Origin of the sequence: Fundidesulfovibrio magnetotacticus (genome assembly GCF_013019105.1) — a bacterium.
GTDB lineage: Bacteria > Desulfobacterota > Desulfovibrionia > Desulfovibrionales > Desulfovibrionaceae > Fundidesulfovibrio > Fundidesulfovibrio magnetotacticus.
In genome coordinates this window covers 1-54449 of the sequence record NZ_BLTE01000015.1, presented here as the reverse complement: position 1 = coordinate 54449, position 54449 = coordinate 1, and the positions used below count along the sequence as shown (strand labels likewise).

53 protein-coding genes and 1 other RNA gene (1 of these 54 running past the window's edge) are annotated in these 54449 nt (G+C 68.1%); 31 read left to right on the top strand and 23 right to left on the bottom strand.

What is annotated here, in order from left to right:
- Window positions 1–565: the 5' portion of a tRNA modification radical SAM protein MnmL/YtqA gene (gene mnmL, locus NNJEOMEG_RS15485; protein WP_173086063.1), read on the bottom strand. The gene continues 377 nt to the left of window position 1, outside the view; the window shows 565 of its 942 coding nt (coding positions 1–565); the start codon lies at window positions 563–565; its stop codon lies off the left edge, out of view.
- A gap of 198 nt (window positions 566–763) precedes the next feature.
- Here mnmL and NNJEOMEG_RS15480 point away from each other — a divergent pair, with 198 nt between their 5' ends.
- The 22 genes from NNJEOMEG_RS15480 to NNJEOMEG_RS15375 all read left to right on the top strand — a co-directional run bounded on the left by NNJEOMEG_RS15480 (window position 764) and on the right by NNJEOMEG_RS15375 (window position 20398).
- On the top strand, window positions 764–1804 hold the full coding sequence (locus NNJEOMEG_RS15480; RefSeq protein WP_173086061.1) for a rod shape-determining protein: 1041 nt from the start codon (window positions 764–766) through the stop codon (window positions 1802–1804).
- Window positions 1805–1838: 34 nt separating this feature from the next.
- Window positions 1839–2783, top strand: coding sequence for a rod shape-determining protein MreC (gene mreC / locus NNJEOMEG_RS15475; RefSeq protein ID WP_235956998.1), 945 nt, complete (start codon window positions 1839–1841; stop codon window positions 2781–2783).
- Complete coding sequence (locus NNJEOMEG_RS15470; RefSeq protein ID WP_173086059.1) at window positions 2780–3250, top strand: hypothetical protein; 471 nt, start codon at window positions 2780–2782, stop codon at window positions 3248–3250. Before mreC ends, NNJEOMEG_RS15470 begins: the two co-directional genes overlap by 4 nt.
- On the top strand, window positions 3234–5075 hold the full coding sequence (gene mrdA / locus NNJEOMEG_RS15465; RefSeq protein ID WP_173086058.1) for a penicillin-binding protein 2: 1842 nt from the start codon (window positions 3234–3236) through the stop codon (window positions 5073–5075). The genes NNJEOMEG_RS15470 and mrdA overlap by 17 nt, the downstream gene beginning before the upstream one ends.
- A 3-nt stretch (window positions 5076–5078) precedes the next feature.
- Window positions 5079–6194: a rod shape-determining protein RodA gene (gene rodA, locus NNJEOMEG_RS15460; RefSeq protein ID WP_173086056.1), complete on the top strand. Its 1116-nt coding sequence runs from the start codon at window positions 5079–5081 to the stop codon at window positions 6192–6194.
- A 28-nt stretch (window positions 6195–6222) separates the two neighbouring features.
- Window positions 6223–6564: a bactofilin family protein gene (locus NNJEOMEG_RS15455; RefSeq protein WP_173086054.1), complete on the top strand. Its 342-nt coding sequence runs from the start codon at window positions 6223–6225 to the stop codon at window positions 6562–6564.
- A gap of 311 nt (window positions 6565–6875) precedes the next feature.
- Entirely contained in the window at window positions 6876–7307 is a 432-nt protein-coding gene (locus NNJEOMEG_RS15450; protein WP_235956997.1) for a F0F1 ATP synthase subunit B, read from the top strand.
- Between the two features lie 33 nt (window positions 7308–7340).
- On the top strand, window positions 7341–7907 hold the full coding sequence (locus NNJEOMEG_RS15445) for a F0F1 ATP synthase subunit B (RefSeq protein ID WP_173086052.1): 567 nt from the start codon (window positions 7341–7343) through the stop codon (window positions 7905–7907).
- Complete coding sequence (gene atpH, locus NNJEOMEG_RS15440; RefSeq protein ID WP_173086050.1) at window positions 7904–8449, top strand: ATP synthase F1 subunit delta; 546 nt, start codon at window positions 7904–7906, stop codon at window positions 8447–8449. Before NNJEOMEG_RS15445 ends, atpH begins: the two co-directional genes overlap by 4 nt.
- A 4-nt stretch (window positions 8450–8453) precedes the next feature.
- Window positions 8454–9968: a F0F1 ATP synthase subunit alpha gene (atpA, locus tag NNJEOMEG_RS15435; protein WP_173086048.1), complete on the top strand. Its 1515-nt coding sequence runs from the start codon at window positions 8454–8456 to the stop codon at window positions 9966–9968.
- Between the two features lie 18 nt (window positions 9969–9986).
- Window positions 9987–10865, top strand: a complete 879-nt coding sequence (locus NNJEOMEG_RS15430; protein ID WP_173086046.1) for a F0F1 ATP synthase subunit gamma — start codon at window positions 9987–9989, stop codon at window positions 10863–10865.
- A 15-nt stretch (window positions 10866–10880) separates the two neighbouring features.
- A complete protein-coding gene (gene atpD, locus NNJEOMEG_RS15425) occupies window positions 10881–12284 on the top strand; it encodes a F0F1 ATP synthase subunit beta (protein WP_173086044.1) in 1404 nt (467 codons plus the stop codon).
- 6 nt (window positions 12285–12290) lie between these two features.
- Window positions 12291–12722 carry a F0F1 ATP synthase subunit epsilon gene (locus NNJEOMEG_RS15420; protein ID WP_173086042.1) on the top strand — a complete coding sequence of 144 codons (432 nt, stop codon included), beginning with the start codon at window positions 12291–12293 and terminating at the stop codon, window positions 12720–12722.
- Between the two features lie 340 nt (window positions 12723–13062).
- Window positions 13063–14439 carry a bifunctional UDP-N-acetylglucosamine diphosphorylase/glucosamine-1-phosphate N-acetyltransferase GlmU gene (gene glmU, locus NNJEOMEG_RS15415; protein WP_173086040.1) on the top strand — a complete coding sequence of 459 codons (1377 nt, stop codon included), beginning with the start codon at window positions 13063–13065 and terminating at the stop codon, window positions 14437–14439.
- 32 nt (window positions 14440–14471) lie between these two features.
- On the top strand, window positions 14472–14681 hold the full coding sequence (locus tag NNJEOMEG_RS15410) for a cell division protein ZapB (protein ID WP_173086038.1): 210 nt from the start codon (window positions 14472–14474) through the stop codon (window positions 14679–14681).
- Window positions 14682–14686: 5 nt separating this feature from the next.
- Window positions 14687–14956, top strand: coding sequence for a cell division protein ZapA (locus NNJEOMEG_RS15405; protein WP_371865501.1), 270 nt, complete (start codon window positions 14687–14689; stop codon window positions 14954–14956).
- An 18-nt stretch (window positions 14957–14974) separates the two neighbouring features.
- Window positions 14975–15158, top strand: a non-coding RNA gene (ssrS, locus tag NNJEOMEG_RS15400) — 6S RNA.
- Window positions 15159–15320: 162 nt separating this feature from the next.
- Window positions 15321–16877 (top strand): ribonuclease Y, encoded by a 1557-nt coding sequence (gene rny, locus NNJEOMEG_RS15395; protein ID WP_173086036.1) that lies wholly within the window; start codon window positions 15321–15323, stop codon window positions 16875–16877.
- Between the two features lie 296 nt (window positions 16878–17173).
- On the top strand, window positions 17174–17404 hold the full coding sequence (locus NNJEOMEG_RS15390; RefSeq protein ID WP_173086034.1) for a hypothetical protein: 231 nt from the start codon (window positions 17174–17176) through the stop codon (window positions 17402–17404).
- Entirely contained in the window at window positions 17401–18183 is a 783-nt protein-coding gene (locus NNJEOMEG_RS15385; RefSeq protein ID WP_173086173.1) for a TIGR00282 family metallophosphoesterase, read from the top strand. The genes NNJEOMEG_RS15390 and NNJEOMEG_RS15385 overlap by 4 nt, the downstream gene beginning before the upstream one ends.
- Window positions 18180–19445 (top strand): tyrosine--tRNA ligase, encoded by a 1266-nt coding sequence (gene tyrS / locus NNJEOMEG_RS15380; protein ID WP_173086032.1) that lies wholly within the window; start codon window positions 18180–18182, stop codon window positions 19443–19445. Before NNJEOMEG_RS15385 ends, tyrS begins: the two co-directional genes overlap by 4 nt.
- Window positions 19446–19546: 101 nt before the next feature.
- Window positions 19547–20398 carry a UbiA-like polyprenyltransferase gene (locus NNJEOMEG_RS15375; protein WP_173086171.1) on the top strand — a complete coding sequence of 284 codons (852 nt, stop codon included), beginning with the start codon at window positions 19547–19549 and terminating at the stop codon, window positions 20396–20398.
- On the opposite strand, the gene NNJEOMEG_RS15370 is transcribed toward NNJEOMEG_RS15375, so the two are convergent.
- The 7 genes from NNJEOMEG_RS15370 to NNJEOMEG_RS15340 form a co-directional block, all read right to left on the bottom strand.
- Window positions 20380–20721, bottom strand: coding sequence for an antibiotic biosynthesis monooxygenase family protein (locus NNJEOMEG_RS15370; RefSeq protein ID WP_173086030.1), 342 nt, complete (start codon window positions 20719–20721; stop codon window positions 20380–20382). The two genes, NNJEOMEG_RS15375 and NNJEOMEG_RS15370, sit on opposite strands and share 19 nt — an antisense overlap.
- Window positions 20718–21476, bottom strand: coding sequence for a FecR family protein (locus NNJEOMEG_RS15365; protein ID WP_173086028.1), 759 nt, complete (start codon window positions 21474–21476; stop codon window positions 20718–20720). Before NNJEOMEG_RS15365 ends, NNJEOMEG_RS15370 begins: the two co-directional genes overlap by 4 nt.
- Window positions 21473–21808, bottom strand: a complete 336-nt coding sequence (locus NNJEOMEG_RS15360; RefSeq protein ID WP_173086027.1) for a hypothetical protein — start codon at window positions 21806–21808, stop codon at window positions 21473–21475. The genes NNJEOMEG_RS15365 and NNJEOMEG_RS15360 overlap by 4 nt, the downstream gene beginning before the upstream one ends.
- Entirely contained in the window at window positions 21805–22077 is a 273-nt protein-coding gene (locus tag NNJEOMEG_RS15355; RefSeq protein ID WP_173086025.1) for a hypothetical protein, read from the bottom strand. The genes NNJEOMEG_RS15360 and NNJEOMEG_RS15355 overlap by 4 nt, the downstream gene beginning before the upstream one ends.
- A gap of 135 nt (window positions 22078–22212) precedes the next feature.
- Window positions 22213–24003, bottom strand: a complete 1791-nt coding sequence (locus NNJEOMEG_RS15350; protein ID WP_173086023.1) for a methyl-accepting chemotaxis protein — start codon at window positions 24001–24003, stop codon at window positions 22213–22215.
- Between the two features lie 151 nt (window positions 24004–24154).
- Window positions 24155–25291 (bottom strand): glycosyltransferase family 4 protein, encoded by a 1137-nt coding sequence (locus tag NNJEOMEG_RS15345; RefSeq protein WP_173086021.1) that lies wholly within the window; start codon window positions 25289–25291, stop codon window positions 24155–24157.
- 3 nt (window positions 25292–25294) lie between these two features.
- Window positions 25295–26398 carry a glycosyltransferase gene (locus NNJEOMEG_RS15340; RefSeq protein ID WP_173086019.1) on the bottom strand — a complete coding sequence of 368 codons (1104 nt, stop codon included), beginning with the start codon at window positions 26396–26398 and terminating at the stop codon, window positions 25295–25297.
- A gap of 107 nt (window positions 26399–26505) precedes the next feature.
- Here NNJEOMEG_RS15340 and NNJEOMEG_RS15335 point away from each other — a divergent pair, with 107 nt between their 5' ends.
- From NNJEOMEG_RS15335 to NNJEOMEG_RS15325, 3 genes are all read left to right on the top strand, one after another.
- On the top strand, window positions 26506–27987 hold the full coding sequence (locus tag NNJEOMEG_RS15335; protein ID WP_173086017.1) for a B12-binding domain-containing radical SAM protein: 1482 nt from the start codon (window positions 26506–26508) through the stop codon (window positions 27985–27987).
- Complete coding sequence (locus tag NNJEOMEG_RS15330; RefSeq protein WP_173086015.1) at window positions 27987–29510, top strand: glycosyltransferase family 4 protein; 1524 nt, start codon at window positions 27987–27989, stop codon at window positions 29508–29510. Before NNJEOMEG_RS15335 ends, NNJEOMEG_RS15330 begins: the two co-directional genes overlap by 1 nt.
- 79 nt (window positions 29511–29589) lie before the next feature.
- Window positions 29590–30720 (top strand): glycosyltransferase, encoded by a 1131-nt coding sequence (locus NNJEOMEG_RS15325; RefSeq protein ID WP_173086013.1) that lies wholly within the window; start codon window positions 29590–29592, stop codon window positions 30718–30720.
- Window positions 30721–30879: 159 nt separating this feature from the next.
- Here NNJEOMEG_RS15325 and NNJEOMEG_RS15320 read toward each other — a convergent pair whose 3' ends face one another.
- The 3 genes from NNJEOMEG_RS15320 to NNJEOMEG_RS15310 are packed head-to-tail and all read right to left on the bottom strand — an operon-like array spanning window position 30880 to window position 33715.
- The gene (locus tag NNJEOMEG_RS15320; protein WP_173086011.1) at window positions 30880–32298 is read right to left on the bottom strand and encodes a sigma-54-dependent transcriptional regulator; all 1419 of its coding nucleotides are present in this window, start codon (window positions 32296–32298) and stop codon (window positions 30880–30882) included.
- An 11-nt stretch (window positions 32299–32309) separates the two neighbouring features.
- Window positions 32310–32726, bottom strand: a complete 417-nt coding sequence (locus NNJEOMEG_RS15315; protein WP_173086009.1) for a MarR family winged helix-turn-helix transcriptional regulator — start codon at window positions 32724–32726, stop codon at window positions 32310–32312.
- A gap of 35 nt (window positions 32727–32761) precedes the next feature.
- On the bottom strand, window positions 32762–33715 hold the full coding sequence (locus tag NNJEOMEG_RS15310) for a cation diffusion facilitator family transporter (protein ID WP_173086007.1): 954 nt from the start codon (window positions 33713–33715) through the stop codon (window positions 32762–32764).
- A gap of 159 nt (window positions 33716–33874) precedes the next feature.
- Here NNJEOMEG_RS15310 and tpx point away from each other — a divergent pair, with 159 nt between their 5' ends.
- Complete coding sequence (gene tpx / locus NNJEOMEG_RS15305; RefSeq protein ID WP_173086005.1) at window positions 33875–34390, top strand: thiol peroxidase; 516 nt, start codon at window positions 33875–33877, stop codon at window positions 34388–34390.
- A gap of 478 nt (window positions 34391–34868) precedes the next feature.
- Window positions 34869–36017, top strand: a complete 1149-nt coding sequence (locus tag NNJEOMEG_RS15300) for a hypothetical protein (RefSeq protein WP_173086003.1) — start codon at window positions 34869–34871, stop codon at window positions 36015–36017.
- Window positions 36018–36148: 131 nt separating this feature from the next.
- Here the strand turns inward: NNJEOMEG_RS15300 and NNJEOMEG_RS15295 are convergent, their stop codons facing one another.
- From NNJEOMEG_RS15295 to NNJEOMEG_RS15285, 3 genes are all read right to left on the bottom strand, one after another.
- The gene (locus NNJEOMEG_RS15295; protein ID WP_173086001.1) at window positions 36149–37885 is read right to left on the bottom strand and encodes a bifunctional metallophosphatase/5'-nucleotidase; all 1737 of its coding nucleotides are present in this window, start codon (window positions 37883–37885) and stop codon (window positions 36149–36151) included.
- A 173-nt stretch (window positions 37886–38058) separates the two neighbouring features.
- Complete coding sequence (locus NNJEOMEG_RS15290; protein ID WP_268885698.1) at window positions 38059–39636, bottom strand: carboxylesterase/lipase family protein; 1578 nt, start codon at window positions 39634–39636, stop codon at window positions 38059–38061.
- Between the two features lie 195 nt (window positions 39637–39831).
- Entirely contained in the window at window positions 39832–40341 is a 510-nt protein-coding gene (locus tag NNJEOMEG_RS15285) for a HyaD/HybD family hydrogenase maturation endopeptidase (RefSeq protein ID WP_173085997.1), read from the bottom strand.
- 161 nt (window positions 40342–40502) lie between these two features.
- Here NNJEOMEG_RS15285 and NNJEOMEG_RS15280 point away from each other — a divergent pair, with 161 nt between their 5' ends.
- Window positions 40503–42413: a right-handed parallel beta-helix repeat-containing protein gene (locus tag NNJEOMEG_RS15280; protein WP_173085995.1), complete on the top strand. Its 1911-nt coding sequence runs from the start codon at window positions 40503–40505 to the stop codon at window positions 42411–42413.
- A 234-nt stretch (window positions 42414–42647) separates the two neighbouring features.
- Here the strand turns inward: NNJEOMEG_RS15280 and NNJEOMEG_RS21025 are convergent, their stop codons facing one another.
- The gene (locus NNJEOMEG_RS21025) at window positions 42648–42755 is read right to left on the bottom strand and encodes a dual CXXC motif small (seleno)protein (protein WP_268885697.1); all 108 of its coding nucleotides are present in this window, start codon (window positions 42753–42755) and stop codon (window positions 42648–42650) included.
- A 229-nt stretch (window positions 42756–42984) separates the two neighbouring features.
- On the opposite strand from NNJEOMEG_RS21025, the gene NNJEOMEG_RS15275 reads away from it, so the two are divergent.
- From NNJEOMEG_RS15275 to NNJEOMEG_RS15265, 3 genes are read left to right on the top strand one after another with little or no spacing between them, the layout of a single operon-like run.
- The gene (locus NNJEOMEG_RS15275) at window positions 42985–43206 is read left to right on the top strand and encodes a hypothetical protein (RefSeq protein ID WP_173085993.1); all 222 of its coding nucleotides are present in this window, start codon (window positions 42985–42987) and stop codon (window positions 43204–43206) included.
- Window positions 43207–43221: 15 nt separating this feature from the next.
- Window positions 43222–44364: a glutamate 5-kinase gene (gene proB, locus NNJEOMEG_RS15270; RefSeq protein ID WP_173085991.1), complete on the top strand. Its 1143-nt coding sequence runs from the start codon at window positions 43222–43224 to the stop codon at window positions 44362–44364.
- A 22-nt stretch (window positions 44365–44386) separates the two neighbouring features.
- On the top strand, window positions 44387–45526 hold the full coding sequence (locus tag NNJEOMEG_RS15265) for a hypothetical protein (protein ID WP_173085989.1): 1140 nt from the start codon (window positions 44387–44389) through the stop codon (window positions 45524–45526).
- An 11-nt stretch (window positions 45527–45537) separates the two neighbouring features.
- Here NNJEOMEG_RS15265 and NNJEOMEG_RS15260 read toward each other — a convergent pair whose 3' ends face one another.
- From NNJEOMEG_RS15260 to NNJEOMEG_RS15225, 8 genes are read right to left on the bottom strand one after another with little or no spacing between them, the layout of a single operon-like run.
- Window positions 45538–46692: an HD domain-containing phosphohydrolase gene (locus NNJEOMEG_RS15260; protein ID WP_173085987.1), complete on the bottom strand. Its 1155-nt coding sequence runs from the start codon at window positions 46690–46692 to the stop codon at window positions 45538–45540.
- Window positions 46689–47903, bottom strand: coding sequence for a response regulator (locus tag NNJEOMEG_RS15255; RefSeq protein ID WP_173085985.1), 1215 nt, complete (start codon window positions 47901–47903; stop codon window positions 46689–46691). Before NNJEOMEG_RS15255 ends, NNJEOMEG_RS15260 begins: the two co-directional genes overlap by 4 nt.
- Window positions 47900–49204 (bottom strand): two-component system sensor histidine kinase NtrB, encoded by a 1305-nt coding sequence (locus tag NNJEOMEG_RS15250; protein ID WP_173085983.1) that lies wholly within the window; start codon window positions 49202–49204, stop codon window positions 47900–47902. The genes NNJEOMEG_RS15255 and NNJEOMEG_RS15250 overlap by 4 nt, the downstream gene beginning before the upstream one ends.
- Before the next feature lie 19 nt (window positions 49205–49223).
- Window positions 49224–51194, bottom strand: coding sequence for a chemotaxis protein CheA (locus tag NNJEOMEG_RS15245; protein WP_173085981.1), 1971 nt, complete (start codon window positions 51192–51194; stop codon window positions 49224–49226).
- The gene (locus tag NNJEOMEG_RS15240; protein ID WP_173085979.1) at window positions 51191–52327 is read right to left on the bottom strand and encodes an Hpt domain-containing protein; all 1137 of its coding nucleotides are present in this window, start codon (window positions 52325–52327) and stop codon (window positions 51191–51193) included. Before NNJEOMEG_RS15240 ends, NNJEOMEG_RS15245 begins: the two co-directional genes overlap by 4 nt.
- 8 nt (window positions 52328–52335) lie before the next feature.
- A complete protein-coding gene (locus NNJEOMEG_RS15235) occupies window positions 52336–52614 on the bottom strand; it encodes an STAS domain-containing protein (RefSeq protein ID WP_173085977.1) in 279 nt (92 codons plus the stop codon).
- Between the two features lie 22 nt (window positions 52615–52636).
- A complete protein-coding gene (locus NNJEOMEG_RS15230; protein WP_173085975.1) occupies window positions 52637–53074 on the bottom strand; it encodes an ATP-binding protein in 438 nt (145 codons plus the stop codon).
- Window positions 53075–54214: a PP2C family protein-serine/threonine phosphatase gene (locus NNJEOMEG_RS15225; protein WP_173086169.1), complete on the bottom strand. Its 1140-nt coding sequence runs from the start codon at window positions 54212–54214 to the stop codon at window positions 53075–53077.
- Between the last annotated feature and the right edge of the window lie 235 nt (window positions 54215–54449).

Here is a 54449-nt window from a genome sequence, read left to right as displayed (position 1 = left end):
CGCAAACCTTGAGCCCGTGGTCGCGGGCCGCGCGGACCGCCTCGGCGAAGCTCTCCGGGCCGTGGCCCCGGTTCACCCGGGCAAGGGTTGCCGGGTTGCAGGACTGCAAGCCCAGTTCCAGCCAGAGCTCCTTCGCGGGGAAAGCCGCCAGGAGGGCGAGCTTTTCGTGGTCCAGGCAGTCCGGGCGGGTGCCCAGGCAAAGGCCCTCCAGGTCCGGGATGTGGGACAGCTCGTCCAGGACCCTGGCCAGCCGCCGGGCCGGGCCGTGGGTGTTGGAGAAGGCCTGGAGGTAGCCCACCAGGGCCACGTCGCCCCAGCGGGCCTGTCGGGCCTCGCGCCAGCGCGCCCACTGCTCCGCGAGGGGAAGGCGCGCCAAACCCGTGCCGGCCCCCCGGGCGTTGCAGAAGATGCAGCCGCCCTTGGAGAGGGTTCCGTCGCGGTTGGGGCAGGAAAAACCGGCGTCCAGGGGGATCTTGCGCGCGGCGCGCCCGAAGACCGCGCGCCAGCGGACCGAGAGGGCATGATGGCCCCGCGTGCGGATGGCGTCTCGTGAAACGTGGTCCATATGGGCAGAATCGAGTTGACAACGTTGATGGAATGACTCAACACCAAGCCTCGAACGGGGAGCCCGGCCGGGCTATCCCCAGCCGACCGAGGGCCGGCCGCGCGCGGCCCGCCTTTTTTTGTCGGCTCGCGACGACCGCCCCGCGCGGCGTCGCCGTGCAATTCGCCAGGCTCCTTACGGTGAGCCAAGGAAGGGATCATGTCCAGACTTTTGGATTCCGCACTGGGATTTTTCTCCAACGACCTGGCCATCGACCTGGGCACGGCCAACACCCTGGTCTACGTGAAGGGCAAGGGCATCGTGCTCTCGGAGCCCTCGGTGGTGGCCGTGAAGAAGGACGCCCGGGGCGTCAACAAGGTGCTGGCCGTGGGCGCCGAGGCCAAGAAGATGCTTGGCCGCACGCCGGGCAACATCGTGGCCATCCGGCCCATGAAGGACGGCGTCATCGCCGACTTCGAGGTCACCGAGGCCATGCTGCGCCACTTCATTTCCAAGGTGCACAACTCGCGCCGCCTGGTGCGCCCGCGCATCATCATCTGCGTGCCCACGGGCATCACCCAGGTGGAGAAGCGCGCGGTGAAGGAATCGGCCCAGTCGGCCGGCGCGCGCGAGGTCTACCTGATCGAGGAGCCCATGGCCGCGGCCATCGGCGCCAACCTGCCCATCACCGAGCCCACCTCCAACATGGTGGTGGACATCGGCGGCGGCACCACCGAGGTGGCGGTCATCTCGCTTTCCGGCATCGTGTACTCGCGCAGCGTGCGCGTTGGCGGCGACAAGATGGACGAAGCCATCATGCAGTACGTCAAGCGCAAGTACAACATGCTCATCGGCGAATCCACGGCCGAGCAGATCAAGATCCAGATCGGCAGCGCGCACCACTCCACGAGCCAGGGCGACATGGAGGTCAAGGGACGCGATCTGGTCACGGGCATTCCGCAGAACATTGTCATCACGGCCGAAGAGATCCAGAAGGCCATCGCCGAGCAGGTGGAATCCATCGTGCAGGCGGTGCGCATCGCCCTGGAGCAGACCCCGCCGGAACTGGCGGCCGACATCGTGGACCGGGGCATCGTGCTCACGGGCGGCGGCGCGCTCCTGCGCGGTCTCGACCAGCTCCTGCGCGAGGAGACCAGCCTGCCCATCGTCATCGTGGACGACCCGCTCTCGGCGGTTGTCCTCGGTTCCGGCAAGGCCCTGGACAACCTGGATGTGCTCAAAGAGGTAACGATCGATTAAGCCCTCGCCCCAGCGCATCGCTCTGGGCCTGCTGGTGGTCCTGTTCGTCTATCTGGGGCTGTTCACCTGGAACATCCGCACCGGATACGTCGACAATCTGGCCAGCCATACGGGCCTTGAACTCACTCGCTGGGTGCTTACGCCCGGCAGGTGGGCGTGGTCGCGTCTGTCCGAATTCTGGGAGCGCTACGTCTACTTCGTGGGCATCCGCCAGGAGAACGAGACGCTGCGCGCCGAGCTGGCCCGCGCCCAGGACGAACTGGTGCGCACCCGCGAGCAGGCCTCCCTGGCCGAACGGCTCACGAGCCTGCTGCTCATCCAGCCGCCCCCCGAATGGAACCGCGAGGCCGCCCGCGTGATCGCCCACCGCCTGGGGCCCAACGCCGCACTGGAAACCTTCGTGATCGACAAGGGCAGCCGGGGCGGCGTGGACGTGAACACCCCCGTGGTCACGCCCGAGGGTCTGGTGGGGCGCGTGCTGCGCAACTCGCTCTCCGCTTCCACCGTGATCATGGTCACCGATCCCAACTCCAAGATCCCCGTGGTCTCCCAGAAGTCGCGCACGCAGGGCATCCTGGCCGGGCGCGGCCCGGGGCAGGGGATGATCCTCCAGTACGTCTCGCTTTCGGCCCCCATCGAGGACGGCGAGACCCTCGTGACCACCGGGCTCGAAGGCATCTTCCCCCAGGGGCTGCCCGTGGCCAGGGTGAGCCTCGTCTCGCGCGAGGGCGCGTCGCTCTTTTTGAACGTGCAGGCCCAGCCCCTCTTCGACGCCTCGCGCCTGGAAGAGGTGGCCCTCCTGCGCAAGGCCCCGCCGCCCAAGCCCGAGGAGCCCGAGGACGGCCTCCCCGACACCTCCACCAAGCGCCCCAAGGGCGCGGCCGAACGCAAGGGCGAGGTGAAGAAACGCGGACGCAACGAGCCCCCCGAAGCGAGACAGCCCGAAGCGCCCAAAAAGAAACGGGGCGACGGGCAATGAACGGCCCCCGGATCGCCTTCTGGGGCCTGTTCACCCTCGCGGGGGTCTGGCTCCAGAGCTTCATGCCCGGGGTGGACTTCCTCGCCCCGGGACTTATCCTCAGCCTTCAGGAAGAAAAGGTGCGCGCCACCCTAGGCATGGCCGTCGTGTGGCTGCTGATCCAGGAGGGCACCGGGTCCCTGGCCTTCGGGGCCGTGGTGCTGTGGTACGGGGTGCTGGCGGCCTTGTTCTTTTTCGGACATTGGCTCTTCGAGGCCAAGAACTTCCTGTTCATGATCATCCTCGGGGCCTGCCTGGGAATTTTGCATTTCGGGCTCATGCATGTCATGACCTACCTTCAGGAGTGGCGCGTGCAGCCCGGCAGGGTGTTCGTGGAGTCGGTGGTCCAGGCCGTGGTCTTCCCCGTGGAATGGGGCCTCATCTACGTCACGTACAACCACCTCCCCAGCAATGCCAAAGACGTATGAGTCGGATTCCGGACAGCAGACGCCGCGTGGCGGGCTGATCCTGCTCCAGGCCCTGGTGCTGGGCCTGTTCTGCCTGTTCACCCTGCGCCTGTGGTACCTGCAGGTGCACAGGGGCGAGCACTTTTCCGACCTGGCCCGCGAAAACCAGATGCGCCAGGCCTCCATCATCGCGGCCCGGGGCATGATCCTGGACCGCAACGGCAAGGCCCTGGCCGTCAACGAGCCGAGCTTCGCCCTGGGCCTCATCCGGGAAGACTGCGAGGACGTGCAGGGCACCCTGCGCAAGGTGGCCGAGTGGACCGGCCTGGACTACCAGGTGCTCCTGGACACCTACATCCGGGGCAAGAAGCGCTCCAAGCCCTTCGAGCCGCTGGTGCTCATCTCCAACCTCTCCTACGAGCTGCTGGCCAAGATCGAGGCCAACGCCGTCTCCTGGCCCGGGCTGGAGATCCTCATCCGCCACAAGCGCTACTACCCCGACGGGATGCTCATGGCCCACGTGCTGGGCTACGTGGCCGAGGCCAACGAGGAGGACCTGGAGAAGGACTCCCGCCTGGCCCTGGGCGACCACGTGGGCAAGCAGGGCCTGGAATACGTTCTGGAGCAGCGCCTGCGCGGCGAAAAGGGCCTCAAGCAGATCGAGGTGGACGCCTACGGCCGCGAGCACGACCAACACGTCCTCCTGGAGCCGCGCGCCGGGGGCAACCTCAAGCTCTCCATCGACGCCGGGCTCCAGGCCTGGGCCGCCAAGCAGCTGGAAGGCCAGGCCGGAGCCATCGCGGTCCTGGAGGCGGACACCGGCAAGGTGGCCGCCCTGGTGAGCCAGCCCAGCTACGACTCCAACCTCTTCGTGCTGGGCATCCCCCCCAAGAAGTGGAAGGAACTGCGCGACGACCCCATGCACCCCATCCAGAACCGGGTGGCCCAGTCGGTGTACCCTCCGGGCTCCACCTTCAAGCTGCTCATGGCCGCTGCGGCCCTCTCGGAGGGCCTCATCAAGACCACGGACACCGTGTTCTGCTCCGGCTCCTACCGCGTGGGCGACCACGACTTCCACTGCTGGAAGAAGGGCGGCCACGGCTCCGTGGACATGCGCTCGGCCCTGGTGCACTCCTGCGACGTCTACTTCTACCAGCTGGGCGAGCGCCTGGGCATCGACCGCATCAACCGCTACGCCCTCCAGGCGGGCTTCGGCGCGCCCACGGGCATCGACCTGCCCCACGAGCGCGGCGGTCTCATCCCCTCCACGGCCTGGAAGAAGCGCCGCTACGGCGAGAACTGGACCCGGGGCGAGACCCTCAACGCCTCCATCGGCCAGGGCTCGGTGCAGGTTTCCCCCCTCCAGCTGGCCAAGTTCGTGGCCTCGCTGGTCAACGGCGGGAGAATCATCCGCCCCAGCCTGGTCCTGGACGACCCCGTGGACGTGCAGGCCAAGCTCAACCTCTCCGACAAGGACCGCGAGTTCATCGTGCGCGCCATGGCGGACACCGTCCAGGCTGGCACGGCCCAGAAGCTTAAGCGCCCCGACGCCGTGATCGGCGGCAAGACCGGCACCGCCCAGGTGGTGCGCCTGGCCAACGCCGACATCCGCCAGAAGACCCACGAAATGGCCTACAAGCAGCGCGACCACGCCTGGATCGCCACCTGGGGCCAGAAGGACGGCAAGACCTACGTGGTGGTCTGCATGGTGGAGCACGGCGGCCACGGCGGCGAGACGGCAGGGCCCATCGTGCGCTCCATCTACGACTATCTCTTCGGCCCGGCCCCCGGCATGCCCAAGGCCCAGAAGGCCGCCGAGGCCGCCAGACCGGAAGTGGGCGACTAAGGCATGTCTCCCATCGACCGCAGGCTTTTCACGCACATCAACTGGCCGCTGCTGGCCATGGTGGCGATGCTTTTCGGCACGGGCGTCCTGAACCTCTATTCCGCGAGCGGCTTCCGCATCGGCGACGGGGTGTCGCTCAACCCGTTCTACCAGAAGCAGTGCATCTGGGGCCTGGCGGGCCTGTGCTGCCTGGTGGCCCTCACGGTGTTCGACTACCGCTACCTCAAGCATGCGGCCTGGCCGTTGATGATCGTCACCCTCGTGCTCCTGGCCCTGGTGCCCGTGATCGGCAAGACCGTCTACGGGGCCAAGCGCTGGCTGGACTTCGGGGCCTTCAGCCTCCAGCCCAGCGAGCTGGCCAAGTTCGCCACGCTCCTGGTGGGCGCGCTCATGCTCTCCAAGGATTCCGGGCGGCTGGGATGGCTGTCGCTCCTGACGGTGCTGGCGGTGGTGCTGCCGCCGGCGGCCATGGTCATCGTCCAGCCGGACCTGGGCTCGGGGTTGAACATCCTGTTGCTCCTGTGCGGGATGATCCTCTACCGGGGCCTGGCCGGCCGGGTGTTCAAGGTGCTCCTGGTTACGGTCCCTGCCCTTATCCCGTGCGGCTGGTTCTTCCTCAAACCCTATCAAAAGCTGCGCATTCTGACCTTGTTCAATCCTGAACGAGACCCCCTCGGGTCGGGCTACCACATCATCCAGTCGCAGATCGCCATCGGTTCCGGGCAGATGTGGGGCAAGGGGTTCCTGGAAGGCACCCAGAGCCAGTTGCGCTTCCTGCCCGAGAAGCACACCGACTTCGCCGTGGCCGTGTTCGCCGAGGAGTGGGGCTTCGTGGGAAGCATCATCCTGGTGGCCATGTTCTGCGTGTTCCTCACGCTGCTCGCGGGTGTTGCGCGCGACGCCAAGGACCGCTTCGGCTCCTTCCTGGCGGCGGGCGTATTCTTCTATTTCTTCTGGCAAATCCTCATCAATATGGGTATGGTGCTGGGAATTATGCCGGTAGTGGGCATCCCGCTGCCGTTCATCAGCTACGGCGGCAGCGCCACTATCGTGAACTTCTGCCTCATCGGCATCGCGCTCAACGTCTCCATGCGCCGCTTCGTCTTCAAGAAGACCTGACGCGCTGGCATCTTCGGAGGGACTTACCGTGGCCAAGGACGAGATCAACGCCTTTCTCGGCGTGGGAACCACCTACCGGGGCAGGCTCGATTTCACCGGGACCGTGCGCGTGGACGGGGTGTTCGAGGGCGAAGTGGAGTCCGAGGGGACGCTCGTGGTGGGGCGCGAGGCCACCGTGACCGGGCAGGTCCGCGTTGGCCAGCTGGTGCTGGGCGGGGCCCTCAGCGGAGAGGTGACGGCGGCCCAGCGCGTGGTGCTCCACAAGACCGCGCGCTTCACGGGCACGCTGGTCACCCCTGCGCTCTCCGTGGAAGAGGGCGCGGTGATCGAGGGCCAGGTGCGCATGACGGGCCAGGCCGAGGGCGCGTAGCGTCCGGTCTCAAGTCGGCAGGGTGGGGCGGGGCTCCGACGCCGGACGGCGCGGGGATTCCATCCGGCCCACGCCGCGCGCCGCCCTGTCAGGGAGCGCTTCAGCCGCTCCCGTCCCCGCTTGGTAGGAAGCCTGTCCGCTCTCGCAGGGCGGCCCTCCGATGTTCGTGAAATCCATAACAATACCCTCCCAATCCCCTCAATTTCCGTGCGTTTTCGCGGTCTTTCCCGAAAAACCCCCTGGACAGGCCCTGGGAAATCGGGTAATCACCCTCCGGGCTTGAACTAAAATTCACAATTAGGGGGCGGTGAATGGACATACTTGTTCTCGACAAGTGGTTTTTCGTGCAGGTTGTCAACTTTCTGGTCATCCTCGTGGTGCTCAACGCGGTGCTGATCGCGCCGATCCGCAGGATGCTCAAGCTGCGCGCCGGGACGATCGCCGCCCAGGCATCCGAGATCGACGGTTTCACGGCGAACGCCGAATCCAAAATCAAGAACTACCAGGACGCTCTTGAAGCGGCCCGCGTTCAGGCCAGCGCCACCCGCGCCGGTCTTCGCGAGGAAGGTCTTTCGGCCGAGAAAGGCATCCTGGAAGCGGCTGGCAAGCAGGCTGCGGACGAGCTCAAGGCCGCCCGCACCAAGATCTCCGGCGAGTCCAAGGCTGCCCTTGAAACCATGCTGGCTGGGGTGACCGGCATGGCCGAGAAGGCCGCCTCGAAAATTCTGGGCAAGGCCCTGTAACCGGCAGCCCCAAAGGGTCCAAGGAGGTTGGCATTGAAGAAGGCACGGATAGTACTCTTCACCTTGGCGGTGTGCCTGTTGACCGCCGTGTGCGCGTGGGCTTCCGCGGACGGCGCGGAAGGGCCCAACTGGAAGAACTTCATCCTGCGCAGCATCAACTTCGCTCTCGTGGTGGGCGTGGTCTGGTGGGTCGCGGGCAAGAAGATCGCCAGCACTTTCGGCGGCCGCAGGCTCTCCATCGAGAACCAGCTGGCTGATCTGGAGGAGCGCAAGGCTGCGGCCCAGAAGCGTCTGGCCGATGTGGAACACTCCATCGCGAACCTTGAAGCCGAGCGCGCCCAGATCCTGGGTGACTACAAGGCCCAGGGCGAGGCGCTGAAGGCCTCCATCGTGAAGGCTGCCGAGGAGCAGGCCGAGCGCATCAAGTCTCAGGCGCTGCTCTCCGCCGAGCAGGAGTCAAAGGCCGCCGCCGACGCCCTGCGCGTCGAGATGGCCGACAAGATCATCGAAGCCGCCCAGGGACTTCTGGCCAAGAAGCTCACGGCCGAAGTGCAGGACAAGCTCGTTGACGACGCTTTAGGCAAGGTGGTGCTCAATTGACCGGGAACATCGTCGCTCGCAGGTACGCCAAGGCGTTGTTCGCCCTAGGCGTCAAGGAGAAGGCCGCCGACACTTTCGGCAAGGACCTCGCGGGGCTCGCCCATGCCATGGATGCCGCGCCTGGTCTCCAGAAACTCTTTAAAAGCCCGAACTTCAATACGCAGGAGAAGAAGGCGGTTCTCGGCGATGTGGTGGCCAAGCTGAAGATGGCCCCCCTCTCGGTGAACTTCCTCTCCGTGCTTGCGGACAAGGGCCGCCTGGACTGCGTGCAGGACATCCAGAAGACCTACGCCGAACTTCTGGACGCCTCCAGCGGTGTGGTGCGCGGAAAGCTCACCACCGCCATGGCCCTGCCCGCCAAACGCCAGAAGGATATCATGGGCACGCTCGAGAAGAAATCCGGCAAGAAGCTGGTGCTCGACTTCGGCGTGGACTCCGCCATCCTCGGCGGTGTCGTCTTGCGGGTGGGGGACAAGGTCCTGGATGCGAGCCTTCGGGCCCAGCTGCAGCTGTTGAAAGATCAAATCAAGAGGGGTGAGTAGGGCCATGCAGATCAAAGCCGAAGAGATCAGCAAGATCATCGAGCAGCAGATTCAGAATTATGAGTCTCGCGTCGAGATGAGCGAGACCGGCACCGTGCTCTCCGTGGGCGACGGCATCGCACGCGTCTACGGCTGCCAGAACGCGATGTCCATGGAGCTCCTGGAATTCCCGGGCGGCATCATGGGCCTGGTGCTCAACCTGGAAGAGGACAACGTGGGCGTGGCCCTGCTGGGCGAAGACACGCACATCAAGGAAGGCGACCCGGTCAAGCGCACCGGCAAGATCTTCTCCGTGCCCGTCGGTGAAGCCGTTTCCGGCCGCGTCATCGACCCCCTGGGCAACCCCATCGACGGCCTTGGCCCCATCGCCTCGAAGGAGTTCCGCGAGGTCGAAATCAAGGCCCCCGGCATCATCGCCCGTAAGTCGGTGCACCAGCCCATGTACACCGGCCTCAAGGCCGTCGACGCCATGACCCCCATCGGTCGCGGCCAGCGCGAGCTGATCATCGGCGACCGTCAGGTCGGCAAGACCGCCGTCTGCCTGGACGCCATCCTGGCCCAGAAGGGCGGCGACGTGAAGTGCTTCTACGTGGCCATCGGCCAGAAGAAGTCCACGGTGGCCCTCGTGGTGGACACCCTGCGCAAGTACGGCGCCATGGAATACACCACCGTCATCTCCTCCACCGCTTCCGAGCCCGCGCCGCTGCAGTTCATCTCGGCCTACGCCGGCTGCACCATGGCGGAGTACTACCGCGACTCCGGCCGCCACGCCCTCATCATCTACGATGACCTCTCCAAGCAGGCCGTGGCCTACCGCCAGATGTCGCTGCTTCTGCGCCGTCCTCCCGGTCGTGAAGCCTTCCCCGGCGACGTGTTCTACCTGCACTCCCGCCTGCTGGAACGCGCCTCCAAGCTCTCCGACGCCCGCGGCGCCGGCTCGCTGACCGCGCTGCCCATCATCGAGACCCAGGCCGGCGACGTGTCCGCATACATCCCGACCAACGTGATCTCCATCACCGACGGCCAGGTGTACCTGGAGCCCAACCTCTTCAACGCCGGCATCCGGCCCGCCATCAACGTCGGCCTCTCGGTCTCCCGAGTCGGCGGCGCGGCCCAGATCAAGGCCATGAAGCAGGTCGCCGGCACGCTGCGCCTCGACCTGGCCCAGTACCGCGAACTCGCCGCCTTCGCCCAGTTCGGCTCCGACCTGGACAAGGGCACCCAGCTCAAGCTCAACCGCGGCATGCGCATGGTGGAGCTGCTCAAGCAGCCCCAGTACCAGCCCCTCCCCGTTGAAGAGCAGGTGTCGGTCATCTTCGCGGCCGGCCGCGGCTTCCTTGATGACATCCCCGTGGCTGCGGTGCGCAAGTTCGAGGAGCAGTTCCTCGACTACATGCGCAACTCCAAGTCCGATGTCCTCAAGGCCATCCGCGAAAAGCAGGCCCTGGACGACAGCCTCACCCAGACCCTGGGCGCCGCCATCGACGAGTTCAAAAAGGGCTTCCGGGCTGAAGGCTAACCCAGGGGAGGACAAACCATGCCATCCCTGAAAGACGTTCAGGTCAAGATCGCAGCGGTCAAGAAGACCAAGCAGATCACCAAAGCCATGAACATGGTGGCTTCGGCCAAACTGCGCAACGCCCAGGCGCGCATCGAACGCTTCCGCCCCTACGCGGACAAGTTCTATGAGATGCTGGGCGGCCTGGCCAACGGAGCGGATCCCAAGATCCATCCGCTCCTGGAGGTCCGCGAGGAGATCAAGACGGTGCTCATCGTCCTGGTCACCTCCGACCGCGGCCTGTGCGGCTCCTTCAACGGCAGCCTCATCAGCATGGCCATCAAGCTCGCCAAGGAAAAGGCCGCCCAGGGCAAGACGGTCAAGTTCGTCTGCATGGGCAAGAAGGGTCGCGACACGGTTCGCAAGTCCGGCTACGAGATCGTGGCCGCCTACGGCGACCAGATGGGTGCGTTCGACTACTCCGTGGCCCTCAAGCTGGGCAACGAAGTGATCGGCGGGTACATCCGCGGCGACTTCGACGAAGTGAATCTGGTCTTCGGCAAGTTCATCTCCATCCCCAGGCAGGAGGCCACTCAGCTGACCATCCTGCCCATGGCCGCGGACCAGGCGTCCGACGCCCCGGCGGCCGGGACCAAACAGGAGTACCTCTACGAACCTTCGGTGGAAGGCCTTCTGGCCGAACTTCTGCCCCGGTTCGTCAACGTCCAGGTCTATCGCGGAATGCTGGACACCTCGGCCTCGGAGCATGCGGCACGCATGCGGGCCATGGACAACGCCACGAGGAACTGCGACGACATGGTGGGCACGCTCACCCTTGTCTACAACAAGGCCAGGCAGGCGAGCATCACCAGAGAGTTGATGGACATCGTCGGCGGAACCGAAGCGCTCAAAGGATAAAGGGGGCGAGAAATCATGAGCGGTGTCAAAGGCAAGATCGTACAAGTTATCGGCGCGGTGGTGGACCTCGAATTCCCCGAGGGCCAGCTCCCCGCCATCATGAACGCGGTGAATCTGAAGAACACCAACAACCCCAACGCCACGGACCTCGTCCTTGAAGTGGCGCAGCACCTGGGCAACAACGTCGTGCGCACCATCGCCATGGACGCCACCGACGGCCTCGTGCGCGGCATGGAAGGCGTGGACACCGGCAACCCCATCATGGCCCCCGTGGGCCGCGCCCCCCTGGGCCGCATCATCAACGTCGTGGGGCTCCCCGTGGACGAAGCCGGCGATGTCGGCGCCACGGAGTTCCTGCCCATCCACCGCACCGCTCCCGCCTTCGTGGAACTCTCCACCAAGGTTGAAGTGCTGGAAACCGGCATCAAGGTCGTCGACCTGCTCATTCCCTTCCCCAAGGGCGGCAAGGTCGGCCTCTTCGGCGGCGCCGGCGTGGGCAAGACGGTTATTCTGATGGAAATGATCAACAACATCGCCAAGCAGCACGGCGGCCTCTCCGTGTTTGCCGGCGTGGGCGAGCGTACCCGCGAGGGCAACGACCTCTACCACGAGTTCAAGGAAGCCGGCATTCTGGACAAAGCCGCCTTGGTGTACGGCCAGATGAACGAGCCCCCGGGAGCCCGTGCCCGCGTGGCCCTTACCGCCCTCACCGTCGCGGAATACTTCCGTGACGCCGAAGGCCAGGACGTGCTGCTGTTCATCGACAACATCTTCCGGTTCACCCAGGCCAACTCGGAAGTGTCGGCGCTGCTCGGCCGCATGCCCTCCGCGGTGGGTTACCAGCCCACCCTCGGCACCGACCTTGGCGCCCTGCAGGAGCGCATCACCTCCACCAACAAGGGCTCCATCACCTCGGTGCAGGCCGTGTACGTCCCCGCGGACGACCTTACCGACCCCGCGCCGGCCACCACGTTCTCGCACCTGGACGGCACCCTCGTGCTCTCGCGCCAGATCGCGGAACTGGGCATCTACCCCGCGGTGGACCCCCTCGACTCCACCTCCCGCATCCTCGACCCCCTGGTCCTGGGCGTGGAGCACTACGGCGTCGCCCGCGCGGTGCAGCAGATCCTCCAGAAGTACAAGGACCTGCAGGACATCATTGCCATTCTGGGCATGGACGAACTCTCCGACGAGGACAAGCTGACCGTGGCCCGCGCCCGTAAGATCCAGCGCTTCCTCTCGCAGCCGTTCTTCGTCGCCGCCCAGTTCACCGGCAAGGAAGGCCGCTACGTCAAGCTGGAAGACACCATCAGGGGCTTCAAGGCCATCATCGAAGGCAACCACGACGACCTCCCCGAGGGCGCCTTCTACATGGTGGGCGGCATCGAAGAAGCGGTGCAGAAAGCCAAGGAGATGTAAGGCATCATGGCCAAGGAACTCCGCCTGGAAATCGTCACGCCTGACCGGTTGGTCGTGTCCTCCGACGTGGAATACGTCGGAGCGCCCGGCGTGCTCGGCGAGTTCGGCGTGCTGCCCGGCCACGTTCCCTTCCTCTCCGCTCTGGGCATCGGCAACCTGCACTACAACGTCGGCGGCAAGACCTACTACGTCTTCGTCTCCGGCGGGTTTGCCGAAGTCAGCGGCGATAAGGTGACTGTCCTGGCCGAAGTGGCCGAACGGGCCGAAGAGATCGATATGGAACGCGCCCGCCGCGCTGAAGAGCGCGCGCGCCAGCGCATCACCAAACAACAAGAAGCCTTGGACAACGCCAGGGCCACCGCTGCACTCCAGCGCGCCATGGCCCGCATGAGCTGCCGTACCGCAGCCCAGTCCGCAGGCACCAGCAGCCGCGCCTAAAACGCGCTGCGACCCAGACCGCACTTGAGGGCGGCGGACGAAAGTCCGCCGCCCTTTCCTTTGCGGCAAACCGGAAACGTCTGGGCGACGATGGTTCTTCTCGATGCGGATGACGCGTGCTGTGCGTTCCATCGAGCAGTCACTGCCTGAAATGGCTTGTTCGGGCCATCCTGGGCGTCTGCTCTTTGATCGATTGTTTCTTCATCTACGAGACACCGCGTCCGATCGTTCATCGTCGGTCATGCCAGCGGCGCGCCGGCGGATGCGTCAGTCCCCTTGAAAAGCCGCCCTGCCTGTGCCAAATCCACACGGAATTGTTCACACTGAAAACGAGGCATCCATGAAAGAGAAGGTCAGCGCGTTGGTCTTGGCGGCGGGCAAGGGCACGAGGATGTATTCCGAAGACCCCAAAGTGCTGCGCACGCTGCTGGGGGAGCCCATGCTCGGGTTCGTGCTGGGTGGCCTGGAACCGGTGTTCGGCGAGAGGGTGCGCGTTGTGGTGGGGTTTGGCGCCGAGAAGGTGCGCAAGGCCTACCCCGGATACGACGGAAGGTTCGTGCTCCAGGAGCAGCAGCTGGGAACGGGTCATGCCCTGCAGTGCGCGTGGTCCGCAATTCTGGCCTCCGGCGAGGACTACGTGCTGGTGGTCAACGGCGACGTTCCGTTGGCGTCCGGGCAAGACCTGGCGGCCTTCGTCGAAGACGGCCTTTCCGCAGGCGTGGACCTGGCGTTTCTGACCATCGAGCTGGACGACCCCGGCGCATACGGCCGCGTGGTGCGCGACGCCTCCGGGGGCGCGTGCATCGTGGAGGCCAAAGATTTCGACCCATCTGCCCACGGGCGACCGACGGGAGAGATCAACGCGGGCATCTACCTCTTGCGGGTGTCGGCCGTTGACAAGGTGCTGCACGGGCTTACCAATGCCAACAAGGGCGGTGAATTCTACATCACGGACCTGGCGGAGCTGGTGGCTCGCGCCGGGGGAAAGGTTTCCGCCCTGAGCCGGGGCCGGGATGAAAACCTTCTGGGCATCAACAACGCCAGGGAATTGCTGGCGGCAGAGGAAAGCCTGCGGGTTCGCATCGTGGATGGGCTGATCGACTCCGGCGTGGTGATCCGTCAGGCCGGGAGCGTGCGCGTCGGCCCGCGCGTGCGCATCGCGCCTGGATGCGAGGTCTGCGGACCGTGCGAACTGCTTGGCGACACGTTGCTGGAGCCCGGCGCGGTGGTGGAGTCGGGCTGCGTGGTGAAGGACAGCCAACTGGGCGTGCGCTCCGTGGTGCATTCGTTCTCGCACCTGGAACGGGCGGTGCTGGGCGTGGGGTGCCATGCCGGACCTTTCGCGCGGCTTCGTCCCGGCGCGGTGCTGGAGGACGACGCCCGCGTGGGGAACTTCGTGGAGATGAAGAAATCCGTGCTTGGCCCAGGGGCCAAGGCGGGGCATCTGTCGTACCTTGGCGACGCGTTCATCGGCGCCGGGGCCAACATCGGGGCCGGAACCATCACGTGCAACTACGATGGAGTGAACAAGCACGTGACGCGCATCGGCGCGAAGGCGTTCATCGGCTCCAACACGGCGTTGGTTGCCCCCGTGACGGTTGGCGACGAGGCGCTGGTGGGCGCGGGCTCGGTGATCACCAAGGAGGTGCCGCCCGGGGCTCTGGCCATCGCGCGCGGCAAGCAGATCGTTCGTGAGCGCAGGAAAAACCCGGCTTGATTTCACCTGTCAAACCGGGTAGGAGTTAGCATATGGACATCATCGACACCTTGGAAGAGCGCATCGCGCAACTGGTGAATCGCCTCAAGGCGTTGGAAGAAGAAAACAGGACCTTGAAGGCGGCCATGGAACAGGAGAATGCCTCGATGAAAGAGGCCCTGGACCTGGAACGCCAGAAGAAGGACGCCGTGTTGTCCCGGGTGGATCAGCTCTTGAAGAAGTTGCAAGAGGAGCCGATCTGAATTGAATGCCGATGCCAAGCTACAGCAAGGTCATTCTCGGGCTTGAACTCTCATTCAAGACCGACGCGGAACCGGACCGCGTGGAGACAGCCAAGGCATTGGTGGAAGAACGCTACAGGCTGCTCAATCCGGGTGGAAAGAATCTGAGCAAGGAGAAGCTGCTGACGTTCGTGGCCCTGGGCCTCGCGGACGATCTGCTGATGGCCAACCAGAAACTGTCCGAGATGGAAAGCAAGCTCGACAGGATTCTGAAAAGGATAAAACCGCCGGAATGATCCCGGCGTTATGACGATACTTCCCTGGAGTGCGCGTGATCGTCGATCGGTTTCTGAGCCGATACTCCTGAAAAGGGTGACGCTCCGAGACGGCTGGTGTGCGGACCCGCCTTGAGCGGGTGGCCTTAAAGCCGTCCAGTGTCGCCCACCTTGCGTAAGCAAGGTTCAAAACTGATCGTCGACACGGCTCTCCGGGGTCCCCCGGCCATCCTCAGTCTTGGGGAGCCCCGCTCCCACCGTGCGCCTGCCGCGTCCGTCTTCACTGTTCCCTGCACCGCCTTCGGCGGACTTGTTTTCGCGTTCCGGGCCAGCGCCCGGTGCGGCATACCGGGCGCTGGCCCGTGACACAATAGAGGGAATCGGCATGGACTTCAGCATCGTCGTCGGCGTGATGGGCGTGGCGGCAGGCGCCGCGGGCGGATGGTTGCTCAACCGGATCATTTCAGCCAAGGCGTTGGCGGAATCGAAAACCCTGGCCGAGCGCATCCTGGAAGAGGCCCGCAAGGAGGCCCAGGCGCACAAGAAGGAAATCATCCTCCAGACCCAGGACGAACTCTACAAGCAGAAGCTCGAACACGAGAAGGAGGTCAAGGAGCGCGAGGGCCAACTCGTGCGCAAGGAATCCTCGCTTCAGGAGAAGCTGGACAAGCTCGAATCGAAGCTTGAAAAAGCCACGCAGAAGGAGTCCGACCTGCTGGCCCAGGAAAAGCGCCTCTCCCACCAGGAGAAAATCCTGGGCGAGAAGGAGGAGAGCCTGGCCGAATCGGCCCAGGTGCAGGAACGCAAGCTCGAAGAAATTTCCGGCCTCACGGCCGATGAGGCCAAGCGCGTGCTCATGGCCGAGATGGAGAGCCGCACCCGCCACGAGGCCGCGCGCATGATCCGCCAGATCGAAACCGAAGCCAAGGAAGAAGCCAGCAAGAAAAGCAAGGAAATCCTCGCCCTTGCCATCCAGCGCTACGCGGGCGACTACGTTTCGGAGCAGACCGTCACCGCCGTGACCCTGCCCAGCGAGGAGATGAAGGGCCGCATAATCGGCCGTGAGGGCCGCAACATCCGCGCCCTGGAGGCCGCCACCGGCGTGGACCTGATCATCGACGACACGCCCGAGACCGTGATCCTCTCGGCCTTCTCCCCCATCCGCCGCCAGGTGGCCAAGATGGCCCTGGAACGCCTGATCACCGACGGCCGCATCCACCCGGCGCGCATCGAGGACATCGTCAAGAAGTGCGAGCAGGAATTCGAGGTGAAACTGCGCGAACTGGGCGAGCAGGCCACCTTCGACGTGGGCGTGCACGGCATCCACGCAGAGATCGTCAAGCTCCTGGGCCAGCTGCACTACCGCACCAGCTATTCGCAGAACGTGCTCCAGCACTCGCTGGAAGTGGCGTCGCTGTGCGGCATCATGGCCTCGGAACTGGGCCTGGACGTGAAGAAAGCCAAACGCGCGGGCCTGCTCCACGACATAGGAAAGGCCGTGGACCACGAGATCGAAGGCCCTCACGCCATCATCGGCTACGACCTGGCCAAGAAGTTCGGCGAGTCCAAGGACATCACCCACGCCATCCAGGCACACCACGAGGACGTGCCGCCCAAGACCGTCTACGCCGTGCTGGTGCAGGCCGCCGACAGCCTCTCGGGCGCCCGCCCCGGCGCACGCAAGGAGCTCCTTTCGAGCTACGTGAAGCGCCTGGAGGACCTGGAGAACATCGCCACCAACTTCGATGGCGTCTCCAAGGCCTACGCCATCCAGGCAGGCCGCGAGATCCGCGTGGTGGTGGACTCCGACGCCGTGGACGACGACAAGACGCACGTTCTCTGCAAGGACATCGCCAAGAACATCGAGGAGAACCTCACCTACCCCGGCCAGATCAGGGTCACCGTGATCCGCGAACGCCGGGCCGTGGGATTCGCCAAATAGCGCCCACGCGGCAGGTGCCGCCAGTGTCGGCCGACGGGGAGAGAACCTCCCGGGAAGTAGACAGTGGGCCGGCAGACGCATCAGGTGCTTACAAGGCCCTGGCGCGGCGAGGGGACGTCCTGGACTATCCGAACCGGCCAGGGCCTTGCCGCTCGAAGCGTCTAGAAGGACAGCCCCCGGGCCGACGGGATGGCCATGGCTGGCAGAAGGAGCAGGATGTTTTCTGCAAAATGGTCGGGAAATCCCGCAGCGCGCGGTTCAGGGATTTCCATACGGAGTCGGCGGAGGTGCGGGGCATGCAGGGAGAGTGGGAGTCCACGCACGGGCTCACCGGTGTTTTTGGGGAGCCCGTTGCGGGCGACTTCAGCGCCCAGTGCGACCATGGGGCCGTGGTGAAGACGACCGTGAAGGCGCAACAACTCCGTGTGGCCGGTTTGGGCAAACCGCACTGTCTCCTGACGCCGCTCCTCAAAACCGTGCTCGCCTGCAGGGCGACCGAACCGGCCGATCAGGTGGTCGCATGCTGAGCGTCCTCTTCCTGGGCGACGTGGTGGGCCGCCCCGGGCGCAAGGCCCTGGCGGAACAGGCCCGCAACCTGCGCCGCGACCTGGAGCTGGACGTGCTCATGGCCAACGTGGAGAACGCTTCGGGCGGCATAGGCCTCAACGCCAAGGCCGCCCGCGAGCTCCTGGCCCTGCCCCTGGACGTGCTCACCGGCGGCAACCACACCTGGAAACACAAGGATGTTTTTCCGGTCTTCCAGGAAGCGCCCAGGCTGCTGCGCCCGGCCAACTACCCGGCCGGGGCGCCCGGCACGGGCCTGCGCGTCTTCGAGACGGCCGGGGGCGTGCCCTACGCCGTGCTCAATCTCCTGGGCCGCACCTACATGGACGCTGTGGACTGCCCCTTTCAGACCGCCCGGACCCTGTTGGACTCCCTGCCAGCCGACGTCGCTGTCCGTATCGTCGATTTCCACGCCGAGGCCACCAGCGAGAAAAAGGGCATGGCCTATTTTCTTGACGGGCGCGTCTCCGCGGTGCTCGGCACCCACACCCATGTGCAGACCAACGACGCCCGCATCCTGCCCGGCGGCACGGCCGCCCTCACCGACGTGGGCATGTGCGGCCCCGTGCATTCCGTGATCGGCATGGACGCGCAGGGCATCGTGAACCGTTTCCTCACGCGGCTTCCCGTGCGCTTCGAGGTGGCCAAGGGCCCCGCGCGACTGGAGGGGGCCTTGTGCGCCATTGACGAGTCCACGGGCCGGGCGCTAAGCATCCGCCCTTGGCAAGGAGGACTTTCGTGAACGTTTTCGACGAACTCACCTGGCGAGGCCTGGTCCATCAGACCAGCGGGGCGGACACCCTGCGCGAACACCTGGCCGCGCCCGGACGCGTGATGTACTGCGGCTTCGACCCCACGGCCGAGAGCCTGCACATAGGCAACATGGTGCCCCTGTTGGCGCTCATGCGCTTCGCCCTGGCCGGGCACAGGCCCATGGCCCTGCTGGGCGGGGCCACCGGCCTCATCGGCGACCCCAGCGGCAAGGACAAGGAGCGCCAGCTCTCCGACCCCGCCGACACCGCCGCCCGCGCCGAACGCATCAAGGCCCAGATCCTCAAGCTCTTCACGGACAACGGGGCCTCCATCGACGTGGTGAACAACCTCGACTGGATCGGGAAACTTTCGGCCATCGAGCTGCTGCGCGACGTGGGCAAGCACTTCACCGTGAACTACATGCTGGCCAAGGACTCCGTGAAGGGGCGCATCGACCGCGAAGAGTCGGGCATCTCCTACACCGAGTTCAGCTACATGATCCTGCAGGCCTTCGATTTCCACCACCTGAACCGCGAGCAGGGCTGCACCCTGCAGATCGGCGGGGGCGACCAGTTCGGCAACATCACCGCCGGGCTCGAACTCATCCGGCGCAAGTCCGGGGCCGAGGCCCACGCCATGACCTTCCCGCTCATCACCACGGCCTCGGGGGCCAAGTTCGGCAAGAGCGAGAAGGGCGCCATCTACCTGGATCCGAACATCACCACGCCCTACGCCTTCTACCAGTACTGGGTGAACGCCGACGACCGCGACGTGGTGAACTACCTCAAGTACTTCACCTTCCTCCCCCGCGAGGAGATCGAGGCCCTGGCCGTGGCCGTGGCGGAAAAGGCCCACATGCGCGAGGCGCAGCGCACCCTGGCCTACGTAATGACCTCCATGGTCCACGGGCGCGACCAGGCCGAGCATGTGGTGAAGGCCAGCGAATACCTCTTCGGCAAAGGCGCGCTGGACGGCGTGGACCCCGCCACCCTGCGCGCCGCCCTGGAGGGCGCGCCGGGGCGCGACTACGCCTCCCGCGCGGACATCCCGGACATGGTGACGCTGCTGGTGGAGCTTGGCTTGTGCAGTTCCAAGGGCAACGCCCGCAAGGACCTGGCCGCCGGGGCCGTGACCGTGAACAACGCCAAGGTGGGGGCCGATTACGCCTACCCCGAATCCGACTTCGCGGGCGGCTCGCTCCTTCTGGTGCGCAAGGGCAAGAAAAGCTACGGCGTGGCGAGGCTCGGGTGAACGCCGCCGACCCCGCGCAGGGGAGTTGCGTCCGGCCGACGTGCGGCAGGGTCTGCCCGCCGCCGCTGCTCAAGGCCCTTTCGCGCGAGAAGCTCAAGGCCCTGGCAGGGCGGGCGGCCTTGTTCGCCTCGTTCGTGAAGATCGAGCATTCGGTCTTCGCGCTGCCTTTCGCCTACGTGGGTTTGTTTCTGGCCAAGCGCGGCTGGCCGGGCTTCGCGCCCTTCGCGCTGCTCACCCTGGCCATGGTGGCCGTGCGCTCCTACGCCATGGGGGTCAACCGCCTCATGGACGAGCCTTTCGACCGCCTGAACCCGCGCACGCAGGGCCGCGAACTGGTGCGCGGGGCCATCACCCGCGCCCAGGGCTGGGGCTTCGTCTCCGTTTGCGCGGCCGTGTTCGTGCTGGCCTGCTGGGGGCTCAACCCCCTGTGCCTGTGGCTTTCGCCCGTGGTGCTGGCCTGGGCGGGCTTCTACAGCCTGACCAAACGCTTCACCTGGTTGTGCCACGTGGTGCTGGGCAGCGTGCTGGGTCTGGCCCCGGTGGCCGGATGGCTGGCCGTGACGCCCCAGTTCGCCCTGGCCCCGGTGCTCTTCGGGCTGGGCGTCACCTGCTGGGTGGCGGGCTTCGACGTGCTCTACGCCTCCCAGGACGAGGCCTTCGACCGTCGCCACGCCCTGCACTCCATGCCGGTGCGCTTCGGCGTGGGGTCGGCGCTCTCCCTGGCGGCGCTCCTGCACGGACAGGCCGTGGCGCTCTTCGCCCTGGCGGGCTGGTCCGCGGCGCTGGGCTGGGGCTATTTCGGGGTGCTCGCGCTGGTGGCGGCGCTTTTGTGGATAGAGCACCGCCTGATCTCCGAGAACGATCTCACGCGCCTGAACATGGCCTTCTTCACCCTCAACGGGGTGGTGGCGGCCACGCTCTTCCTGGGCGTGCTCTACGACCTCTTCGCCTGATCCGCCCCCTGGGGCGCTCCCGACCATTCGATCACCCGCTCGTGCCGGACCTCCAGGTCCGGCGCGATGCGGAATTTCTCGTCCCCCGGATAGAGCCGCGCCCGCCCCGGATCGCCCCCGGCAAATGCACGGACGCTCTCCATGTCCCGCCAGTAGGTGACGAGGGTCACTTCCGCCTCGCCCGCAAGTTCGCGCAGGAGCGTCTGATGTCCCAGAAAGCCGGGAAGGGCGGAGGTTTCCGCCACGCCCGTGGCGCGCAGGTGGTCGAGAAAATCCGGAAGCGTGTCCAGCGGGCAGCGGCAGCTCCAGCGCCGGGCGATCACTTGGGGGAGTCCTCCTCGAACGTGACGAGGCGCACGGCGCGGCGCACCTTGGCCTCGCGCCACTTCACGGGGCGGGTTGGCCAGGGGTCCGCCAGCGTGACCGTGACGCCTTCGCCCGGCCTGGTGATCACCCGCGTGCCGTGCGTGTTGGAGATGGCTACGGACTTGCCCGAGGCCAGGAACACCCCCAGCTCCTCGGGGGTGAAGAAGCCGCCCCAGAAGTCGGTGCCTCGTATGCCGATGGCCGCCAGGGGGGTGAGCACCCGGAAGTCCGCGCCTTCAGGGCGGGTGATGCTCCCGGTGACGGCGCGGAAGGCCCCGCGCAGCATCTCGAAGCGGGCCTGGCCCTTGGGGATGTCGAAGCTGCGCACGGTCAGGGCGGTGTCCTCCGAGAGGGTGACAACGCTCGCGTCCAGGAAGGTCAGTTCGGCACGCGCCCTTGACCCGGTGACCAGAGCGTCGCCCTCGTGGAGCGGTTCACCGGCAGCGAGCAGGCGGCGGCCTCCGGTCTCCTCCAGGAACACGGGCCCCTGCACGCGGGTGATCGTGCCCACGGGGTCGCCGGAGCGGTCCGCGCGGGCCGGGGCGGCCGCGACCAGGAGCGCCGCGGCAAGCGCAAGGAAGAGCGCCGCCAGCAGGGCCGTCCGGTGCGCAGGCGCGTGCGCGGCGGGGCTGCGGCCGGGGCCGACGGAGGTCCGTACGGCCTTCGGCGCGGGGGCGCAGGCCGGGAGAAGCGAGGCGCGTGTGGCGTTCACCAGTTGCCCTCCCCCTTGGTGTGCTCCAGGATGTCGTCGTAGCGGTGCGTCTTGGCGGCGTGGCCCGCGGCCGAAAGCTCGTAGCGCGTGAGCACGCGGGCCTCGTCGTCGAAGGCGTCCAGGTGGCCTTCGCCTTCCTGGCCCAGCAGGCGGCGGGCCTCCTGGAGGAAGTCCTCCAGGTCCAGGTGTAAGCCCGCGTAGTCGATGTCCAGGGTATCCCCGTCCCGGGTGGAGGCGTCGGGCGGCAGGGTGGCGGCCAGGCGGGGCAGGTCCCCGGGATTGGCCGGGCGGACGCGCCCGAAGAGCCGGAAATCGGGCTTGCCGTTCCTCACCGCGCGGAGCCGCCCTCGTCGATGAGGAGCCTGCGGGCCACGTCGAGGTCGTAGAGTTCCAGGGGGTTGGTGCCCCGGCCGCGCTGCTTGTACATCTCGGCGGCCATTTCGATCTCTTCGTAGGGGATCCAGCCGTGGCGCTCCCAGACCTCGGGGTATTCGCGGTTGAACATGCGGAATTCGATCACGTCGAAGCTTTCGCGCACGTACATGCGGATGGCGGTGTTCTGGGGGGCCGGGTAGTAGTAGAGTCCGCGTTCGTCTTTCATGGGGCGGTTTGTACGGCCAAAGCGGCCCGGGGGCAAGACCCGGCGCGGGGCGGCGCGTGCGGCGTTGCGTCTGGAAAATGAAAAACGGCCCGGGTCGCCCCGGGCCGTCGCTGGTTTCGATGCGGTGAGGTACGCCTAGCCCTTGTTCATGTCGTCGATGAGCCCCTGGAGTTTCTGGGCCAGCACGGCCAGATCGGACACGGCCTTTGCCGAGTGGCCCATGCCGTCGGCGGTTTCGGCGGTGACGCGGCGGATGTCGTCCACGGCGCGGTTGATCTCCTCGCTGGCGGCCGACTGCTGCTCGGCGGCCGTGGCGATGGAGCGCACCTGGTCCGAGGTCTGGGTGACCAGGGTCACGATGTGGTCGAGGGCTTCGCCGGACTGGCTGGCCAGGCCGGTTGCCGAGTCGATGGACTGGCTCGCGGCCTCCACGCTCTTGATGTTGTCGCGCGCGCCGGTCTGGATGGAGCCGATGACCTCGCCCACTTCCTTGGTGGCGTTCATGGTCTTTTCGGCGAGCTTGCGCACCTCGTCGGCCACCACCGCGAAGCCGCGTCCGGCCTCGCCCGCGCGGGCGGCCTCAATGGCGGCGTTGAGGGCCAGGAGGTTGGTCTGGTCCGCGATGTCGGAGATCACGTCCAGGATGCGGCTGATGTCGTCGGCCTGCTTGCCCAGGGCGGTCATCTGGGTTTTGAGCTGGTGGGCCTGCTGGTAGACCTGCTTGATGGCCTCCACGGACTGGGCCACGATGCGCGCGCCTTTCTGGGCCTCGGTGCGCGCGGATTCGGCCGATTCGGCGGCCGAGGAGGAGTTGCGCGCCACTTCGAGCACGGTGGCGTTCATTTCCTCCATGGACGTTGCGGTCTCCTCGGTGCGCTGGTTCTGGATTTCCGCGCCCTTGTTCACCTGCTCCACCTGGGCCGAGAGGGCCTCGGAGGCCAGGGCCACCTGGCGGGCGATCTCGGCGGAGTCGGTGGCCACCGAGGCCATGGTGGAAAGAAGACCCGTCACCTTGGCCTCCTGGGCCTGGGCCTCGGCCATGGACTTTTCGGCCTGGGTCTTCTGGACCTCGGCCTCCTGGGTCTTGCGCTGGGCCTCGGCCATCTTTTCCTTGAGCTTGCCCACCATGGTGGAGATGGCGTCCTTGAGGGCCTTGAGTTCGGCGGTGAAGCTGCCCTTGGGCTGGGCGTCCAGCTGTCCGTTGGCCACGGCTCCGGCGAATTCCTGGATGTTGTTCAGGGGGCCGAGCACGTTCTTGCTCATGGAGACCCAGGCGATGGCGAAGATGGCGCCCAGCACGCCCAGGGTGATGAGCCCGCCGGAGAGCGCGGCGCTGCTGGTCTGCTTGGCGGCGCGGTCCAGGGAGGAGATGATCTCGAAGGCCCCGTGCACCTCGCCCACCTTCCAGCCTTCCTTGGTGCCGCCCAGGGGATCTTTTTCGCCCTTGGGGTCGCCGTGGCAGTAGAGGCATTCCGGCGTGAGGCGGATGGCCCGGAAGTAGCGGACCTTGTCGGCCTCCTTGACCACCATCTCCTCCAGGTTTTTGCTTTCGAGTTCGCGCAGCACCTTGCGTTCCAACTCGGTGGGCTCGTTCCTGGGGTTGCGGGGCTGCTCCTTGGGCACGCGGAACTGGTAGCCAAGTTTTGAGGCGTTCTGCTGGGCCATGTTGATGGCCGTGATCACGGGCACGGCCTCGATGAGCCGGTCCTTGGGGATCTGGTCGAAGGGGCGGATGACGCCCGTCTCGAGCTTCTTGGACATCTCCGTGCGGGCGGCCTCGGCCATGAACACGATCCCGCGCGACTCCTGCAAGATGGCGTCCTCGGCTGAGGAGGAGATGGACCTCACTTCCAGGACGAACATCACCAGCGCCAGGACCAGGGGGCCGACGAGGGCGATGAGCAGGATTTTCCACTTGATGCTCATGAGGACTCCGATGGATCGTGTTGATGGGCTGCCGTTTGACCGGACTAATCTATGAAGGAAGTGACAGGCACGGTCAAGGCCGGTCGCGAGGAAGGGACAAGAATGTAAGCCTGCCGTAAGGTTCTTCGTGCGGCCGAGCGGGAAGCGTCGTTCAGCGGGGCTCGTCCAGGGCGTGACGGAAGGCCCGCGCCGCCACGTCGGCCGAGGCGGACCAGGAGAAGCGCCGGGCCTGCTCCAGGCCCCGCGCGCGCAGGGCCCCGCGCAGCGCTGCATCCCCGGCCAGGCGGCGCATGGCGTGGGCCATGGCTTCCGGGTCCGAAGGGTCGTCCAGGTAGAGGCAGGCCTCGCCCCCCACCTCGGGCAGGCTGGAGAGCCCCGAGGTGATCACCGGGCAGCCGCAGGCCATGGCCTCCAGCACGGGCAGGCCGAAGCCCTCGTAGACGCTGGGATAGACCAGGGCCAGGGCGTCGGAGTAGAGCCCGGGCAGGGCCTCGTCGGGCACATAGCCCAGTTCGATCACCCGTCCGGCCGCCTTCTCCTCCCCGGACCAGCCGCTCCACCCTGCCAGAACCAGGGGCGTCTTCAGGCCGCTGCGGGCAAGGGCCTTGGGGATCACATGGGGGTTTTTGCGGGGGTCGTTGGTGCCCAGGAAGAGGAAGTAGGGCTCGCCGGGGTCCAGACCCGGCACGCGGGAGGCCCCGGGAGAGGGGCGGAAGCGCTGCGGGTCGATGGCGTTGTGGGTGATGTCCACGCGTCCGGGCGGGATGGCGAGCACGTCGGCCATCTCGCGGCGGGTGAACTCCGAAACGGCCAGGAAGCGCGACACCTTCTCCAGGCGGCGGCGGAAAAACAGCTCGAAATAAAGCACGCGTTCGCGCGGGTGGTGCTCCGGATGCCGGATGAGCGAGAGATCGTGCACGGTGAACACGGTGCGAACGCCACGGGGCGCGGCGAAGGGAAAGAAGGCTGCCTCGTGGTAGAGGTCGAACCCCCTGGCCGCGCGGCGGAAGGCGGCCTCGCGCCGGGCGTGCACGGCCAGGCGCACGGCCAGGCCCGCCAGGGGCGGCAGCTTCCACAGGAGCTTGGCCAGGCGCGAGCGGCCGGACACGCCCGACCCGGGCGGGGGCATGTGGGGCAGGGCGCGGCGGCCGTCGAACCAGGCGATCTCGAAGTCCCCGCCGTGTTTTTTCTGGAAGGCCTCGTAGAGGCAACGCAGGTAGCGCCCGATGCCGGTGTTAACCCCCGTGAGGGGCAAGGCGTTAACGATGAGCCGGAGTTTGCGCGCCACGGCCTACCCCTGTCCCGTCACCGAGGCGATGTGCCCGGCCATGGCCGCCTTGAAGGCCGCCTCGTCGAACTTGCGGGCGCGCTCCTCGCAGGCCGGGCGCATGGCCAGGGCGGCCTCGGGGGACATGGCCCGCACGGCCAGGGCCACGTCGGAGGCCGTTGGGTTCTGGCGCACCAGGATGCCGGTGCGGTTCTCCCTCACGGTTTCCAGCAGGCCGCCCTCGGCCACGCCGATCACCGGTTTGCCCGCCGCCATGGACTCCACGGGCGAGATGCCGAAGTCCTCGTCGCGGGGGATGTACACCGTGGCGATGCAGGCGCCCGTGAGGGCGCGCAACTCCTCGGGAGTCACCCAGCCCTTCACCTCGATGTTGGGCGCGCCGACGGCCATGGCGCGCACCCGCTCCAGTTCGCTGCCGCCCGAGACCACAACCAGCCGCTTCTCCGGCATGCCCAGGAAGGCTTCCACCACGGTGTCCACGCGCTTGAGCCGGTCCACGCGGGCCGTGGAGAGGTAGAAATCCTCCTGGGCGATCCAGCGGAAATCCGCCGTGCGCACGGGCGGGGGCACCACCACGGAGTCCAGCTGGAGGTAGCCCCCCAGGCGGTGGGCCACGTTCTGGGAGTTTGAGACGATGAGGTCCATGGCCCGCGCGGCCTTTGCCCAGGCGTGCTCGAAGGCCCGGAGGAAGAGTTCGTAGGCCCAGCGTTTGGCGCGGGGCATGGAGCGCAGGTAGAAGCGGCGCTGGTCGTAGAGGATGCGCGGGGGCGTGTGGCAGTAGAGGATGCGCTTGCCGCCCAGGCGCTTCCAGGCCAGGGGCGCGAGCATGCCGCTGTAGAGCGTGTAGGGCGGGTTCGAGGGCGGGAAGGAGGCGAAGGCCTTCCAGAGGCAGGCCGTCTCGGACCAGCGGGCCAGGTCCGGATGGGCCTGGCGGGCGCGCAGGTCCAGGGGATGGCGCTCCCCGAAGAAGTCCGGGGGGAAGGCCGCGTGGTTGTATTCCGCCGTCCAGAGGATGCCGCCGGTCAACTCCGCCAGGCACTGGGCCACCTTCTCCCCGCCGCCGGGAAAGCGGAAGGCGTCGTGCAAAATGATGGGACTCTGGCGCATTGGCGTCCGTCGCGTTTTGGGGTAGAAGCGGCTGGCCGTTGTGCATAGCCGGGGCGAAAGGCCCTGGCAACCCCTTTCCCCAACCCGAACCTCCCAGATAACCCCCTATGAACGTTCTCGTGGCCAACCTGGCCGGTGTCAAGATCGAGGCAGACGGCTCCGTCAAACACTACATCAAGGCCGGCTCGCGCTGGCCCATGACCATCGGCACGTCGCGCTCGGTGGACTACTACCCCTTCCCCTTCTGGCTGGCGTACGCCTCGGCCCTGCTCAAGCGCGACACCAAGGCCCACGTGCGGGGCCTGGACGGCGTGGTGCTCGACCTCACCAGCGAGGAGCTTTTCTCCGAAATCGTGGCGCGCAAGCCCGGTCTGCTCGTGGTGGAGCTCACCTCCCTCACCCTGGAGGAGGACCTCTCCTTCCTGGCCCGCATCAAGGCCGCTACGGGGTGCGCCGTGGTGGTGTGCGGCAATTACGCCACCGTGACCCACCGCGATCTGGCCGCCCGCGCCGAAGCCGTGGACTACGTGGCGCGCGGCGAATACGAGATGACCGTGCGCGACCTGGTGAACGCCCTCGTGGACGGCGCGGACCTCTCCGGCGTGGCCGGGCTCACCTGGCGCAAGGACGGCGAGGTGGCCGAGAACCCGGCTCGCCCCCTGCTGGCCGACCTGGACGAACTGCCCTTCCCCGACCGCGACGACTTTCCAGCCACCATCTACCCGGACTTCACCCTCTACAGCCCCTGCATCAACATCCTCTCCAGCCGTGGCTGCCCCTGCGGCTGCGTCTACTGCCAGGAACGCCACGTGATGTACGCCTCGCCCAAGTACCGCGTGCGCTCCGGGCGCAAGGTGGCCGAGGAGATGGCCTGGTGCGTGGAGCGCTTCGGGGCCCGCCAGTTCTACTTCGACGACCAGAGCTTCGTGGTGAACAAGAAACACGTGCTGGACGTGTGCCGCGAGATCAAGGCCCTGGGCCTGACCACCCCCTGGACCGTCATGGGCGACGCCATGTTCGTGGACCGCGAAATGCTCGAAGCCATGGCCGGGGCGGGGTGCATCGGCATGAAATTCGGGGTGGAATCGGCCGACGCCTCCATCCTGAAGGCCATCGGCAAGCCCCTGGACCTCGCCAAGGCCAAACAGGTGGCCAAGTGGTGCAAGGAGCTGGGCATCCGCACCCACGCCACCTTCTGCATGGGCCTGCCCGGCGAGACCGAGGAGACCATCCGCAAGTCCATGGCCTACATGGAGGAACTGGAGGTGGACACGGCCCAGGTCTCCAAGGCCGTGCCCTATCCCGGCACGCCCATGTACGAATGGGCCTTGAAGAACGGCTACCTGGCCACCACCGACCTGGCCCGCTTCGACGGCATGGGCGACTCGGTGATGAGCTACCCCGGGCTCTCAAACGCCGACATCGACCGCTGGTACGCCCTGTTTTCGCGCCGCGTGGCGCGCAAGAAGGTGCTCAAATACCTTTTCGAACCGGGCCAGAGCTTCTCCATCATGGCCGAAATGGTGCGCCGCAAGGGCGTGGCCAGCCTGGCCAAGTCCCTGTGGACCTTCGTGAGGCGGGCCTTCTGATGACGCGCTGGGTCGTGGCCGTGTTCGCGGCGGGCCTGGGGGCGGCGTTTCTCGCCACGCCCCTGGCCGCGCGGTTCGGCAGGGCCTTCGGCTTCATGGACGCGCCCCAGGGCCGCAAGATCCACGCCCACCCCATTCCGAGATCAGGCGGGCTGGCCCTGGTGCTGGCCTTTCTGGCCGCGGCGGCCGTAACCCTGGCCCCGGGCGTGCCCATCCAGGGAAGGCTTTTCCAGCAGGGGCAGCTGTGGTCCGTGCTGGGGGGCGGTCTGTTCATCTTCCTGGTGGGCCTCGTGGACGACCGCAGGCCCCTGCCCGCCAAGCTCAAGCTCCTGGCCCAGGTGGCGGCCGCCAGCATCTGCTTCTTCGGGGGCGTGAAGATCGAGTCCTTCACCCTGGCCGGGCTGGTTTCGGTGGATTTCGAGTTCCTCTCCTACCTGCTCACGGTGTTCTGGTTCGTGCTCTTCATCAACGCCATCAACCTCATCGACGGCCTGGACGGCCTGGCCGCCGGGGTGGCCTTCTTCGTGTGCGCCGTGCAGGCGGTGCTGGCCACCATGCGCGCCGAGGCCCTGCCCGCCATGTACTTCGCGGCCCTGGCCGGGGCCTCCCTGGGCTTTTTGCGCTACAACTTCAACCCCGCCTCCATCTTCCTGGGCGACGGGGGCAGCTACTTCCTGGGCTACATGGTGGCCGCGCTCTCCATCCTTTCCTCGGCCAAGTCCCAGGTGGGAGCCACCATCCTCATGCCCATCCTGGCCTTCGGCGTGCCGCTTCTGGACACGCTCACCTCGCCCCTGCGGCGCTTCGTGCGCGGCAAGAAGATCTTCGAGCCGGACCGCGAGCACGTGCACCACAACCTGCTGGCCAGGGGCTGGTCCCAGCGCAAGACGGTGGTGTTCCTCTACGCGGTCACGGTCTTCCTTGCCCTGATGGCGATGCTCATCGTGAACCTGCGCGACGTGCCCGCCGGGCTTTTCATCCTGCTCCTGGGGGGGGCGCTCATCCTCTTCGTGCGCAAGGCGGGCTACTTCAGTTTTTTTGCCATGGACAAGATTTTCGGATGGATCCGCGACATCTCCGACGAGGCCGGGGTGAGCCACGGGCGGCGCACCTTCCTGAACCTCCAGATCGAGATTTCCGAGTCCCAGGACGTCGCCGGAATGTGGGAGAACGTCACCGAGGCCCTGGCCAAGCTGGGCTTCGACCTGGGCGAGATGGTCCTGGAGCCGGGCGAGGGCGGCCTGGAGCGCTTCGGCCTCGTCTCGCAGGTCCCGGGGCGCGAGGTGGCCGCACTCACCTGGCAGCGCCCCGACCTGGACCGCGACCGCCGCGAATACCTCCTGGACAGGGCGCTTCTGAAGATCGAACTGCCGCTGTTGGACCGCGACAACCAGGCCATAGGCACCATCTGGCTGGTGAAGCGCCTGGACCAGGATCCCCGCTCCGACTTCACCTTGCGCCGCGTGGAGCAACTGCGCCGCACCGTGGTGGCCACCCTGGAACGCCTTGGGGGGCGCACGTGAAGACGGGCCGGAGCGAGGGGATATTCATCGCGGCGGCATGCGGCAGTCGTGCGGGCCGAGGTGCGCGGGGAGCCATCTGATGCGGGTTCTGCACCTGGGCAAGTTCTATCCCCCCGTTGAGGGGGGCATAGAGACCGTCACCTTCCAGCTGGCCGAGGGCCTCACGCGCCGGGGCGTGCAAAGCGACGTGCTCTGCTTCGATCCCAAGGGCCCCGGCGGGGTGGAGCTCTGGAACGGCTACACGGTGCGCCGCGCCTGTGCGCCCATCGTGGCGGCCTCCACGCCCATGTCCCAGGACTACGCGAAGCTTCTCTCCCGCCTGGCCCCGGACTACGACATCCTCCACGTGCACTGCCCCAACCCCATGGCCGCCCTGGCCCTGCGCTGGGTGAGGCCCCGCGCGCGCGTGGTGCTGCAGTGGCACTCCGACGTGGTGCGCCAGCGCGCCCTCAACGTGGTCTACCGTGCCCTGCTGGGCAACTGGCTGGCCCGGCGGGCCGACGCCGTGATCGGGGCCACGCCCGCCCACCTGGAGGCCTCGGAGTATGCCCAGGCCTTCCGAGGCAAATCCGTGGTGATCCCCTTCGGGCTGGACCCGGCCCCCTTTGCCCCGGAGCTCACGGACCGCGCGGCCCTGGAGCGCCTGGAGCGGCGCTTCGCCGGGCGCAAGGCCGTGTTCGCCCTGGGGCGGCTGGCCTCCTACAAGGGCTTCGACGTGCTGGTGGAGGCCATGGCGCACCTGCCGCCCGAGTGGGTGGCGCTCATGGGGGGATCGGGGCCCATGGAAGAGGCTTTGCGGGCGCGCATCCGCGAGCGGGGCCTAGAGGACCGGGCCGTGCTGCTCGGGCGCGTGCCTCAGGGCGAGCTTTCGGCGCACTACCGCTTCAGCCGCGTGTTCTGCCTGCCCTCCACCACCCGGGCGGAGATGTTCGGCATGGTGCAGTTGGAGGCCATGGCCTGCGGCTGTCCGGTGGTCTCCACGCGCATCGCGGGCTCCGGGGTGCCGTGGGTGAACGAGCACGGCGCGACGGGGCTCACCGTCGCGCCCGGCGACCCGGCCGCCCTGGCCGGGGCCATCCTGCGGGCCGGGGAGGAGCCCCTGCGCTCCCGCCTGTCCGGGGGTGCCGCCCTGGCGGCCACGGAGCGCTTCGCTCCGCGACTGATGGAGACGGCCGTGCTGGCGCTCTACCGGGAACTGGCGGGGGGCTGAGGCGGGCGCTCCGTCGGGACGGCCGCGGCCCGGTCGACGGCTGGGCAAGGCAGGACGCCGCCGCTTCACGCGCTTCCGGGAACGAACGGACGACGCATCTCATGACGACGGGCGACTGTTCCGTCTTGCGCCCCGGCAATCCGGCCGGAGAACGCCGCGCTAGCCAGAGAGCCTGAGTCCGTGCTCCTTGAGCAGGGCGTAGAGCCTGGAGCGCGAAAGCCCGGAAATGCGGCAGGCCTCGCGGGGGTTTGCGCCCGATTCATCCAGCAGGCGCTCCAGGTAGAGCCGGTCCATGGCCTGGCGGTAGACCTTGAGGGTCGGGGGCGTGGAGGGCAGGTCCGTCTCCGGGGGCGGCGGCGGGGAGTGCGCGGCCGAAGGCGCTTGGAGCTGGATCTCGCGGTCCCGCATCTGCCCGCGGGCCACCTGGATGCGCAGGTGCACGGGCAGGTGCACGGGGTGCAGTTCCGGCTCCTCCAGACCCAGGGCCACCATGCCCTCCACCACGTTCTGGATTTCGCGGATGTTGCCCGGCCAGGAATAGGCCGTCAGCGCGGCCTCGGCCGCCGGGGAGATGCGCTTGGGGGCCGCGCCGTGGCGCGCGCAGGCCTGGTCCAGGAAGTGGGCGGCGAAGGTGAGCACGTCGCCGGGCTGTTCGCGCACCGGGGGCAGGGCGATGACCATGCCGCGCAGGCGGAAGAGCAGGTCCTCGCGGAATTCCCCGGCTTCGGCCATGGCGTCCAGGTCCCGGTGGGTGGCGGCCAGGAGGCGGAAATCGCAGGGGCGCTCCACGGGGCCTCCCACGGGGCGCACCTTGCGCTCCTGGAGGGTGCGCAGAAAGGTTTTCTGCACGTCCAGGGGCAGTTCGCCCACCTCGTCCAGGAAGAGCGTGCCGCCGTGGGCCTGAAGGATCAGGCCTTCGCGGGGGCGGTCCGCGCCGGTGTAGGCCCCGCGTTCGCTGCCGAAGAGCAGGCTCTCGGCCAGGGTGGAGGGCAGGGCGGCGCAATCCACGGGCACGAAAGGTCCGGTGGCGCGGCGGGAGTTGGCGTGGATGGCCCGGGCGAAGAGTTCCTTCCCCGTGCCGGTCTCGCCGGTGATGAGCACGGCGGCCTCGCTGCGCGCGGCGCGGGCGGCCTGTTCCAGGCAGGCCATGCGGCCTGGGTGCTGTCCGGCCGCGCCGTCCCAGGCGAAGCCGCCCAGGGAGGAGCGCGGCCTCGATCCCCGGTAGGCCATGGCCGAGAGCAGGGGGCCGGTCATGGCCTTGAGGGTGGGGGGCTTCTCGATGTAGTCCCACGCGCCCCGGCGCATGGCGGCTTCCGCGCCGTCGGGGTCGCCCCAGCCGGTGATCACGATCACTTCCGGGCGGCTCTGGGCGCTCTGGAGTTCGCCGATGGCGTCCAGGCCGTTGCCGTCGGGCAGGCGCACGTCCAAAAGCACCACGTCGTAATTACCCGACCTGGCCTTGCGCAGGCCTTCGCGCAGGCTGGGGGACTCCTCGGCGTTGAGTCCCAGGCTTTCCACCACGCGGGAGAGGGCTTCGCGGATGGGGAGGTCGTCGTCGATGATGAGCACGCTGCCCACGCCGGTCCCCTTCAGAAGGCCATGTTGAGTTTGCGCAGGATGCCCGCGAAGACCCTGGTTTCGTCCTCGGAGAGGGCGGCGAAGAGGTCGCGGGCCAGGTCCAGGTGGTGTTTGTGGTGCTCCTCGAAGAGGGCGCGCCCGCGCTCCGTGAGCGTGACGAGCACCGAGCGCCGGTCGGCCTCGTTGGGGGTCCTGGCCACCATGTCCAGGCGCTCCAGGCGGTCCACCACCACGGTGAGGGTGCCGGTGGTCACGCCCATCTTGGCGGCCAGCTCCTTCATGCGCAGGGGCGGGTGCTGCCCCAGCACCTCGAGGACGTGTGTCTGGGGCAGCGTGAGGGGGCTGTCGCGGGCCACGGCGTGCTCCCACGAGGAAAGCTTCTCGTAAAATTCGAGGATTTGGGCGCTCAGGCTCTCCAGATCGGACATGCAGGCATACTATCCTCGGGAGGTTTAATTTGCAATCAACCCTCCTGTTCCATGGGGCAGGGGCAGGGGTGCACCTCCACGAGCACGCTGGCCAGTCCGTCCACGCCGTCCAGCAGCGCCTTGTAGTGTTCGGGGGGGCGCGGCGCGGCATCCTCCAGGGTGAGTTGCGCGGCCAGCCGCTTGGGCCCCACCTGCCACACGGAGAGTTCGCGCACGTTGGCCCCGCAGCTCTCCACCTTGCGGCGCAACTCGGCCACCAGCTCCGGCGCGGCGCTATGGTCCAGGAGCGTGCGCGAGGTCTGCACCAGAAGGCCCCAGGCCCAGCGCCCCACCACCACCGCGCCCACCACGCCCATGAGCGGGTCCAGCCAGACCCACCCCGCGTAGCGTCCGCCCAGGAGCGCCGCGATGGCCAGCACCGAGGTGAGGGCGTCGGCCATCACGTGGAAGTAGGCGGCCTTGAGGTTGTGGTCGTGGGCGTGGGAGTGGTCCTCGTCGCGCAGGAGCCAGGCGCTGGCCACGTTGACGGCCAGGCCCAGGGCGGCGACCACGGTGGCCTCGGTGAAGTCGATGCGCACCGGCGAGAAGAGACGCACCAGTGATTCCACGCCCATGAAGAGCGCCGCAAGGCCCAGCCCGATGGACGAGGCGAACCCCGCAAGGGCGTTCACCTTGCCCGAGCCGAAGACGAAATCGGGGTTGTCGGCGTGGCGGCGCGCGAAGACGTAGGCGAACCAGGCCACGGCCATGGCTCCCGCGTGCCCCGCCATATGCCAGCCGTCGGCCAGGAGCGCCATGGACCCGAAGGACCAGCCCGCCAGGATCTCCGCCGCCATGGTGACCACCGTGAGCCAGAACACCAGGCGCGCCCCGCGCTCGCCGTGGTGGTGGGAGTGGTCGTGGCCGCATCCGGCGTGGTCATGGGAGTGTCCGGGGGCATGGGGGGTGGCGTGGGTGCAGCCGCAGGGGCCGTGGTCGTGGGTGTGCATGGAGCGTCCTTGTCTTGAGTGTCGTGTAATTTGAACATCAAGATAATAGTTCGAATTGCTTTGAGTGTCAAACTTCTTCTTCGAAATGTCTCGGAAAGGGCTGACGCGGGCGGAGCTTTGCGCTAGGGTACCGGAAATTTCGATGAAAAGGAGATCGCCATGAGCGAACGCAAAGGCGTGGTGACCATCTTCGGCAACCCGTTGACCCTTCTGGGTCCCGAATTGACCGTTGGAACCAAGGCCCCGGACTTCACCGTCCTGGACAACGACCTCAACCCCAAGACCCTGGCCGACTACGCGGGCAAGGTGCTGGTGGTGGCCGCCGTGCCCTCCCTGGACACCCCCGTGTGCGACATGGAGACCCGGCGCTTCAACACCGAGGCCTCCAAGCTTGGGGCCGACGTGCGCATCCTGACCATCAGCATGGACCTGCCCTTCGCCCAGAAGCGCTGGTGCGCGGCGGCGGGGATCGACCAGGTGGTCACCCTTTCCGACCACCGCGACGCCGCCTTCGGCCAGGCCTGGGGCGTGCTCATCAAGGAGCTGCGCCTGCTGGCGCGCGCGGTGTTCGTGCTGGACGGTGAAGGCGTGGTGCGCCACGCCCAGATCGTCCCCGAAGTGACCCACGAACCCGACTACGACGCGGCCCTGGCCGTGGCGAAGACGCTGGTCTAGCGGGCGTCCGGCGGCGGGGGCGGGTTGAGCGGGTGGGAGGTCCCCGGCCGCGAGGCCGGACCGCGCAATGCCCGCCCCGCGCCGCCGGAAAGCCGTTGAAACGCAAAGCCCCCCGCCGGGAACCTTCCCGGCGGGGGGCTTACTTTTGAAAGGTCATTGCTTCAGCGCGTCAAAACAAACCTTGGCAAGACTCGCACAGTTGCCAGGCCCGATGCGTAGTTCCCTGCCTGAGGTGATGGTTGTTCTGCCGCAGCGCATCCTGAAAGGTCTTTCGTCACAATTGGCGCCCTAGAGGCCCCGTACAGCAGGTTGCTGCGCTTCCCCGGATGCTGCGCCTGTCTAGCATCAAGCACGGGTGAATGAACGGGGGCAATTATTGCATGTGGATATATATCGATTTGTTTCATGAGTAGCACTGCGATGGCCAAGTTTATGCCGTATTTGCTATGCTATGGAAAATGCCATGTGGAGGATTACCATGCAGAACGGCCAAAGTCCGCAGGATGTCGCGCCTGAAGAGGATGTCAAAGCAGACGAGCGTCCCACTGAGAATGACTGCGATAAAATCAAAAAGATTCAAGAGATTATCTGGAGTCCGTTTCAGACTGGGAAAAATACCATCGCGTCTATGTTTGGAAGTGAGGCCTGTGAAAGTAAATTCGACAATCTCCACGATGAAATAACGGCGAAGGTGTTCCGGCGGCTAGTCCTTAGGCATGGTGTGCTCGGGATAATCGAAAGACTGTCGTCTTGCCACGAGGGCAATAAGTTCTCCTTCAAGGACGCAGAAGATGACTATCTCTTGAGCCTCAGGGGATTGGCCAGCGCCAAGGGCTTCCGGATGGAGGAAATACTCGCGGCGCAGGATGTTGAAACCACCGAGAAGAAGCATGCGGCCGACGAGGCTGGTGACCCGGAAGAAACCAAGGCGGAAGGGAAAGCAACTTGTTGCGAGGGCAGTAGGTTGAAGGAGTCCGAGAGTGGAATGGAGCAGGCATTTCTGCGGCTCCCAAACACAATAAGAAATTACAACCTTGCCGTGACGGACTTGTTTGTCGAGAAGGCGCTTGCCTATCTGAGTCGCAAGTCGGACACGTACAAGATGATAGGGTATGTTGCGGCAAGCGCTGGTGTATTGTTGATGACCGTTGCAATATATTATGCGCATCAATTTGTGTTCAGTGATGTGTCTCAGGCAAACGTGAGTGTCGACATAACACATAATATATATGGCGAAGTGTCGTACACAAAGTCGATACATTGGTCTGTTCTGGTGTCGGGATTCATCAAGACATTCACGCTGTTCGGCCTGCTCGTTACGATGTCAGTCTTCAGCTATCGCATGGCGAAGGCCTTGTGGGATCAGGCGGAAAGAATCAAAGACCGTCGCCATGCACTGCGTCAGGGTCGCCTGTTCGTGCATCTTAACGGAGGGAAGTTGACCATCGAGGAAATGGAGCGGGCCTTCAACTGGAACGTGACCCAGGAGAACGCCTTCTCGCAGTTCAATTCCGAAGCGCAGGCCCCATGGGGCAACGTGGTCAAGGAACTCATCATCACGCTGAGGGAGACTGCCAAGGCAAGCGCCCAAGCTATCAAGAACGCTCGGGATGCCAGGAAGGAGTGACGCTCGGGGTCCGAAGTCAACGCATCGTAAGACCGTCCATCTCCCACGGAGAAAACACGGATGCTGCTCGAACGCCATAAGCCCCCCGCCGGGTACGTCCCGGCGGGGGGCTTCGTTTTGTTCGCCGTGGCCTACTGGGGCAGGGCGTCGCCCAGGCGGGTGATGCGTCCCTCGGGACGCGCGGGCAGGGGCGAGTGGCTGGCCACGTAGTCCGCCAGAGCGTCGGACACGGACTTGCCGAAGGCGTATACCCGGCGCGCGCCGTCCTTGAGCACGGCGTTGCCGTCGCCGCCCTTGAGGAGGTAGCTGGTGGTGGCCAAGGTGTAGAGGGCCTCCGGGTTCACGGGGGTGAAGCCGCCGTCTGCCCCCTGGATGGAGGCCGTGACGATGCGTTGGCCCTCCGGGCGTCGTCCGTCGAAGGAATAATGAATGCCCGACACCTGGAGGAAGCGCCCCGTGCCCTTGGCCGAGGGGTCGGAAGCGGCCCCCACGCCGTGTTCCAGCACGGCCAGCAGGTCCTTGCCCGAGAGCTGGAACGTGGCCACGGTGTCCGCGAAGGGGTAGACCGCCAGCAGGTCGCCCTGGCTCACGTCCCCGGCGCGCAGCCCCGTGCGGATGGCCCCGCCGTTGACGAAGGCCGCCTGCGCCCCCTGGGCCTTGCCCGCCATGCGTACGGCGTCGGCCAGCACGGAGCCGAGAACGCACTCGCCGAAGCGGCAATCAAAGGGCAGGGCCTCTGCGGCCTTGCCCACCGGCTGGTTCAGGAAGGGGGCAAGCTCCTCCTGCCAGCCCCGGGCCTTGGCCAGAAGCGCCGGGTCCTGGGCCATGGAGGCGTCCAGGAGCAGGGGCTGTCCGCTCCAGGCCGAAGGTACGCCCGAGGCGTCGAAATCAACAGTGAGTTCGCCAAGGTACTTGCCCCAGGCCTCGGCCTGCACCACGAGCACCGGCCTGCCCGAAGGAGAGGGAACCACCGTGGGGTAGGGGCCGGCTGCCTTGGGATCGGTGGAGGAGAGCAGGGTGTGGGTGTGGCCGCCCACGATCACGTCCACGCCGTCCACCGAGGCGGCCAGCTCCTTGTCGCGGCCGTAGCCCACGTGGGTGAGGGCCACCACGATGTCCGCGCCCTGGGCGGTAACGGCCTTCACGCCGCGCTCCAGGGCCTGGCGGGCGTCGCCGAAGGCCACGTCCGGGCCGGGGGCGGAGATGGAGGCCGTGTCCTCGTAGGCCAGGCCCACCAGCCCCACCTTGCGTCCGCCAACAGAGATCACGGACCACGGCGCGATGCGCTCCTTGAGCGGCTCGAAGCCCGAGGCGTCCACGTTGGCCGCCAGCACCGGGAAGGAGAGCCCGTTCAGGAAGGTTTCCACCAGCACCTCGGGGCCGTCGTCGAATTCGTGGTTGCCCAGGGTCATGGCGTTGTAGCGCAGGGCGTTCATGGCGTCGCGGGAGGGCCGCCCCTTGAGCACGGTGTAGAAGAGGGTGCCCTGGAATTGGTCCCCCGCGTCCAGGAGCAGCACGTTGCCGCCCTTGGCGCGACGGGCGGCCACGGCGGCGGCCAGGCGGGGGAAGCCGCCGAAGCATTCTCCCTTGGAGGATTCTTCGGGCGTGCAGGTCTGGCCGAAGCGGTTGAACTCCTGAATGCGCGCGTGCACGTCGTTGGTGTGCAGGATGGTCAGGCGCAGGGGCTGGGCGGACGGCTTCGCGGCGGTCTGGGCCGCCGGTTGAGCCCCGTGCCGCGCCTTTTCGGCGGCCTGTCCGGCCAAGGGGCACAAGGCCGCCAGCAGCACGGCCAGCAGCAAGGCCAGGGAGGCCGGGCCGGTGAAGCGGCCGCGCCGCCGGGGAGGGGCGGACGGGAAAACAGAGTGCATGGACGAGCCTCCTGCTCTGGGACATCCGGTGCATGCCCGAGGAGCGTTGGCCGCGTCAAGGCCGCCCGCGGGCATGCCCGTGCGAGCGCCTTCGGGGTCGACCGCGAGATCGCTCGTAAGACCGGCCGGAGGGCGGTCCGAAAGGTCGCCCGGGGGGGCGTCGGCGTGCGCGTTCACGGGCGAGCCTCGCGCGGGAAGCGGGAGACGCCCGCCACGAAGTCCGCCTGGCGGGGGAAAAGCTCCCGGCGCAGGCGCGGGGCGTCGCCGAAATCCATCACGGGCTCGCTTCCCGGGCGGCAGGCGGGCCAGGGGGGCAGGCCGGGGCCGTTGGGGTTCCCGGTGCGAGCGAAGTTGGTCCAGTAGTCCATCACCTGGCGCGAAAGCTCCCTGTCCGTGGCGTCGTAGGCCTGGGGCGGCTCCAGGTTGCCGAAGACGTAGGCCAGGTCCACGCCGTGGTGCGCGCCGAAGCGGCGGGCCAGGTCGGTGCCGGGCACGCGGGAGAAATGGAAAAGCCAGGCCTTGCGCCCGCGGGACGCCTGGGAGCGGGCCATGAACCGCGCGGGCTCGACGTTGGCCCCCACGGTGACCACGCGGTCGATGGCTCCGGGCACGTCCGCGTCGGCCCGGGCCGGGAACGCGGCGGCGGCCTCGCGCCATCGCGCCCCGAAGCGAGATTTGAGGAACGTTTCGTAGCGGGCGCGGTCCAGATTCTTTTCGCGGCCCAGGTAGGCCGCGCCCTCGTTGGCCGTGCTCCCGGTCATGACGGGCACGGGGTGCATGCGCCCCGAGGCGATGGCCGCTCCCGGGTCGGCGGGCAGCGCCCAGCCGTCGAAGACCGGGCTGAAGAAGATCTCCTCCGCGAAGAGCCCGGTGTCGCAGGCCGCCGCACGCACCACCTCGTCCGCCGTGGCCGCGCGCAGGACGGCCAACGGGTCCGGGGCGCCGTCCGCGCCCAGGCGGCGGGCCAGTTCCAGGCCCATGCGCGCGGCGCGCGGGCGGTCGCCGTCGAAGACGGGACTCAGGTATTCCGAGCCGATCACCGGCCCGCCGCTCTGGGCGATGGCCCGCCGGAAGAGTCCCTCCGAGAGCGGGCTCAAAAGCTGGAGCGACACCGAGCGCGACCCGGCCGACTGCCCGAAGAGCGTCACGTTGTCCGGGTCGCCCCCGAAAACCGCGATGTTGCGGCGCACCCAGGCGAGGCCCGCCATCTGGTCCAGAAGGCCGTAGTTGCCCGAGACGCCGTGGGAAGATTCGCCGTCCAGCGCCGGATGGACCAGAAAGCCCAGCGGCCCCAGGCGGTAGTTGAGGGTGACCGTCACCACGCCCCGGCGGGCCAGTTCGGCCCCGTCGTACTCGGGCTGGGACGAAGCGCCGAAGTTGAAGCCGCCGCCGTGCACCCAGACCATCACGGGGAGCTTCCCGCCCGGGCTCGCGGCCGGGGTCCAGACGTTGAGGGTGAGGCAGTCCTCGCTGAAGCGGCCCTCCGGCTTCTGGGCGGGCTGGGGGCAGCCGGGGCCGAAGGCCGTGCAGGGGCGGGGTTCGCTCCAGGCGGCCGGGGGCTGGGGAGGCCGCCAGCGCAGGGCGCCCACGGGGGGCGCGGCGTAGGGGATGCCCAGGTAGGCGTGCAGGCCGGGCAGGGCGAGGCCGGTCACGGGGCCGGAATCCAGGACAACGGGCGCCTGGAGGGACGCGTCGGCGGCGCGCGCGGTGGCGCATGCGAGGAGGGCCAAAAGCAGGGCCAGGGCCGACATCAACGGCAAGCGGCGGGAAGAGCCGAAGGGCGCGTCGGCGGGAGGGGCGACCGGCGAGCCGGCCCCCCGAACGTGCGCAGGATGCCGGATCGGGGCCGGAGTTGCGGCGCGGCTTGGCATGGGGCCTCCCGGAGTCGCCGGGCGCTGGATGGACGCGGCCCGGGCGGCCCGTAGGCCCGGGCGCGCCGGGAGGCGTCAGGCCTCGGCGTGCAGGCGCTGGCGGGGCTTGAAGCCGCCGCCGGCCGCCTCGATCTCCTTGAGGGCGAAGGCCGCCAGATCGTCCAGGCGTTCGGAGAGCAGGGGGGAAAGCTCCACGGCCATGGTCTGGTAGTCGTGGGGTTCGATGCCCAGCACCACGCACTCTGGCCGGTTGCCCAGCAGGTCGCAGTAGATGAGGGTGTCCACCAGATCGGTCTGGTGCATGGAGTCCTTGAAGGCCAGGGACTTGCGCAGGTCGTCGCCGGTGCAGCGGTAGATGGAGCCCGGGGTCTGGCCGCCCAGCACCGCATCGACCACGATGGCCGTGTCGGCGTTGAGCAGGGCGTCCATCAGGCGCATGCCCAGCGTGCCGCCGTCCAGGAGCGTCACGTTGGGGGTGAACTCGTAGTCGCGCTCCAGGCGCTCCACACAGCGCACGCCCACGCCCTCGTCGGTGTAGAGGATGTTTCCCACGCCCAGCACCAGAATCCTGCGTTGCCCGTCCATGACCTCTCCTTGCGCGAACTGCGGCGCATCATGCCCGGCATCGGGCCTCCAGGCAAGAGCCTCCCTTGACGCCGGAAACCGGTACGGGCATTGCTTGGATCGTGCAGACGAACAGGTTTCGCGCAATTGTATAGTATGTCGCAAAATTCATGGGGGCCATCATGTCCGGAAGCGAACGCCCGCTGCCCTTCGGGGTGGAGAACGGCCGCCGGGTGCTCTACATCACCTACAAGGGCGACTGCCGCAGGCTTCCGCCGGAACTGGGCGGCCATTTCGTGGAGACGCGCACCCTGCAGGACGCCCTCCATTGCGTCTACCCCGGCGACATCCTCCAGCTTCTGCCCGGCAAATACTGGCCGCCCATCCTTTTCGACGAGCAGACCGGCAACCCCCCGGCCTGCAAGCCCGTCACGCTCACGGACATCGCCGGACGCCCCCGCGCCCCCGTGACCATCCGGGGCCTGGGCGCGCGCACGCTCCTGGACGGCGGGCTTGGGGGCGTCCCGCGCGATTCCATGCTCCCGGACCTGCGCCATTTCGCCTTCTTCAAGGCCGTGGGCTGCTCCTGGCTGGAGTTCGAGAACTTCCACGCCGCCAGTTGCTGGCCCTGCCTGCTCTACATCCAGGACAGCTCCTACATCACCGTGCGCCGCGTCACCTGCGTGGACAGCCGCTACATGGTCTACGCGCGCGGCCAGGACACGCACCACATCCTCCTGGAGGACAACCGCTGGACCCAGGACCCCACCGGCTCCATCTGGCGCGACCTGCTCTGGCTCGACGCCAAACGAAAGCGCTACTTCTACTACAACGGCGGCATCTTCGGCAGCCTGGGCATCCCCGGCAGCGTGGTGATCCGGCGCAACGAGATCGCCGACGCCTTCAACGGCATGCGCATGAAGGCCGACAAGAAGCCCGCCTACGCCCAGAACCACAACGTGGAGTTCACCGGAAACACGCTCAGGCGCATCCGCGACAACGTGGTGGAGCCCGAGCGCCAGGCCCACAACTGGTGGGTGAGCCACAACCGCATCCGCGACGCCCACGCCTGGTTCTCCCTGGACGAGGTGGAAGGCGGCTTCTGGTATTTCTTCGCCAACCGGGGCGTAGCCGTGGACCCTCCCGGCACGGAGCTGGACCCCAACCGGGGCGGCAAGGTCTACAAGTACGACAAGAAGGGGGGAATGCCCCGGGGGCCGGTGTTCGCCTTCCACAACAGCTGGCTGCTGCGCGCCTCGCTCATCAAGAGCGGCAACACCACGCGCCTGCAGCATCTCTCCAACGCGGTGCTCTTCACGGAGCGCTCGCGGGAGGATTCCCTCTCGGACTGCGGCGCGTCCCCCGCGCCTGGCCCCGACGACCGCTTCGCGGGCAGCGACTTCCTGCGCAAGGCCTGGCCCAAGGGCGTGCGCCTGGACGGCGACCTGACCAACATCCCCTTCCCGGCGCGCTTCCAGGCCCTGGGTCAGGAGCGCCTCGGCCGCGAGGTCCCGGGCGCGGCCTACGCCGACCCCGAGGCCTGGGACATGCGCGTGGACCCGCCCGCGCCGCCGGGCGTGCCCGTGGTCCTGCGGCCCCGGTTGGACTGGCCGGGAAGGCGGGCCTGGCGCTCCCCGGCGGGCGCGCCGGCCGGGGCCTGCGACGCCTCGGGGAGGCTCCTCGACGGGCCGGCCTTCGTGTTCCTCAAGCCGGAGAAGGCCCCCGAGGGCTACGCGGAGCGGCCCCGTCTGGTGCGTCTGGCGCGCCAGGGGGCGAGGCTGGACCTGTACTTTTCGGCGCGTCTGGCCGGGCCGGGGCCGGTGAAGCTGGTGGCGGAGTCTTCATGCGGGGCGCGGGCCGCGCTGGAGGCCTGCGTTGACGGGCGGGTGCTGCGCGCGTCCCTGCCCGAGGGCTTCGAGGGGTGGGAGCTGGTCTCGGTGCTGGTTCCGGTGGGGCTCAAGGGCGCGGACGGCGAGCCGGTGACGACCTGGGCGACGGCGTTTGCTGGGTTCGGCTTCCACGGCGAGGACGAGGACGACCCGGGACCGGCCAGGCCGGTCTGTTTCTGCGATTGCGGGTGCGAGGAGCGCTGACCGGGCGTTCGGCCGGATGTCGGGGGGGGCTGCCTGCCCGGAGTCGGTCCGAGGGGAACTTCGGTCCGCCCGGAGCCGGTCCATGGAGGATTTCCGGCCTGTCCAGGCCTGGGCCACGGGGGAAATCCGGGCCGTCCAGGGACGGGCTTATGGATGTTTCGGCCCGTCCAGGGACGGTCCTATGGAGGAGCATCGGCCCGTCCAGGCCTGGGCCATCAAGGAGTGTCGGCCCGCCTAGAGACGGTCCATGGGGAACGAGGCGTAGTAGTTCTCCCAGTCCTCGTCGAGCATGTCGGCGAACTGAGTCAACGGAAAATGCCTGCCGCAGGACCTGCAGCGCACCACGGCCTCGCGTCAGAGCCTGGCCGGTTGGACCCGGCCGCCGCATTCCGGGCACTCGGGCGTCTTGAAACGCGGCCCCGACCTGAAAAACGTCATCCGCAACACTCCAGGAAGAATACGCGCCGCACGGACAGGGTTCGCCGGTAGTCAAACGCGCAGGAAATGGCTATAAGGACTTCAGCGCCGGATGCAAGCCGTTTCCACCCGTCCCGGCGCGAGGAAGAGGCCCATGAGCGACGATTGGGGGTCCACCGGAATCCCGGAGGACAACACCAAACTGCCCCTTGTCCCCAAGGTGCGCAGCCTCCTGGCCCAGGACAAGGCCCTGGCCGCCGGTGAGGACATGCAGGGCTTCTCCTCCCGGCAGACCTTCTTCGGCTTCCGGCAGCCGTCCACCAACCTCCGCACCCCCGAGGTGGACCTGGGGGCGCTCTTCGACCTGGGCTCCTGACGCAAACAAACTCCCATGGAAGACTGGAAAACACAGAAAGCCGAATGCCTGGCCAAGGCCAGGCGCATCGTCGTCAAGGCCGGCAGCGCCGTGCTCACCTCTGGCAACGGCGTGGATTTGGCCGTGGTGAAAAGCCTGGCCAAAGACATCGCCGCACTCCATCGCACGGGCCGGGAGGTGCTCCTGGTCTCCAGCGGCGCGGTGGCCGCCGGGCGCGCCGTGATCCGCCAGCAGGAGCTGGCCGGGCTCCCCGACCGCCAGGCCGCCTCGGCCATCGGACAGAGCAGGCTCATGCACGCCTACGACGAGGCCTTCGGCGAGATGGGCATCGTCACCGCGCAGCTCCTGCTCACGCGAGACGACCTGGAAGGGCGCGAACGCTACCTCAACGTGCGCAACACTCTGCGCACGCTCCTCTCCTGGCGCAGCCTGCCCGTGGTCAACGAGAACGACACCGTGGCCGTGCAGGAGCTGGTCTACGGCGACAACGACTGCCTGGCCTCGCTCCTGGTGGGCGTGGTGGGGGCCGACCTCTTCGTGAACCTCACCTCCGCCAAGGGCGTGTTCACCGAAAACCCCGCCGAGAACCCCAAGGCCGCCCACCGTCCCTGCATCGAGGACATCGCCTGCCTGGACCTGGAGGCCATGTGCAGGGGCAAGACCGCCTCGGGCACCGGCGGCATGCACTCCAAGCTCCTTTCGGCCCGCCGCGCCGCCCAGTTGGGCGTGCCCACGCTTATCGTGGCCGGGCGCGAGCCGGACCGCCTCTCCCGCGCCTTCGCGGGCGAGGACCTGGGCACCTGGGTGGCCGCCGAAGGACGCCCCATCTCGCGCCGCAAGTACTGGCTGGCCTACACCGCAGACCCCAGGGGCGGCCTCTGGGTGGACCAGGGCGCGGCCCAGGCCCTGCGCCAGTCCGGCAAGAGCCTGCTGCCCGCGGGCATCGTACGCGTGGAGGGCGACTTCGAGAAGGGCGCCGTGGTGCGCATCCTCGATTTCCAGGGCCAGACCGTGGGCGTGGGCCTGGCCAACTACGACGCGGGGGACCTCAAGAAGATCATGGGCCTCAAGTCCGGGCACATCGCCCAGGTGCTGGGTCAGGCCCCCTATCCCGAGGCCGTGCACCGCGACAACATGGTCCTGGACGCAGCCCTCTGAACGCGGTCTTGGGCGCCAAGACGTGAAGCCCCAGGCCCCTCCCCGGCGCGGACGAGTGCGCACCCTGGCCCTGGCCGCCTGCCTGGCGGCCCTGGCCGCGGCCCTCTGGCTCGACTGGCGCGCCTTTCGCGCCGATTGCCGCGCCCTGGTGGCCCGGGGCCTCACCGCACCGGCCGACCCGGCCTCGCCCCTGGCCCAGGACGCCTTCCACCAGGCCATGGCCCGCGACCTCCTGGGCGAGCTGACCAGGCAGGCCCCGGACGTGCTCTACCTCAACGACTCGGTGATGGGCGGCCACTCCGCCCACGAGGCCCGCACCTCCCTGGACGAACTCCTGGCCCGCGAGCTGGCCCGCCAGGGCGAGGCCGGGGCGGCCCGGGGCGCCGTGGTGCGCGCGCCCGCCGTGAGAGGGCTTTCGGGCGCGGGCTACACCCCCCTGGTCTACGGCCGCTACGGCGAACTGCTGGGGCACGCCGCCCGCAAGCCCCGTCTGGCGCTCATCTCGCTCAATCCGCGCAGCTTCTCCAGCGACTGGTTCTTCGGCCCGGACTACCTCTACGCCCGCGTGACGCGTTTCCTCCCCGCCCTGGGCCGCTCTCCGGACGCCGCCCTGTGGCTCTCGCGGCTGCCCTCGCGCCTCGCGGGCCAAAGTCTGGAGGACTTCCTGGCCGCCCGGGGCGAAGCCCCGGTGCCCGAAAGCGTGGCCCGGGCATGGTTCCGCGACAACGCCCGGGACCCCGCCGCCTTCGGCCCCGAGCCCCGGGGGCTGGACGCCTACGAGCAGGGCGTGCGCGCCCGGTTCCTGGAAAACTACATGAGCGCGCCCGTGGAGGAGGAACACCCCATGGCGGTCCAGACCGCCCAGGCCGTGCGGGCCTTCGTCCGGGCCGGGATTCCCGTGCTGGCCTACGCCACGCCCGTGGACGCCGAAGAGGCCCGGCGCCTCCTGGGGCCGGGCTTCAAGGCCCTGCTGCGCCGGGACATGGACGCCCTGGAGCGCGTGGTGCGCGGCGCGGGCGGGCAGTTCCTGGACCTCGCGGAGCTTCTCGACTCGCAGGATTTCGTGGACCGCGACCAGGCCTGCGAGCACCTCTCCCTCTCCGGGCGCGAGAAGCTGGCCCGCGCCCTGGCCCCAGCCGTGGCCGCCGCCCTGGCCCGCTGACGCGGGGAGGCCTACCCCGCCGCCTGTTCCCCGGCGGCGTCCTCCTGGCGTGAGGCCGCCCCCGTCATGGGAACCAGCACGCGGAAGGGCTCGCGCACCTTCTGGGCCTTGGCCAGATTGCGCAGGCGCATGAGGCTGTAGGGGTTCACCTCCAGGCCCTTGGCCAGGAGCATGGCCCCGGTCTCGCTCATAAGATCTTCGCCAAGGATCATGCCCTCGCGCAGCTCCGCGAGGCGGATGTCGCGGGGCACCACCCCGGTGTCGGCCAGCACGTAGCGCTCGAAGGCCTCCAGGATGGCCGGGTCGTAGCGCTCGGGGGTCTGCTTCAGGCGGCCCACGGCGTCCACCTTGGAGCCCAGGCAGCTTTCCAGCGCGTCGAAATCCAGGCAGATCTTGAGAAGGCGCGCCCCGCGCGGCTGGGCGGGGTTGTCCGCCAGGGAGTCCTCCTGATGGCGGATCATTTCGCGCACGTCCTCCAGGCGGGGGATGCTCGAGAGCAGCTGGGACCCCACCGTGGGGTGCATGTGGTAGATCTGCAGCTCCTCCGGCGAGAGCGAGCCGTCGCAACTGCCGCGCTGCACGATCTCCTCCGGGATGAAGATGCACCCGATCTGCGAGAGCATGGCCGCCAGCTCCACCTTCCAGGGGTCCTTCAGGCGCAGGCGCGGGGCCATGGCCCTGGCCAGGCGCTTGATGCGCTCGGCCCGGCCGAAGGCCTCGGGGTTGGTCTGGCCCAGAATCTCCGTGAGCACCTTGATGCAGCCGTGCAGCGTGCCCCGCAGAAGCTCCTTCTCGGCCGTGACCAGCCGGTGCTGCTCCAGGGCCGCCTCCAGGGCGCGCACGAGGGTCTGGGTGTCGCACGGCTTGGTGAGGAAGCGGAAGAGCCGCCCCTCGTTGACCCCCGCCATGGCGGACTCCAGGTCCGCGTGCCCCGTGAGCACGATCTTCACCGTGTTGGGGCTCAACTCGCCTGCCCGGGCGAGGAACTCCATCCCGTCCATGCCGGGCATGCGCAGGTCGGCCACGGCCACGGCCACGCTGCCCTTGCGCACCAGCTCCAGGGCCTCGGCGGGGTCGGAGCGCGTCTCCACCTGGAAGCGGCTCGCCAGGGTGCGGGCGAACATGGCGAGCACCCGTTCGTCGTCGTCCACGAAGAGCACGGTCATGGGGCTTCTCCGTTTTGGCGCATCGCCAGGCACTCCTGCCGCCAGTCCTCCACGCGCTCTTCCAGGCCCAGGGAGCGCAGGTGCTCCGTGTCCAGGGGGTGGGGGGCGTAGCCCGAATGGATGCGCACGATGTCGTGTTCCAGGGAATTGGCCGCGTGCACGGCGAGCACCGGGGACATGCCGGAAAGTCCCGGAGCGCCCGGGGCGTGGTGGAAGGCCACGGCCTCCAGCACCGCGTCGGGCAGGCCCCAGAGTCCGAGAAGATAGGCCCCGGCCGCCGCGTGCCCCGCGCCGCCGCGCCGCGCCTCGGCCTCGGCCAGGGCGACCTCCGAGGCGCGGGCCTCGTCCACCAGGGCGCGGAAGGCCTGGGTGTCGCGCAGGGCGAGCACGTATTTGCCCAGGTCGTGCAGCAGGCCCGCGATGAAGCTCTCCTCCTGGCGCTCCGCCGAAAGCCCCTCCATACGGGCGATGCGTCGGGCCATGGCGGCCGTTCGCTGGCTGTGCTCCCAGAGCAGGGAGAAGTCCATGCCCGGCGCGGTGGCCTTGTCGAAGGCCTTGATGAGCGCCACGCCCATGGCCAGCGAGCGGATGGCGGACAGCCCAAGGAACGTGACCGCCTGGGTCACGTCGCGCACGCGCCCGGCCCGGCCGAAGAAGGCCGAGTTGACCAGCCGGAGCACGTCAGCGGAGAGCCCCACGTCGGCGGCCACGATGCGGGCCACGGCTTCCACGGGAACGCGCTCGTCCTCCACCGCCTCCACGAGCCGTGTGAAGGTCTCGGGCATGGCGGGCAGGGCGTCGATGCGCCCGATGCGGGCCTTGACCTGCTCGGAAAGGATGGCGTCGCGCAGGGTGCAGCCCCGGGCGATCACGGCCTCCAGCTGCCGCGCGGACACGGGTTTGGCCAGGAACTGGTGGGCCACGGCCACGCTCTGGAGGATGCGTCCCTGGTCCGTGTCGCCGGTGAGCACGATGCGCAGCATCCAGGGGTAGAGCCTGCGGACCTCCTTGAGCAGGCGGCGTCCCCCGGTGTCGGGCAGGCGCAGGTCGCAGACGGCCACGTCGTGGGGCGCGTCGCGCAGGATGTCCAGGGCCTGTGCGGCGGTGCGGGCGAAGGAGAGGTCCCAGCGGTCGCGCGTGTGCCAGAGCATGCGACGCGTGGCGGCCAGGAGCTGGGGGTCGTCGTCGGCGAAGAGGATGCGTTTCTTCATGCGGCCGCGCCTTCCCGGCCCAGTGGGAAGCGCAGGGTGAAGCGCGTGCCTTCCCCGGGGGTGGAATCCAGCCGGATGGCCCCGCCGTGGCGGCTCACCACCGAATGCACGATGGCCAGACCCTGCCCCGTGCCCTTGCCCACCTCCTTGGTGGTGAAGAAGGGATCGAAGATGCGCTCCAGGTTCTCCCTGGGGATGCCCACGCCCGTGTCGCCAACGGTGATCTCCATCCAGTCGCCGTCGCGCGCGGTGGAGATGCGGATGACGCCCTTGGCCCCCGAGCCGTGGAAGCGCTCGCTCACGGCGTGGGCCGCGTTGACCACCACGTTGAGCAGGGCCTGGTTGAAATCGCCGGGGGAGCAGGGGAGCAGGGGCAGCTCCGGGTCGAGGTCGGTTTCCACGTCGGCGTCGTACTTCCATTCGTTGCGCGCGATGACCAGGGTGGCTTCCACGGCCCTGTTCACGTCCACCAGACGCCTCTCGGCCTGGCCGGGATGGGAGAAGGTGCGCATGGCTCCCACGATGACGGCCACGCGATCCACCCCGGTGAGCGAGTCCGCGATGGCCCCGGGGATCTCGTCCAGCAGCTCCTGCACGCGCAGTTCCCCGCGGGCCTTGTCGGCCTCTTCGAGGAGCCGGGCCCAGTCCCGGCCGTCGCGCAGGGCGTCGCCCAGGGCTTCCAGGCGGGCCAGGTAGCCGGCGAGGTCGGTGAAGGCGTCGTTGAGGAAGCTCAGGTTGCCGCCCACGTACTGGACGGGGGTGTTGATCTCGTGGGCGATGCCCGAGGCCAGCTGGCCGATGGCCTCCAGCTTGCGGGCCAGGCCAAGCTCGCGCTCCATGGTCTTTTTTTCGCTGATGTCGAAGAGAATGTCGATGAGGCGGCGCTTGCCGCCCACGGAAGCGTTCAGAATGGTGCGCGACACGGGCAGGGACTTCCCGCCCGGGCGGGCGAGCAGGAATTCCCCCCCGGCGAAGGCCATGTCGTCCTGCTCGCGCGTCTGCGGCCCGGGGGAGGGCTGCTCCAGGGGGGTGAGGCGGGCGGAGAGCTCCCGGTAGTTGCGCCCGATCACGTCCTGGCGGCGGATGGCGAAGAGTTCCTCGGCCACGCCGTTGAGTTCCGTGACGGTGAAGCTGGTGGGGTCCAGGATGACGGCCCCGGCGCGGATGCCGGTGAGGATGGCCTGGAGCATGGCCCCGGCCTCCTCGGGCGGGAGGCAGGCCGGGCCCTGGAGGGTGGCCTCCGGCGCGTCGCCGTCCGGGGCGGACGGGGGGGCCGGGCTGGGGGGGGAGTCCTGGGGCATGGGGGCGCTCCGGCCGGGGTCAGGTCGCCGAGGTTTCCTGGTCGGCTCCGGTCTCCCGGAGCACGCTGGCCACCAGCTGGGGCACGTCCAGGATGAGGGCCATGGAGCCGTCGCCGTTGATGGTGGCCCCGGAGATGCCCTCCACGCGGCCGATGAGCCGCCCCAGGCTCTTGATCACGGTCTGCTGCTGGCCCACCACCTCGTCCACGGCGATGCCGGTGCGGCCGTTCTCGTGACGGGTGATCACCACCTGTTCGAGCCCCGGGTGTTCGCCCGGGAGGAGGAACGTCTCGCGCAGGCGCACATAGGGCACGATCTCGCCCCGGATGTGCAGCGTGCGCCCTCGCGAGTGGCGGCCGTCGGCAAGCTCCACGCATTCCTCCACCATGGAGAGGGGGATGATGTAGTGCTCGTCGGCGGCGCGCACCTGGAGGCCGTCGATGATGGCCAGGGTGAGCGGCAGGGTGATGGTGACGGCGGCGCCGCGTCCGGGAACGGAGTCGATCTCCACGGCCCCGCGCAGGGCCTCGATGGAGCGCTTCACCACGTCCATGCCGACGCCCCGGCCCGAGACGCTGGTGACCTTCTCCGCAGTTGAGAAGCCCGGGGCGAAGATCAGCTGGCAGCACTCCTGGTCGCTGAGCCGGACGTCCGGGGCGATGAGGCCGCGCTCCAGGGCCTTTTCGCGGATGCGCGCCGGGTCCAGCCCCTTGCCGTCGTCGGCGATGCGGATCACCACGGCCCCGCCCGCCTGTTTGGCCGAGAGCACGATGCGCCCCTGGCGGGGCTTGCCGACGGCCTCGCGCGCCTCGGGGGCCTCAATGCCGTGGTCGATGGAGTTGCGCAGCAGGTGCACCAGGGGGTCGCCCAGCTGTTCGATGACGGTCTTGTCCAGTTCGGTCTCGCCGCCTTCGGCTTCAAGGGCGATGTCCTTGCCCAGTTCGGAGCACAGGTCGCGCACGAGGCGGCGGAAGCGGCTGAACGTGGTGCCGATGGGCAGCATGCGGATGGAGAGTGTGTTGTCGCGCAGCTCGCCCACCAGACGCTCGATCTCCTCGGTGACGGCCGTGAGCGAGGAAAGGCCCACGTCGGAGGCCACCTGGGTGAGGCGGGCCTGGGCGATGACCAGTTCTCCCACGAGGTTCACGAGGTTGTCGAGCTTGGCGGCTTCCACGCGCAGGCTCTGGGCCTGCTGCACGGGCTTGGGCCTGCCGTTCGCGGCCGGAGGGGGGGCCGCCTGGACAGGGCGGCCCGTGGACGGGCCGGGGCATTCCCCCGGGGCGGCGCGGTCGGACGCGGGGGCGTCCTCCACGACCACGTCGCCAGGATTCTCCAGGAAAAGGAAGATGTCGCGCACGCTGTCGGCGCCCTGGGCGGTGTCGAGGGTGATGTCCCAGGCAAGGCGGCAGTCCATGGGGGTGAGGTCCTCCAGGGCGGGCACCCCGGAGGTGTCGGCCTCCACGTGCAGTTCGCCCAGCCCCGCAAGCTCTTCCAGGAGGGCGGCGGGGTCCATGCGCGCGAAGTGGCCCGGGTCCGAGGGCGCGAGGCGGATGCGCAGGGAGCGGGTCGGCGCGTCCTGGGCGCGGGCCGCCGCCTGCGCGGCGGGGGGCGATGGCCTGGCGGGGGCGGGGGGCGCGACCAAGGCCTCCAGTCCCGCCAGGAGTTCCAGGTCCGCCGGGAGGTCCTGCCCGTTCTCGGCCACGGGGTCCAGGTGGTCCTTGACGCGCAGGGTGACGTCCACCAGCTCGCGGGACGCGGGCGACAGGCCGCAGCGCACGCGGTCCCACAGGGATTCCACGTCGTGGAGCAGGGCCACGCAGCCCGCGAGGCCGAACATGTCGCAGGCGCCCTTGATGGAATGCAGGGCGCGGAAGATGCGGTCCACCGCTCCGCTGTCTGCGGGGTCGCGGTCCAGGTCGAGCAGGGCGGCGTCCAGTTCGGCCAGGTGTTCGCGCTGTTCTTCCTGGAAGAGTGCACCGAGGGTGTTCATGCGCTGAGCCCTCCCAGGCCCGGGAGGTTTCCCCCCTGCCCGAGCAGGTGGCACTCGGGCAGGGCGGCGGCCGCGCGCGTTCCCGGCGCGAAGCCCAGCCGCGCGCAGTGGGCCGCGGCCTCGGGGCTCAGGCCCGTCAGGCGCAGGGACTTGCCCCTGGCGGAAGCGGAGCGCCGGGCGGCGCAAAGAAGCTGGAGCAGCGCGGCGTCCGGCTTCTCCACGCGCCCCGCGTCCAGTTCCAGGGCCGGGGCGTCGTCCAGGGAGTCGAGCAGCCGTTGGCGCAGGTCCTCCAGTTCGGGCGCGCCGTATCGGGCGGGCAACTCCAGGCGCAGGGCTTGCGGCGGCGGGGCTGCGTCCTCCCTGGCCGGAGCGAGCAGTGCCGGGTCCACCACGCGGATGCGCGAGACGTCCAGTGCGAAAAGGTAGCCCACCACGTCGGGCTCCACGATGGTGGCGTAGAGCAGGTAGAAGGGGAGCACGTTGCCCACGGGGCCGTCCAGGTCGCCCACGGCGGCCAGGTCGGTGCGGCAGTCCAGGATCAGGCCGCTGGACTCCATGACCGCGAAGATGTCCAGGGGCGTCTTGCCCCGGGCGTGCACGTCGTGGATGAGGTCGTACTCCACGAGGTAGATGTAGCGGCCGCCCTCCAGGGCCTGTTCCAGGGTGAGCCGGTCCAGGACGAAGGCGTCCTGCCCGCCGGGAAGGGGGATGCTCAGGCGCTGCTCAATGTGGCCCTGGCGGGAGGGCGGGAGCCCTTCGGCCACCAGCTCGGTCAGCTCGGCGATGAAGCCGGAGATGTCCTGCCCGTTGCCGGCCAGGCCCTGGTGGATGAGCGCGCGCAGGAGGTCGAACCCCTTGAGCAGCGGGGAGACCAGGGCGCTGGAGGGCGCAAGCTCGCCCGCGCGCACCATGTGCAGGATGTTTTCGAGCTTGTGCGCCAGCTCGCGCACGTTCTCGAGCCCCAGGAACCCCGCCCCGCCCTTGATGGAATGGGCCGCGCGGAAGATGGTGTTCACCAGCTCGGGGTCGCACTGCGCGTCCTGCTCCAGGTCCATGAGGGAGGCCTCAATGCCGACCAGGTGCTCCTGGGCGTCTTCGATGAAGAGGGCGAGGATGTCGTCGTCGGAGTCCATGGCCGTCCCTAGGCGTTGACGTGGAAGTGGCGGTCCAGGCGCATGGCCCGCAGCAGCTTGAGGATGTCGCCGGGCACGTTTTCCAGCCGCAGCGCGCCGCCCTGCTTGGCCAGGGTGTTGTGCGCGGCGATGAGCACGCCCAGGCCCACGGAATCGACGGCGGTAACGCCGGAGAGGTCCACGGTGAGCTCCCCGGGCGACTCGCTCAAGGCCTCCTTGAGGTGGCTCTTGAAGGCGTCGGCCTGGGAGGCCACCAGATTCGTTTCGGGGCGTACGGTCGCCGACATGGGATACTCCTTGCCGTCGCGCTCAGGCCAGGGCCAGGCGCAGGGTCAGTCCGTTCCCGGCCTCGTTGTAACGCACGGCCAGGGCGTAGAGGTTCATGATGCAGCGGCCCCTTCCGCTGGTGGACCCGGCCGGGGGCATGGTCGGCGGGCGCTCCCGCCAGTCGAACCCGGGGCCTGGATCGGTCACCAGGATGATGGCCTCGTTGCCGTCCACGTTCAGTTCCAGGTCCACGGCCAGGGCGGGGTCCTGTCGGCAGCCGTGCACCACGGCGTTGAGCAGGGCCTCGCGCAGCGCCGTGAGCGCCGGGAAGAGGTCCGCCTCCGGGGCGCTGGCCTGGAGGCGCCGCCTGACCTCTTCCACGGCCAGGTCGATGGCCGCAAGACTGGCCGGCACGCTCATACGCAGCGCCGCGGGGTGCTCCGAAGGCCCGGGGCCCGGATCGGGGCGATCGTTGTTCATCTACACCTCGGCCACCAAAAGGACAACATCGTCGTGTGTCGGTTCGCCGTCCGGCAGGAGCTCGGACAGGACGTGGTCGGCGGCATCTTCCAGGGGGAGCCCGGCGGCATGTTCGCAGGCGCGGGCCAGAAGGTCCCGGGCCTGGTCGTGGGTGCGGCCGTGGCGTTCCACGAGCCCGTCGGAGTAGAGCAGGAAGCGGTCGCCCCGGCCCAGGCGCAGGTCCAGGGTTTCGAAGTGCGCGCTTTCGAAGCCGCCCAGCACGTCCCCCTCGGGTTCAAGGAACTCGGCCGCGCCGCCCTTGCGCACCAGCACCGGCGCGGGATGCCCGGCTCGCACCAGGGTCGCTTTGCCCGACGCGCGGTTCAGGGCCAGGTAGCTGGCGGTGACCACCTGGCCTTCGCTCAGCACCTGGCGGAGCACGCCGTTCATGGTGGCGAAGGTCTCGGCGGGACCGTAGAGGGGGCCGGCGTTCTGGCGGATAAGGCTCTTGAGCGCGGGGGTGATGAGGCTCGCCCCCAGGTCGTGTCCGGTCACGTCGGCCAGGAAGTAGCCGTGGATGGACCCGCTGTGCCGGAAGACGTCGTAGATGTCGCCCCCTGCGGCGTCGTGGGTGAGGAAGCGCACGGCGAAGGAAGCCTCGGGGAGTTCGCGCGGGTTCACGAGCATGGCCTGCTGGGCCTGGCGCAGGGTGGAAAGCCTGGCCGCCTGCTGGGCGATGAGGGCCTGCCGGGCCTGGCGCAGGCGCAGGTGGATGCGCGCGCGCGCCACGACCTCGGCCCCGGAAAAGGGCTTGGTCACGTAGTCCACGGCACCCAGTTCGAGGCCCTTGATCTTGTCGAGGGTGTCCGTGAGCCCTGAAAGGAAGATGACGGGGATGTCGCGGGTGGCAGGGTGTCCCTGCAGGCTCTCGCACACGTCGAAGCCGGATTCCCCGGGCATGAGGATGTCCAGGATCACCAGGTCGGGCCGATGGGCCAGGGCAAGCTCGCGGGCCTCATGGCCGCTGGAGGCCGGGAGTGTGCGGAAGCCCGCCTCGGAGAGCGCCCAGGTGAGCACCTTGCGGTTCACGGCCTCGTCGTCCACGACGAGGATCAGGGGGGCGTCGGCGGGGTGTTCCGGGTTTTGCGGCAGGTTCGTCATGGTGTGCAAGTTGTCTCTTTTCAATAAAGAATTCAAGGGGAATTGGCACTCGGTTCGGAAAATGTGCCTTTGTTTGCAAAAAGTCGTTGACGTTTGCCCCTGTGGCCCGTAAAAGCCCCCTTCTGCCTGACGGGAACAACGTTCACGACGGGCGGAGACGGAAACGATCTTTATCAGCCAAGTATGAGTAAGGGACGGCGACGCATCGTTTGAAGCGTTGCATGACGGACCGACC

Bases quoted from the DNA above. Each gene is read 5' to 3' on its own strand.
- NNJEOMEG_RS15480 (WP_173086061.1), top strand. From the start codon at position 764: ATGTCCAGACTTTTGGATTCCGCACTGGGATTTTTCTCCAACGACCTG.
- NNJEOMEG_RS15470 (WP_173086059.1), top strand. From the start codon at position 2,780: ATGAACGGCCCCCGGATCGCCTTCTGGGGCCTGTTCACCCTCGCGGGG.
- mrdA (WP_173086058.1), top strand. From the start codon at position 3,234: ATGCCAAAGACGTATGAGTCGGATTCCGGACAGCAGACGCCGCGTGGC.
- rodA (WP_173086056.1), top strand. From the start codon at position 5,079: ATGTCTCCCATCGACCGCAGGCTTTTCACGCACATCAACTGGCCGCTG.
- NNJEOMEG_RS15450 (WP_235956997.1), top strand. From the start codon at position 6,876: ATGGACATACTTGTTCTCGACAAGTGGTTTTTCGTGCAGGTTGTCAAC.
- atpA (WP_173086048.1), top strand. From the start codon at position 8,454: ATGCAGATCAAAGCCGAAGAGATCAGCAAGATCATCGAGCAGCAGATT.
- NNJEOMEG_RS15430 (WP_173086046.1), top strand. From the start codon at position 9,987: ATGCCATCCCTGAAAGACGTTCAGGTCAAGATCGCAGCGGTCAAGAAG.
- atpD (WP_173086044.1), top strand. From the start codon at position 10,881: ATGAGCGGTGTCAAAGGCAAGATCGTACAAGTTATCGGCGCGGTGGTG.
- NNJEOMEG_RS15420 (WP_173086042.1), top strand. From the start codon at position 12,291: ATGGCCAAGGAACTCCGCCTGGAAATCGTCACGCCTGACCGGTTGGTC.
- glmU (WP_173086040.1), top strand. From the start codon at position 13,063: ATGAAAGAGAAGGTCAGCGCGTTGGTCTTGGCGGCGGGCAAGGGCACG.
- NNJEOMEG_RS15410 (WP_173086038.1), top strand. From the start codon at position 14,472: ATGGACATCATCGACACCTTGGAAGAGCGCATCGCGCAACTGGTGAAT.
- NNJEOMEG_RS15405 (WP_371865501.1), top strand. From the start codon at position 14,687: ATGCCGATGCCAAGCTACAGCAAGGTCATTCTCGGGCTTGAACTCTCA.
- rny (WP_173086036.1), top strand. From the start codon at position 15,321: ATGGACTTCAGCATCGTCGTCGGCGTGATGGGCGTGGCGGCAGGCGCC.
- NNJEOMEG_RS15390 (WP_173086034.1), top strand. From the start codon at position 17,174: ATGCAGGGAGAGTGGGAGTCCACGCACGGGCTCACCGGTGTTTTTGGG.
- NNJEOMEG_RS15355 (WP_173086025.1), bottom strand. From the start codon at position 22,077: ATGAAAGACGAACGCGGACTCTACTACTACCCGGCCCCCCAGAACACC.
- NNJEOMEG_RS15350 (WP_173086023.1), bottom strand. From the start codon at position 24,003: ATGAGCATCAAGTGGAAAATCCTGCTCATCGCCCTCGTCGGCCCCCTG.
- NNJEOMEG_RS15340 (WP_173086019.1), bottom strand. From the start codon at position 26,398: ATGCGCCAGAGTCCCATCATTTTGCACGACGCCTTCCGCTTTCCCGGC.
- NNJEOMEG_RS15335 (WP_173086017.1), top strand. From the start codon at position 26,506: ATGAACGTTCTCGTGGCCAACCTGGCCGGTGTCAAGATCGAGGCAGAC.
- NNJEOMEG_RS15330 (WP_173086015.1), top strand. From the start codon at position 27,987: ATGACGCGCTGGGTCGTGGCCGTGTTCGCGGCGGGCCTGGGGGCGGCG.
- NNJEOMEG_RS15325 (WP_173086013.1), top strand. From the start codon at position 29,590: ATGCGGGTTCTGCACCTGGGCAAGTTCTATCCCCCCGTTGAGGGGGGC.
- NNJEOMEG_RS15315 (WP_173086009.1), bottom strand. From the start codon at position 32,726: ATGTCCGATCTGGAGAGCCTGAGCGCCCAAATCCTCGAATTTTACGAG.
- NNJEOMEG_RS15310 (WP_173086007.1), bottom strand. From the start codon at position 33,715: ATGCACACCCACGACCACGGCCCCTGCGGCTGCACCCACGCCACCCCC.
- tpx (WP_173086005.1), top strand. From the start codon at position 33,875: ATGAGCGAACGCAAAGGCGTGGTGACCATCTTCGGCAACCCGTTGACC.
- NNJEOMEG_RS15300 (WP_173086003.1), top strand. From the start codon at position 34,869: ATGCAGAACGGCCAAAGTCCGCAGGATGTCGCGCCTGAAGAGGATGTC.
- NNJEOMEG_RS15295 (WP_173086001.1), bottom strand. From the start codon at position 37,885: ATGCACTCTGTTTTCCCGTCCGCCCCTCCCCGGCGGCGCGGCCGCTTC.
- NNJEOMEG_RS15290 (WP_268885698.1), bottom strand. From the start codon at position 39,636: ATGTCGGCCCTGGCCCTGCTTTTGGCCCTCCTCGCATGCGCCACCGCG.
- NNJEOMEG_RS15285 (WP_173085997.1), bottom strand. From the start codon at position 40,341: ATGGACGGGCAACGCAGGATTCTGGTGCTGGGCGTGGGAAACATCCTC.
- NNJEOMEG_RS15280 (WP_173085995.1), top strand. From the start codon at position 40,503: ATGTCCGGAAGCGAACGCCCGCTGCCCTTCGGGGTGGAGAACGGCCGC.
- NNJEOMEG_RS15275 (WP_173085993.1), top strand. From the start codon at position 42,985: ATGAGCGACGATTGGGGGTCCACCGGAATCCCGGAGGACAACACCAAA.
- proB (WP_173085991.1), top strand. From the start codon at position 43,222: ATGGAAGACTGGAAAACACAGAAAGCCGAATGCCTGGCCAAGGCCAGG.
- NNJEOMEG_RS15260 (WP_173085987.1), bottom strand. From the start codon at position 46,692: ATGACCGTGCTCTTCGTGGACGACGACGAACGGGTGCTCGCCATGTTC.
- NNJEOMEG_RS15255 (WP_173085985.1), bottom strand. From the start codon at position 47,903: ATGAAGAAACGCATCCTCTTCGCCGACGACGACCCCCAGCTCCTGGCC.
- NNJEOMEG_RS15250 (WP_173085983.1), bottom strand. From the start codon at position 49,204: ATGCCCCAGGACTCCCCCCCCAGCCCGGCCCCCCCGTCCGCCCCGGAC.
- NNJEOMEG_RS15245 (WP_173085981.1), bottom strand. From the start codon at position 51,194: ATGAACACCCTCGGTGCACTCTTCCAGGAAGAACAGCGCGAACACCTG.
- NNJEOMEG_RS15240 (WP_173085979.1), bottom strand. From the start codon at position 52,327: ATGGACTCCGACGACGACATCCTCGCCCTCTTCATCGAAGACGCCCAG.
- NNJEOMEG_RS15235 (WP_173085977.1), bottom strand. From the start codon at position 52,614: ATGTCGGCGACCGTACGCCCCGAAACGAATCTGGTGGCCTCCCAGGCC.
- NNJEOMEG_RS15230 (WP_173085975.1), bottom strand. From the start codon at position 53,074: ATGAACAACGATCGCCCCGATCCGGGCCCCGGGCCTTCGGAGCACCCC.
- NNJEOMEG_RS15225 (WP_173086169.1), bottom strand. From the start codon at position 54,214: ATGACGAACCTGCCGCAAAACCCGGAACACCCCGCCGACGCCCCCCTG.